The sequence below is a fragment of the Mucilaginibacter litoreus genome, assembly GCF_042676805.1.
In the GTDB taxonomy this organism is placed as follows: Bacteria; Bacteroidota; Bacteroidia; order Sphingobacteriales; family Sphingobacteriaceae; genus Mucilaginibacter; species Mucilaginibacter litoreus.
Genome location: NZ_JBHTHZ010000014.1, coordinates 745,472 through 803,142, shown reverse-complemented (window position 1 = coordinate 803,142; position 57,671 = coordinate 745,472). Strand labels below are relative to the sequence as shown.

Here is a 57,671-nt window from a genome sequence, read left to right as displayed (position 1 = left end):
GGAGTGTTAGGGCATTTGTCAAACTGATCAGATACACCGTCACCATCAGAATCTTTCTTAAGATCATTAACAGCGTTTTCAACGTTAGTTACACGGCCTTTAAGAGCCTCAACTTCTTGGCGTAAAGCTGCATCGTATAATTCATCATACATTAAAGCAACTGGGTTAGCCCACTCTAAGCTTGGTTTTGAGCTTGAACCAAGGGTGAACTCTAAACCACCGTAACCATAAGAGTATTTATCTTTAGTAGGATAAGCTCTTTTGTAACCGTCAAAGTTATCGCCATCAACAAAGTTAACAGTATAACCAAAGTTTAAAGCAACCGCATCGCTCAAACGGAATTTAACGCCTGCACCAACAGGTATGATTAATTCTTTAGTGAATTTGCTGTCACCGTTTTCGCCATAAGTACCTTCAAAGTCAACACCGTCAACTTTAGCAGAATACATAGCTAAACCAGCACCGGCAGTAGCGAAGAAGTTAACTGAATTTGTACGGTGTAAGAAATCGATAGTAGCGAAGTTCCAAACACCACTTAAAGTACCTGACCAGAATTTGGTTTCGAATTCTTTAACTGGGTAAACTGGATCGGTAGCATCAAGGTCATTATTGTTACCACCAACTTTACCGCCATGTAAATCTAACTGGATACCAAAGTTGTGAGCAATTTGATCCCTGATAGATAAACCGTAACCTAATTTAAGATCTGGTTTCAGGAAGTCGTTAGAGCCACCAAGTGCGCTGAAAGGCGAAGTTACGCCGGCATTGATACCGATACTCCAAGTTTTGTACTGACCAGTACCACCAAATACTTTTGGAGTAGTGGTTCCAGATGACATTGTTGTGTCTGTGGTCATGGTTGTGGTAGTAGTGGCAGTAGAATCTGTCTGCGCCAAAGCTACACCGGCAACCAGCACAGATGCAAATGATAATGCAACTGATTTTCGTAATGTAGAATAATTCATAGTTTTAAGATTAAACGATTTAATTGTGATTTTTTTCAAAATTAGTAATTATGTTTGAAACAAATACCAAATCTTGTTCCAAAATTCACAATATCTATTACAAACATTAAAATAGTTTGTTTTAATAAAAATTAATATTTTATTATTTATGAAGTACCTACCTGTTGACGAACAGTTATTTACAATTAATAGAAAAAATTTCGTTTCGCGATTAAAATCGAATTCTATAGCTGTTTTTTATTCAAATGATGAATTTCCAAGAAGTGGTGATCAGAGCTTCCTTTTTAAACAAAATGCGGATTTTTACTACCTGTCAGGTATCGATCAGGAGCAAAGTATATTGATTTTATATCCAGATTGTCCTAATCCACTATACAAAGAAGTACTATTTTTAAGACAAACCAACGAGCATATTGCCGTATGGGAAGGGCATAAGTATACCAAAGAAGAAGCGCGCAAAGCATCAGGCATACAACAAGTATTTTGGTTGCATGAATACGAAAGTATTTTGCATAGTATTATTAATTATGCTGATAATATATATATAAATACTAATGAAAACGATAGGTATGCGCACACAGTGCCTTATCGTGATCTGAGATTCCTGGAAGAATTGCGCCGTAAGTATCCTTTACATAATTATATGCGTTCGGCCCCTATTTTACGCGATCTGCGCGTTGTAAAATCAGAAATAGAAATAGCTTTAGCTCAAAAAGCCTGTGATATTACACGTGATGCATTTATGCGCGTACTGAAATTTGTACAGCCAGGTGTAACTGAATATGAAATTGAAGCGGAAATCACTCATGAGTTTTTAAGGCAAAGAGCAACAGGGAATGCTTATAGCCCGATTATAGCTACAGGTAAAAATGCTATTGTATTGCATTATGTAGAAAACAACCAGGTATGCCAGGATGGTGAAGTGATACTGTTTGACTGGGCTGCAGAATACGCCAATTACAATGCTGATATGAGCCGCTCCATACCTGTTAATGGCCGTTTTACAAAACGCCAGCGTGATGTATATGATGCCGTTCTGCGTGTTATGCGGGCCGCCACCAAAATGCTGGTTGCCGGTACTGTTTGGAACGAATATCATGATGAAGTAGGTAAAATCATGACAGGTGAATTGATTGACCTTGGCTTGCTTAAAAAGCACGAGGTTGAAAAGCAGGACTCTAAAATGCCTTTATATAAAAAGTATTTTATGCATGGTACATCCCACCACTTAGGTTTGGATGTACATGATTACGCCAGCCGTTACAAGCCTTTTGAGGTTGGAAATATCCTGACCTGCGAACCTGGGATTTATATCCCTGAAGAAGGTTTAGGCATCCGCCTGGAAAATGACATATTGATAACCCATGATGGCAACCGCGACCTAATGGCCCATATACCAATTGAGGCTGAAGAAATTGAGGAAATAATGAACGCTAAATAGTGATGGCTAATTAAGTGAGTGGTTATTCAATTGGTTCAAGCTTTTGATTTAATTTAACTATTCACCCGATATACTCAGATGCAAACCTGTACATATTAAAGTCAGCCTTTTTAAAAGCTTCAGCAATATCCTGCTGAAGCTTTTTTTTATCTATACCTGCCATCTTTTGCTGTTGGATGATGTTATAGGTTTTTTGTGTAAGTAAAGCCAAGCGCCGGCCATTGTCTTTTTGAGGATTTGACAGTATGAACCGAATAATTTCGTTTATACCCTCTTCTTTTAACGCTGATGTTTTATATACAGGCAAAACCTTGTCTTTATCCTGGTGTATGATCTTTTTTAGGTTATTGACAAAAAGATCAGCCCCGTCACGGTCGGCTTTGTTGATGATAAAAGCATCGGCAATTTCCATTAAACCGGCTTTAATGTTTTGTATTTCGTCGCCGGCTTCAGGTACAAGCACTACTAAAGTTGTATCGGCAAGACCGGCAATTTCAACCTCCGACTGGCCTACGCCTACAGTTTCAACAATAACATGGTCAAAGCCCGATGCCTTTAGCACATCTGTCAATTCTATGGTTTTGGCCGACAATCCGCCTAAAGACCCACGTGTAGCTAAAGAGCGTATAAAAACGTCCGGATGGTTAAAATGAGTAGCCATACGTATACGGTCTCCTAATAGTGAACCAAAGTTGAAAGGCGATGTAGGGTCAATAGCCAATACGGCTACTTTTTTTTCGTTTTCCAATAATCCAGAAATTATTGCGTTCACCAGCGTACTTTTACCTGCACCCGGAGGGCCGGTTATGCCAGTTACAGGCACATCAGACTGACCAAGGCCTTTAAGCAGTTCTGCATACCCATTAAGGTTATTCTCTACAATGGTTAATGCACGGGCAACCGACCGGAAATTTATATTGCTGTTTGGCATTGGCAAAGGCTTACGCCTGTTAAACGTTTTGCAAATGAATAAATTTATAGAATAATATACGTAAATATCTTTTATAATTGCAGCATCTGGCTAAGGCCCGTATCATTTAATGCCTGTGAAAACTGATCCCCAGCATATATTAATTAGCCGAACAGATGCTATTGGCGACGTAATGCTTACGCTGCCTGCTGCCGGTTATTTAAAAAAGCTTTTTCCGCAAAGTAAAATTTCTTTTTTAGGCAGGGATTATACTGCACCGGTAATTAAGGACTGCAGTGCGGTAGATGAATTTATTAGCTACGATGAGATAAAGGCATTACCTGATGCAGAGCAGATAACTTGTTTTAAGAAAAAAAAAATTGAAGCAATAGTACATGTTTTTCCAAACAAACATGTTGCACAACTGGCCAAAAAAGCAGGCGTAAAACTACGGATTGGCACAACTAACAGATTGTATCATTGGCTTACCTGTAACAAACTGGTAAAACTAAGTCGTAAGAAATCAGACCTGCATGAGGCGCAGTTAAATTTGATTTTGTTAAAACCCCTTGGCCTTGGGCAGGTGCCAGACCTGGCATCGGTAAACCAACATTATTTCTTTCAGGATCCTGGTAAATTACCCGCTGAAGTCGGGCAACTTTTGTCGGAACAAAAATTTAATCTTGTTATTCATCCAAAATCACATGGCAGCGGAGCCGAATGGGGGCTTGATAAATTCTCTGCGTTAATTAACCTTCTTCCGCCCCAAAGGTTCAATATCATAGTAACAGGTTCGGAAAAAGAGATGGTGTATCTGGCAGATTGGTTAAAAAAACTGCCCGCGCATGTTGTTAACCTTACCGGGCGTCTAACATTAACAGAACTTATATCGTTAATTTTTCAAACCGATGGATTAATAGCCTCCGGAACAGGGCCATTACATATAGCGGCGGCGGCAGGGATAAATACACTTGGGCTTTTTCCGTCTGTAAGGCCAATACACCCTGGCAGATGGGCACCGGTTGGCGAAAAAGCAACTTATATTGAAAGCGGGACAGGTACCCTTGACACAATTAGCGTCCATATGGTTTTAAACAAAATTGACGATTGGATATGAGCCAGCCGCGAATATTAGTTGCATTGGATTCGATGCGATATCCTAACACCGGATTATATTATTTTGGTAAGAGCCTGGGTGATGCATTGATAAAAAATAACCATTCGCAGTTTGATCTGGATTTTTTTTTATACTCAAGAACTACGGACTGTTTTGACAACGCTCCTGTTCATCGCACCTATTTAAAGCAGTATAATAAGTTTTTTTTTATCAATACAAATAACGTAGAGCTATTTCATTTTACAGATCAGCTAACCCGCTTAAATCCATCAGGAATCAGGGGGAAAAAGAAGATACTTACTATACATGATATTAACCAGGTTCATGAGAATATCAGTGCCGATAAAATAAAACGATATTTAAAAAAATTGGGTGGTCGTATTGACGCCTGCGAGCGTGTTGTCACTATTTCAAATTTTGTTGCTAAGGATGTATTGACATACTTTCCGCATATCGCTGATAAATTAAGTGTAATTTATAATGGTGCCGACAAGCTTGAAGTTAAAAGTAGGCATATACCAGGATATATACCGCAAGAGCCGTTTTTATTTACCATTGGTATCGTTTCTGAAAAAAAGAATTTTCATGTGTTGCCGGCTTTGTTGGAAAACAACAGTCTGGAGCTCGTTATAGCAGGGATAACAACACCTTACCAAAACAAAGTGATGGAACTTGCAAAAAAGCATAACTGCGAAAACCGAGTGAAAATAATTGGACCTGTAAGTAATGACGACAAAGCCTGGTATTATAAAAACTGCGAAGCGTTTGTTTTTCCATCAATAGCCGAAGGCTTTGGGTTACCTGTTATTGAGGCCATGCATTTCGGCAAGCCGGTTTTTGTTTCAAATCTTACTTCTCTACCCGAAGTTGCCGGAAATGTAGCTTATTACTTTAACAGCTTTGATGCGCATGATATGCAAAGTGTTTTTAATGACGGCATGTTGCATTATAAAAATGAAAATACCGCAACGGCAATTATAGCACATGCACATCAATTCAACTGGGATAATACAGCAAAACAATATCTGAAACTTTATAAAGAATGCTTGTGATAGCACTATCTGCGTTATCACTATTTTTTAGCGTCAGTGCCTGGTTATAAGTATGCCTTTCGTAAAATTTATGCAATTAATTATCATTTGTATTTTATAATACTATGCGTTTATTAAAAATATATGGCAATTGTTGTAACATTGCTTAATAAATGTGCGTAGTTCTTATAAAAGATGTAATGAGATCCTGCTTTTTAAGAAGTATCTGTAAAAGGCGCAGGATTTTACACTCACAAACTATAATATGTTCAAAAAAAAGAACCTGGCAGCAAAGCTTTGGCTTAAACATACTAATCGCGAAAAATATAAAGAGTACAAATGGAATCTTGCCAATCAAAAACTTATCGATTTGGCAATGCAGTTCAATGCCGGGAGCAAATTAGATACGTTACACAAACTACGGGCGTTTTGCCTCACTAATAAAAACCTTAACGTTTTACATAGCGGTAATTCTGGCGATATAATCTATGCATTGCCCACGCTTAAACGGATATATGAACTTACCGGAGTGCAGATCAACTTTTACCTTAAGCTTGATCAGCCTATGCATCTTTATCCGGGCGCTACTCATCCGCTTGGTAATGTAATGCTTAACCGCAAGATGGCTGAAATGCTGTTCCCTTTAATCAGATCTCAGGAGTATATTCATAGCTGCGAAATAGAAGAAGGGCAGCGCATAGATGTAGACCTGGATGATTTCAGGCGTTCACCTATCCCGCTGGACAGGGGCAATATCGCTCGTTGGTGTGGTTATGTTACAGGTGTCACCCCTGAGCTATATAAACCATGGCTAAAAGTTGAACCTGATAACACCTTTAATGATAAAATTGTATTAGCGCGAAGCGAGCGGTACCGAAACTCTTTTTTAGATCATAACTTTTTAAGTAAATACAAAAATCTGGTGTTCGTTGGTGTTGCTTCCGAGTATAAGGACATTAAAAATTACATTCCAAATGTTGAATGGGTACAGGTTGAAGATTTTATGCAACTGGCGCGTATCATTGCAGGAAGCAAATTTTTTATCGGTAACCAATCGTTTCCATTTTCGGTTGCCGAGGGTTTAAAGGTACCCCGCATACTTGAAACATTTTATGGAGCAGCAAATGTTATCCCTGAAGGAGAAAACGCCCACGAGATTTATTTCCAGCAACATTTTGAATCGTTGGTTATGGATTTAAATGGGAATGTTCCGGTGTGAAATTTATACCTTCGTTTATCCAGTTAAGTTTATTATGCTTTTAATAGGTTATTAAACACGGCTGCCTTTAATCCTTATCAATTTACTAATTTTGCAGCTTATATTTTTGAATGAAAACCTATTTTCGTTTACTTTCATTTGCCCAGCCGATAGGAAAATTTGCAATACCCTATGCATTTTTCACTATAATTTCTGTCATATTCAACACCCTTAATCTGGCACTGCTCATCCCGCTGCTGAATACGCTTTTTAATCCGGAAAATATAACCAAGGGGGCTGCTGCTGTATCAGCTAAAGGGCCGAGCGGCCTCAACTTTCTCGAATATTTTAACTACTACGTGAAGCATTTCATAGATCTGTATGGAAAAGAGGGGGCTTTACTTTTTGTATGTATAAGTATTGTTGTATCCGTTTTATTAAGCAATTTATTCAGGTATTTATCGCAGAGGGTGATGGAAAATCTAAGGATACACACCTTGCTTAACATACGCCGTACAGTGTTTGATAATGTGATGAACCTGCACATGGGCTATTTTAACAACGAGCGTAAAGGAAATATTCTTTCCAAAATAGCTTCTGATGTACAGGTAGTGCAATTTTCGGTCACAAGTACCCTGCAGGTAGTTTTTAAAGAGCCTTTACAGTTAATAGCATATGTTGTCAGCCTGCTCATTATGTCGCCAAAGCTTACGCTGTATGCACTTTTGGTTATCCCGGTTTCAGCTTTTATCATATCCAGGATCGTAAAGCAGTTAAAAGAACAGGCCATCGCATCGCAACAAAGCTACAGCAACATGATCAGCTACCTTGACGAGGCCTTATCCGGAGTTAAAATCATAAAAGCATTCAATGCAACAGAATATATTAAAAAACGCTTTAACGACGAAAATAAACGTTACTCTGCCATAACAAAGGCTATGGCCCGCAGGCAGCAAATGGCTTCGCCGGTCTCGGAGTTTTTAGGCGTTTTTATGGTATCGTGTATTGTATTATACGGCGGGCACCTGGTGCTTACTAACGCATCATCGTTAAGTGCTGCCAAATTCATAGCATATATAGCCATTTTTTCTCAGGTTATGCGCCCGGCTAAAGCTATCTCCGATTCGTTTAGCAATATCCACTCGGGTATAGCGGCAGGAGAGCGGGTACTTGAACTGATTGACGAAAAACCTAAATATACCGATGTACCAAACGCGGTTGAGGTGAACGAGTTTAAAGATGCCATCACTTTTCGTAATGTTTCATTTGCTTATGGAGAGCGCCCGGTATTATCCGGCATCAACTTAAGCATCCCTAAAGGCAAAACCATTGCATTGGTTGGGCCGTCGGGTGGAGGCAAATCTACCCTGATGGATCTGATACCTCGCTTTATGAACCCGGATGAAGGGGCCATATATATTGATGATAAAGATATCAAAGATATCAAAGCCGACTCGCTCCGTGCCTTAATGGGGGTGGTTAACCAGGAGTCGGTTTTATTTAATGATACCATATTTAATAACATTGCATTTGGTAAAACCGATGTACGGAAGGAAGATGTAGAGGCTGCAGCCCGTATTGCCAACGCTCATAACTTTATTATGGAAACGCCTAATGGTTATGATACCAATGTGGGCGATAGAGGAGCAAAACTATCGGGCGGGCAACGCCAGCGTATATGCATTGCAAGGGCTGTATTAAATAATCCACCACTTATGCTGTTGGATGAAGCCACCTCCGCGCTGGATACCGAATCTGAAAAACTGGTGCAGGAAGCTTTAAATAACCTGATGAAAAACCGTACATCACTGGTTATTGCGCACCGGTTAAGCACTATTCAAAATGCGGATGTTATCGCGGTATTAGAAAATGGTAAACTGGTAGAGCAGGGCAGCCACCAGGAGCTTTTAAACCGAAATGGCTTATATCGTAAGCTTATTGATATGCAAACCTTTAATGCTGATTAATTGCTGCGTGCAGCTAAACCAGCGTATCGTAAAAATCGTTTTGCCTTTGTTGCCTGTCTATGTCTTTAATGTGCAGCAGGCACATTCTGTAATTTTTATCGGCAATAAAATATTGGTTTTTGTAGCCTGTAAAAACTTCATGAACCTTATTTTTCCACCTAATTTTACCATTTAGTCTTACAACTCTTGGCTGATAGTCAGGAAAATTAATGTATCCTTCAGGGTTAACGTTCCAGTTCCACTTTTCCCTATGTTCATTGGTGTATCCGTTCACAATGTTAATTCGGGGTATCAAAAAGCAATCAAAGTCGCGCTTTTTAAATAATTTCCTTTTTAAGTTTTTTAGCAGGTATACTTTTGGCAACTCGTCTGCATCTATCTGAAACAGGTATTTACTTTTGGCGTGTTTAATAAGCAGATTCTTGAATGAAGCAAAATCATTATCAAGCTTAGCTTCAACGTGCTTAATTTTACCTCCATATTTTTGAATTACAGCAGTAGTAGCGGCGTCTTTTTTAGTAACATCCTGTAATACTATTATTTCATCGTTGAAATTAATGTTATCTACCAGGCATTCAAGAAGCTTGTCGAGTTCGGCATGTTCATTACATACAGTAACACCATAGGTTATACTTACAAAAAATGTGAAGATATTTAGAGCCATTATTTTAGGTTAATCAGCGAATGTTCTGAAGATCTCAAATTGATAATATGAATATGTAAAATATCCGCTTGAAATCTGAAATTATTTTTGCCGATCAGTTTTTCAAAAATATTGAATTGGCGGTTAACGTGTCTATCTATTATTTCAACTAAATGCCGCAGTACATTAGTTGTTTTATTTGAAAATCTTTTCGCATCAAGGGATATTAATATATCATTGCCCTTTACAGCATTAAAAGGCAGTAAACGTTGCTTAAGGTTTATACCCGTATTTGGTTGCTCATGCTTGATGTAAGCGAGCGGATCTATATCCAAATAAACCTCACTTGCGTATGGCTCAACCTCGGCAACCACTTCAATAGTCGCGTTTTTTATAATGAAGCCCGTATTAAACTTCTTTTTCACAGGGGATGAAACCGGAAAACCCCATTTGCGAATAAAGTTCTTATTTGAGTTTTGCTCTATAATTTTTGTTTTAAACTGATACTCTTCAGAGAACCTTGAAGTTTTACTTACAAAATGATAGCACAGGGTGTTAAGTGATATAAAAAATTTCAAGCCTTTAAGCCTTAACCTAAGTACAAGGTCATCGTCTTCGCAAAACATTGGATTAAAAAGCCGGTCGAGGCCACCGGTTTCTAACAAGACCTTTCGGGGAAGGCATAAAAAGAAACTTACACCACTGTTATATTCAACCAGATCATTGCTTGCATTACGGTTAGCAGCAAAATCATAAAAAGCCTGTATGTTTAAAGACAAAAGATCTTCGCCAAAATCCTTTATAAGTTTATTCGGGCGTTCGTCTGAAGCAAATATCGGCGGCTCAACAACAGTATAAGATATAACCCGGTCTTCACGTAATTGCGGGGTTAGTGTTTCTATAAAGCCCGGTGAAAGCACCATATCATTATGTACAAATACCACATGTGATTTTGTTGCAAGCTGAGTGCATTTATTATAAGTATCTGAAAATGTTTTTTGCACGGGCTCGTAGTAATAAATCACGTTGGCATCATTCAGGCTGTCCAGCCATTCATGTGTTCCATCAGTGCTGCCATAACTAACAAACACAATCTCTGCATCCGGATATAAAGCACGGGTTGTAGTATAAAAATTTTTACTATACTCTATATTGTTTTTTAAACCTACTAATAAAGACAGCTCATTTCTCATAATAAAAAGGCCTGCAACATCATTATAATTAATGTTGCAGGCCAAAGCTAATATTTTATTTATTGAAATTTGAAACCTAAGCCCAGTTGAAATACCTGGTTGCGGTAATCGGGCAACAATGAGGGGCCGTTGGTACGGTTACGGTCCAGATCAATGGCATAGCGACCCCTTAGCTCAACATTACGATTAAGATTAATGCCGACCCCTATAACACCGGCAATAATGCTTTTATCCCCATTGTTATCATACTCTGTTTCAACTACACGGTTAAAGCCGTCATCATAAATATTACGGGTTGAGGTTTGAAACGTAAACTGGGGCCCTATTACAAAATTAAAACCCGGCACCACCCTGAACTTTGCCAGCAAAGGCAGATCAATGTAGTTGGTACGTTGCTTAAACTCGCCATCCGGTGTTTGTGCCTTATAACCTTTTTGGGAAAAAAGAAGCTCAGGGGCAAAAGAGAACGAGTAAGATACCGGAAGCTCAAAAGTTAAACCCGCGTGCCAGCCGGCAATTGTGCTGGTACTAAAGTCGGCATTGTAAGAATCTACCGTGTTAGAAAAATTAATACCTGCCGCCACACCAACAGATGGCCGGAAATAATCGTTCGCGGGCCTTGCATAGCGTTGCTGTACTGGCGGCGGCCTGCGGTATACGCGCCTTACAGGGCGCCTTCGCGGATAATATTGAGCGCTTACCTCGCCGGCAATAAACAGGCAAAAGGCCATAAAAAGTAGTTTTTTCATTGTTTCATAAAATTTAATTATCAGTTGCCAAATACTAATTGTAACCATGCGGGTTATTTAGTATTTTACGATATAGAGCACAAAAAATTCAAAAGGTTTATTTGCCCGATTTGGTTTATATTTTGCAACCCAAAAAACAATTAGCCAAAAAGCGTATTAAAGCTACATTTGAACTGTAAATGAATATAAAGAAATACATAACCGGCCTTGGCATTTGTTTGCTCGCTCAGGGGGTGTTTGCACAAAACGGAGATTTTATTGGTTCACTGTCCCGCCAAAATGCATGGGTCGACTCTGTTTACAAAAGCATGAGCAAAAAAGAGCGCATAGGGCAATTGTTTTATGTAAGGGCACATACCAATAAAGGCAAAATGTATGAAGACTCTGTAGCCAAAGTAATACAGGAAGAGCATATTGGCGGATTGGTATTTTTCCAGGGTGGCCCGGTACGGCATGCAAATCTTATAAATAATTATCAAAGGCTATCAAAAGTACCTTTACTGATCGCTATGGATGGGGAGTGGGGCTTAGGAATGCGCCTGGATTCTTCAACCTCCTATCCTTACCAGATGACACTTGGCGCCATACAGGATAATAACCTCATTTACAAAATGGGGCAGATGATTGCCTTTGATTTTAAGCGGTTAGGGTTGCATATCAATTTTGCGCCCGATATGGATATCAATAACAATCCTAACAACCCGGTAATTAATTACAGGTCATTTGGCGATAATAAATATAATGTGGCACAAAAGGGTATAGCCTATTTTAAAGGCATGCAGGATGCCGGGTTAATAGTTTTTGCCAAGCACTTTCCCGGGCACGGGGATACCAATGTCGATTCGCACTATGATCTGCCTTTATTGCCATTTACCCGAAACCGTTTAGACTCTCTTGAGGAATACCCCTTTCGCCAGGCTATTGCTGCCGGTATAAGCGGGGTTATGATAGCGCACATGAATATCCCGGCGCTGGATACAACCCAAAATTTACCTTCTACGTTGTCTCGTCCAATTGTTACCGGCCTGCTTAAAGACTCCCTCGGTTTTAAGGGCATAGTAGCCTCTGATGCTATGGAGATGAAGGGAGTAACCAAGTTTTTCCCCAAAGGAGAGGCTGATTTACGCGCGTTTTTAGCGGGTAACGACCTGATCGAACTATCGGAAAATTCAAAACTTGCTGCTAAGCTTATCTTAAAGGCTATACGTAAAAAGCGGATCACCAGTGAAGAATTTGAAGCTAAGATAAAAAAGCTGCTTGCCGCCAAATATTGGGCTGGGTTAAATCAATATAAGCCAACATCACCTTTAAATATCATAAGCGACATCAACCGTCCTGCAGCGTCTCAGTTTTTTCAGCAGTTAAGCGACGCCGCCATAACCGTTGTTAAAGGCGATGCTCATATAATGGGCCAGGATCCGCTTAAAAAAACAGCAATTGTAAGCATTGGGGTTGACAGGCCAACCGTTTTTCAAAAGGAGCTATCTAAATGGTATCCAAACAGTATGATATTCCTTGTTGGAAAAAGTAACCCGGTAAATGAGCTGAAGCAAATGCTGCTTTCACTAAAAAAATTCGATCAGGTGTTTATCAGCATACATGATATGCGTACACGCCCGCAAAGCAAACTGGATTACAGCAGCGATGTAAGGCTGCTTATAGCCGACCTTGCATCCAGGCCAAACTGTGTTACCAGTGTTTTTGCTAACCCTTATACTATTGCAGGCTTGCCGGGAATTGAAAAAAGTAGCGGTTTGCTGGTTGGCTATCAAAAAGATGATGCCTTGCAGCGTTCGGCCGTAAAAGTGATAACAGGTGTTATAAAACCTTTGGGTAAACTGCCGGTTACTATAAACACTTATTTTACCACAGGCATGGGCATGCGGTTTTGATTACTGCAGAAGCGCTTTCTTAAAAGTATTGTCGTCATTATTAAGTATACGGTAATAAGCATTATTGCCCCACCTGAAACGTGCGGCGTTAGCTTTTATCAGCGTTTTAATTACATTTTTAGAAATTACCAGATCATGCGGCTCAATATATTTAAGAGTTTGTGCGGCATACATGATAAAACTATGCATGGTTTCATCGGTAATTGTGTATTTATTGATAAACCTTTCCGCCGTAGGATAACTTGCTATTGTTTTTTGTAGCCTATCAATAACATAACCTGTAAAAAGTTGATTTTGGATAAGTTGATCGATCAGCATAGTGTTTTCGGTGGTATCTGCAGGTACAAAAATATCAGGCATAATGCCTCCACTGCTGTAAACTTTACGGCCTTTAATGGTATGATAGGCGGAACCGCCGGTAAAGGCGCTGTCATTCAGGTTACTTCCGGCATTTAACAGCTCTCCTTTTCTTATCCGGTTGGCCAGTTCATCACGATAGCTGGCAATGCCGTTTTTATATGATTTTTGTATAGATCTGCCCGATGGGGTATAATAACGTGCAACGGTCAGGTTAACAGCCGTGCCATCGCCAAACGGGAACTGTTGCTGCACAAGGCCCTTGCCAAATGACCTACGGCCAATAATGGTAGCGCGGTCAAGATCCTGCATAGCTCCAGCCAAAATTTCGCTGGCCGAGGCAGAATATTCATCTATGATAACAGTAAGCTTACCGGTTTCATAACTGCCAGAGTCTGTTGCAAAATAATCGGTACGGGGCTCATGCACACCTTTTGTATATACAATCAGCTTACCGTTGGGCAAAAATTCATCAGCAAGCGCTGTTGCTGTGTTTAGGTATCCGCCGCCATTACCCCTCAGGTCAAGTACCAGCTTCTGCATGCCCTCAACCTTTAAATCTGCCAGTGCTTTTCTGAAATCAGTATCTGTTGAAGATGCGAACTTGCTGATCTTAATATACCCTGTCCCGTTTTGAGCATAAGCGGCGTCTATACTACTAAGCGTAACATGGTCGCGCTTTAACCTGAAAGCCTTTAATTGTTTGGAGTTGTTCCTGGAAATATTAAGTGTTAAATAAGTATCCTTTTCCCCGCGAAACAACTTGCTGATACGGTCAATACTAAGCTTTGTGCCAGAGAATGGTTTATCATTAACCTTAACTACTTTATCTCCCGTTTCTATACCCGCTTTGGCTGCCGGGCCATTTTTATTAACCTGTATAACAACAAGGGTATCCCTTAACAGTTGATATTCTAAACCAATGCCATTAAAGCCGCCTTCAAGCTTTTCGTTGATGGTTCGCGCCTGCTGTGCGGGCAAGTACACAGAGTGAGGATCAAGATTTTGCAACATATCGTTGAGGGTGACACCTTCCAGGCTGTCAACGTCTACTGAATCGACATACTGTTGTCTTACCAGGTCAAGTACACGGGATATTTTGTCTTGCCCGGAAAGGTTTAAACCAAGCCTGCGACCGCCAAAATTACCATCGCTTAAAAAAAAGCCGATCAGGACACCAATTGTTATAAGTAAAATTGTTCTGAAGATAATTGCCGCAGTATTTTTCATTTGAATGTGCCACGCAAATCTAATAAATAGCGGCTATTGGCTATAATTAATAAATGCTTCTTTGGTTTGATGTTTTTTAATCAATTTTGCTAAAAGTTTGTTGCCCAAAAAATGGAAACAGGTACCGAAAACGACTCCAAATACAACTCCCTGGAAACCATGACGGTTGCCGAGTTATTGCGAAACATCAACAACGAAGATAAAACCGTGCCAATAGCTGTTGAACAAGCCTTGCCGCAAATAGAAAAACTTTCTGAAGCGGTGGCAATTCAAATGCGTAAAGGCGGGCGGCTTTTTTATATTGGTGCAGGCACAAGCGGCCGTTTGGGTGTGGTTGATGCATCTGAATGCCCCCCGACGTTTGGCGTGCCGTTTGACTGGGTGGTTGGTATTATTGCGGGAGGCGACGGTGCTATACGCAAGGCAGTAGAGTTTGCTGAAGATGATGATCAACAGGCATGGAAAGACCTGCAGGAATTTGATATCAATACCAATGATTTTGTGGTAGGCATAGCAGCATCCGGAAGAACACCTTACGTTATAGGAGGCCTAAAAGCAGCCAATGAAATGGGTATATCTACCGGCTGTATCGTATGCAACAACGGCAGTGCAGTTTCAGCACAGGCTAAATACCCGGTTGAAGTAATTACAGGCCCTGAGTTTGTAACCGGCAGTACCCGTATGAAGGCCGGTACCGCCCAAAAGCTTGTGTTGAATATGCTGAGCACATCTGTAATGATACAACTTGGCCGTGTAAGGGGTAATAAAATGGTGGATATGCAGTTATCCAATAATAAGTTGATTGACCGGGGGACCCGAATGGTAATGGCCGAAACAGGCCTTAGTGAAGCAAAAGCAGCTAAATTGTTAAAAGAACACGGCAGCGTTAGAAAAGCCGTTGACAGTGTTAGATAATTAACGATGTGCAGATATGCAGGGTGCAAACTCAAATAAAAGAATAACATTAAAATAATCTGCACATGTGCAAATTTGCATATCTGCACATTTAATAACATGCACGATATAGAACCATATTACCGCTGGCGGGATGATTACATAGCATCAGAAGATGAGAATTCACCCTTTTATGCTACTGAGTATAGTGAGTTTGAATTTGATAAGCAGGTGTATAATTACCTGCTGCACCCGCAATGGGATTCATTTGGTTCAAATACATTATACCTTAAAATATTGTTTGTAGATTATGACCGGGGATACGCTATTATAGAGTTTATTGGCGAGTGGAACGATGCCATTAATAACGATATCATGCTGATGAAAAGGGAGCTTTTTGATGTGATGGTTGACCAGGGTATCAATAAATATCTTTTGATAGGCGAGAATGTTCTGAATTTTCATTACTCCGACGATAGTTATTACGAAGAGTGGTTTCAGGAAGTAGAGGATGGCTGGATAGCCGGAATAAACTTCAGGGAGCATGTGATCAATGAATTTAAATACAGCAATATCGATTACTATATTAACTTTGGTGGCGAGCTGGATGAATTTAACTGGCGATCTTTAAAACCATTGCAAATGTTTAAAAAGGTTGAAGAACAATTACAAAAGCGACTATATTAAAATTCATTGAATTTCGTTTAAACATTTTACCTTTATCACGTTCTAATATTAAATTCTATTCATAAAATGGAAACTAAAACAACAGATTACGTTTACAATAATGTTATTCAAATAGATGATGCCGATGCATCGCGTAAATTTATTGCCAAAGTATTTGCCTGGATGTTTGTAGCATTAGGTATATCTGCAGCATGCTCTTATCTTTTTGCTTTCATACCTGAGTTATCTGCTTTATTGCGCGATAACGAGACCAGCAAAAGCAATTTATTGGGCATGGTAGTAATGTTTTCGCCACTTATCTTTATTTTTATTGCAAGGGCGGTATTTACTAAGGGTAGCTTTTTTACACTTGCAATTGTGTTTATAGGCTTTTCGGCAGTTATGGGTATCAGTTTAAGCTATATCTTTTACTTTTATCCGGCAAGTACCATAGCCGGCGTATTTATTACCACCTCAGTAGTCTTCGGCGCAATGGCCATAGGCGGTTACATCACTCATCAGGACCTTACCAAATTTGGCGGTATCATGATCATGTTACTGATAGGTATTGTGGTAGCTACCATCCTGAATATGTTTATATTCCGCAGCGGCAGCCTTGATCTGATCATCAGTTATGTAGGTGTAGCAGTGTTTACCGGATTAACCGCTTACGATGTACAGAAACTTAAACGCATTGGCGGCGGTTATGAGTATGGCGATGCGACCAAAAGTAAAATAGCTTTGATGGGCGCTTTAACCCTGTATCTTGATTTTGTTAACCTGTTTCTGATGCTGCTGCGCATATTCGGCGGTAACAGAAGATAAACAGATGAGTCGGTCCTAATACAGATTGACAGATTTAAAGATCTAAAAATAGTCCTTGTGGGTTAGTACCTGCAAGGATTTTTTGTGATATGGGTTAGTGATGTTGTTTAATTGAGTACTAAGTGCAGTCTGCTTTGGCTATATGATGTACCGCTGTTGTCTTTTCTTATTAACCTTAGATGGATATAACTGATGCTACGCCCGCAAACTCATTTATAATGCAATAAATTCGTTCTACTAAAGCATTTTGAAGAACAGATTATAAAAATTGCTTGCTCAATCAGCAAGCGCCTTTTTTATTGTTGCATATACCGTTCTTTAACTATTTTAAGATGATAAAGTTCATGACCGGCCGTCATGTATATCAATGCAGCCACTTTTACCAAATGCCCGCTTGCTACCCCGGAACGCCTCAACTGCTCATCAGTAAACGACCGGTATAAGTATAAGGTAGCTTCTCTTACCGCTTTAAATTCTGCCGCGAGTTGCTGTATGTCCCGGCTGTTATAATCCGTACTGTTTACATATATATCCTGGTCAAAGCCCGGAAGCGATATATCCTCGCGCGAGAAAACGAACGCCCTGTAACTAAAAACACGTTCCGTATCAATCAGGTGTCCAAGCACCTCCTTTAACGTCCATTTATCTTCGGCATAAGCATACATTGCCTGTTCATCAGTCAGGTTGCTAAAAAGTTTAAAAGTTGATGTTTGCAACTCTGTCAGCAGTTGTAAAACGTCTGCATCTTGCGGTAACATATCTATATAACCTGCCGCATAGGGCGCATGTTCGTCAGAGTTTGGCCTCTTTATCATATCTGGTAGTTTTTAATACAATTCTAAAAGTTGTCCCCTTACCCACTTCCGAGTCCTTTACAAATATCTGCCCGTTATGATAGTTTTGAATGATACGCTTGGTTAAAGATAATCCAAGCCCCCAGCCACGCTGCCGGGTGGTATAACCCGGCTGAAAAACGGTATCAAACTTTGAGCGGGGTATACCTTTACCCGTATCTGTAATATCTATAAAAATAAGCTTCTTTTGCTTGTTACCATGAATTTGTACTTTAATATTACCTGTTCCTTCAATTGCATTAACGGCATTTTTAAGCAGGTTTTCAAGCACCCAATCAAAAAGCGGGATGTTAAGCCCGGCCATTAAACGGCGATTGCCAGTCATCTCAAAAGCAATTTTATTGCTTACACGTACTTTAAAGTAATCAACAAAATCTTTTACGACCTCATAAACCGAATGCTCCTCTAACTGCGGTTTTGAACCGATTTTTGAAAAACGATCAGCCACAATTTCAAGCCGCTTCACATCGTTTTCCATTTCGCTCATCAGCGGGTCATCATCTGCATTAAATTTTTCCTTAATCAGCTCTATCCAGGCCATTAATGATGAGATAGGCGTGCCCAACTGGTGCGCTGTTTCTTTAGCTAAACCCACCCAAACCTGGTTTTGCTCCGACTTACGTGATGAACTGAACGCCGTATAGGCAACCATCAAAAAGATGGCAATAACAGAGAGTTGTATGTATGGGAAAATTTTTAATTGGGTAAGGAGCGCCGAATCCTTATAATAAACCAGCAAGGGCTCATTAAGCATAGTGAGCCGGATGGGCTCGTGCTGACTTTTCATATAGGCAAGCTCATCCTGAAAATAGCCCGGATCATATTTGAGTTTACGTTCCTTTAATTCCTGTGGATCCAGCTTGATATAAGTCTTGGTGGAATCCAATCCTCGTGTGGTAGTTATATCTCCTTTGGCATTAGTAACTATAGCCGGCACAACCAAGCTATCACGCACAGTCAGAACATAGCTTAAAAAGTCGTTATCATACGTATTGCTAAGTTGTTTTATGCTCAGCGCCCATACCTGTGCACGCGTACGTTCGCTATGTGCAATATTTTTAACTAAGTAACTGGTATAAAAAACAGATCCGCTGGCAATAACCACGGCGAAAGCAAGTAAAAAATATTTCCAGCGGCGTTTTTGTTGGTATGGGTTCATAAACAGGTATTCAAATAACGTACATTTTTGCTAAAATTACCTGCAAAGCATTATTTAATACCCGCCTCTACCTGCTCAATAACGTCTGATATTTCGTTAGCACGTTTTATCCAGGTATTGCCTTCAGCAATTTTCAATCTTGCCTGGCGCTTTTCAGGCGTATCATCTGCAATCTCGGATATAACATACTGTAAAAATTCCTCTTTATCATCTGTTATTTTAACCACACTGGCAAAATCGGCAATATCGCCAAAGGCAGTACTTACAACAGGTAAACCCGCAGCCAAATACTCATTAATTTTCATAGGATATATACCCCGTGTAAAATCGTCTTTAACAAAAGGTATTATCCCGGCCGAAAAGGTTTTTAAGTAAGGTGGCAATTGTTCGGGCATTTTTGGCCCCTCTATTTTAACGTTCGGATATTTTTTTAGGATGTTCTGCCCGCGTTCGCTTAATATACGGCCCACAAATACAAACTCGGCATCGGGCATGTTGGTAAACAGGTGGTGCAACAAGTCGTAATCGCTACGGTCATCTACCGTACCTACATAGCCTATTACCTTTTTAGAATGATCTGGCGCACTATTGAACCCCTTTTTAAACAGATCAACTTTAACTGCGTTTTTAACTATAAAACACTGCCTGCAGTAATCCTTTTTACTGTCATACAATCCTTTTGAGGTGACAATAACTGCATCGGCCATTTTCATAAACCCTTCTTCCAAACGCAGGCCGTGCCGGCTTAACCATAAAGGGGCCCCCTTTATTTCGTCATAGCAATGGTATATTAAAACCTTTTCCTTAAAAGTACGGCCGGTCATTAACCCCATTCCTGGATTAAATGAGGTAAAATTGATCAGCTCATCTTCCATACCCAGTTGCTTTAAAGCTTTTTTAACGGAGCGGCGCAGCATCCATGCATTAAATTTTAACAGGTTGCGATATAGGAAGCCATCCGGTAAAAAATTAACCGGGAAAACCAACGGAGGAAAAAGCACATGAACACTGCCATCATTATCAGTTTTAACCGTGCGTATGCGGTTTTTAAAGCCTAAAGCTTTGCCAAAATCAATTTTATCTTTATCGCTTACACCGGTAAGCGCATCCTTATAGGTATAAGCATTCTCAACAAAAAGTATCTTATTCGTGGCCGACAAAACCTTCATCAGCTCTACAACCGCCTTTATGTAATTTCCATTCCATTCGGTACCACTTATACATAATATATTCCGGTTATTAAGCATGTGTTGATTTTGATATTGCTAAACTAACAATTTAAGCGTTTGCAGTTATATTAATCTTGCTGAAATAGAGCCAATGGTGATAAATTTAATACGTAGGGTTTAAATTATATCGCTAAAAAAAATATATCTTTAAAACCGGTAAAACCCGTTATAGGATTAAATATGTCTGAAAAACTTTATGTTCATTATGGCTGCGGCCAAACCGCTCCTCCTGAGTGGCAAAATTTTGATGTATCGCCAACGCTTGTCATACAAAACACGCCGGTTATTGGCTTTTTGCTTAAAAACAGCCTTGGACAGGTTTTTGACAAAAATGTTAAGTACGGAGACATTACAAAGGGATTACCAGGCATAAAAGATAATACTGCTGATGGAGTGTATTGCTCACACGTACTGGAGCACATGTCGCTTGAACATTTTCGCATTGCATTGCGCAATACCTACAAAATGTTAAAGCCAGGAGGCATATTCAGGATGATAATGCCCGATCTGGAAGTGTTAGTACGCGACTATATAACCGATAAAGACGTAAAACATGATCCTGAAGCATCTGTACGCCTTATTAAAAGGATGATGATGGGCGTTGAGGTGCGCCCCAGGAATTTTAAGGCTGTAACTAAGCATCTGTTTGGCTACCTGGAGCATTTATGGCTTTGGGATTGGGAGTCGACAGAAAAGGAATTGCGCGATGCCGGTTTTACTAATATCCGCCGCTGTGAATTCAATGACTCGGCAGACCCGATGTTCAAGCTGGTTGAAAACCCCAAACGCTGGGAACTGGTAGTAAAATTTGAATGCATCAAATAACTCACATTAAAAAGCTGTATTACAACAAAATACAGCTTTTTGTTTATTAGTTAATATCGGGATATTTATAGCGCCGAGTAATCAATAATTAATTAAATTAGCCGGTACTATGCCCCGGATTAATTATTATCACGTTACAGGAAATGTATTATTAATTATCCTGATAACTGCTTTTTGCACGCTTAACGCCTCAGGCCAAAAAGACACTGCAAGCCCTGTAAAAAGGATTACCAAATTTAGTAACATTGACTCGGCAAAACACTACAGCGACTCGTTGTTGATCATTGCAGAAAACAAGAAAGACAACGTTTTAAAGGGCCAGATCTTTTACTATACTTCTTTTAAATATTATCAGGCCGGGGAAGAAACAACCGCGCTTGACTATGCACGCCGGGCCGTAGCAGCCATCACACCGCAAACAGATTCTGTAACCTATATTAAATCGCGCCTGATGATAGCCTACATGCTTAGCCGCGCTGCGCAAAATGAACCGGCCCTAAAAGAAGCTTTTGAAACTTTAAAAATTACAGACAAGTTTGGCTGGAGCAAATTACGTATAGAAACAAAAGTATGTATCGCCGATATTTACCGCCCTTTAAGAGAGGTAGACCGCGCCCTACCCTTTGCGCGCCAGGCAGTAAACGAGGCCATGGCAATAAAAGATACCGGCCTTTACATATTTGCTGCAAGTACACTGTCCAACGTTTACTCCAATGCTAAAAAGCACGGTGATATACCTCGAAAAAATTTGGAACAGGCGATATTTTATCTCGAAAGGATACTTAACAAGCCATACGAAGATAAAATATCAACATTTGCAAAAGTTAATTACATGGGCAACCTTGGCCGCCTTTATCAGATGCAGAAAAACTTTGCCAAGGCAGAAGACATCCTCTTGAAATCATTAGCGGTGGCCGAAAAAAATAATTATCCATCGCTGGCCAAGCACAACTTAAATGAATTGGCGACACTAAGCCTGGATTATAAAAATTACAAAAAAGCAGTAGAATATGGTAATAGGGCGCTTGCAGTGCAACCAGGTGCAGATGGGAACCGTGTATTACAGCGTAATATCTATAATAAACTGGCAGATGCATATGCCAGCTTAGGCAATTATAAACAGGCTTATGATTTTTCTGTAAAAGAAAACCAACTTAATGACAGCATCCTCACTACTGATCAGAGCCGGTTCTCTGCCGAGTTGGATAAAAAATATCAGAATGATAAACGCTTGCTCCAGGCTGCAAACAAAAACACTTTGCTAACGCAGCAGCGTAACTTTACAGTTTTGATTGCCGCTTTTATACTTGCAGGCATAATAGCTGCCTACAGATGGCTGGTTTATAAAAAGAAGAAAGAGGCCGCGGTGCTTGAGCAGGAACATAAACAAATGGCTAAAATAGATGCCATGAAAACCCGCTTCTTTGCCAACATCAGTCATGAACTTAAAACTCCGCTTACTTTAATAGCAGGCCCGGCAGAGCAGTTGCTTGTTTCCGAATCGGTAACACCTGAGCAAAAAAATAATCTTCGCGCTATAAGCCGCAACAGTAAAAAATTACTGGATATGGTTAATGAGTTGCTTGATCTGGGGAAAATGGAACACGGTAATTTGATGGTTAAACCCCAGGCCGTTAATCTTGCATCGTTCATAAAAGTTATTTATCAGGGATTTGCTTCTGCCGCCGAATACAAAAAAATAAGTTATACGCTGACATCGGAAATTGATGCTTCGCTGCATATATGGCTGGATAAATTTAAATTTGAAAAGGTAGCTAATAACTTTATAAGTAATGCTATCAAGTATACACCTTCATCCAGATCTGTCAATGTGGTTGCAGGCATCGAAAAAGGCTCTGTTGTTTTCAGCGTACAGGATAATGGCCCCGGCATTCATCCGAATGACCTCCCACAGATATTTGACCGCTATTACCAGGGGCGTAGTTCGCAGACTAATGCTGAAGGTGGGACAGGCATAGGCCTTTCTATCGCCAAAGAATACACCGAATTAATGGGGGGCCATATAGAAGTTGAAAATAACTATGGAAAGAGTACAATCTTTAAAGCTATTATCCCGGTTAAAGAAGTTACCCTACAGGATAGCCACACCGATTTGCAAATTGATGATAACAAAATTTTACAAAAGCCGGCTCATAGTGGCGATAAACTGGTATTACTGGTTGAAGATCATGATGAAATGGTAAGTTATATTGCGTCTGTGTTATCGCCTGTATACCGTATAAAAACAGCCAACAACGGAATAAAGGCGTTAGAGTTGTTACAATTGAACGAAGACCTGCCAGACCTGATCGTATCAGACGTTATGATGCCTGAAATGGATGGCTTCACCTTACTGAGCCAGCTTAAGGCCCATCCCATTTATTGCCGTATTCCTGTTATTATGTTAACTGCACTTTCAGATAATCGAAATAAATTACAGGCGCTCAATATCGGTGTGGACGATTACCTTATTAAACCTTTTATGGCCGCTGAATTACTTGCACGCACCAATAACCTGCTTGCAAACATACATAGCCGCACTTATGATAATGATGATGAAACGTATACCCCAGGCACAAACCATACATTGGTTGTTGAGGAAATCACTAATAAAAAAGCGGAAGTGCAAATCTCTCCTGCCGACCTGGCCTGGTTAAACCAATTAGAAAAAACTGTGAGGAATTTTATTGGAAATACTGAGTTAAACCTGGCCATATTAAGTGATGAGGTGGCAATTAGCGAACGGCAACTGTTCAGGCGGATTAAAAGCATCACAGGCTTAACACCCAATAAATACATCCGTACCATACGCTTGCAAATTGCACGTGAGGCAATAGAAAGCGGCAAATACCGCACAATTGCAGAAATTGCATACATAGCCGGCTTTGAAACACCGACTTATTTCAGCAAGTTATTTAAAGAGCATTTTGGCCGCGACATAGGCGAACTTTTATAGTAAAAATTAAACTTAGTTTAATTTTTACTATAAAAGGCAGCTTTATTAAGTTATTTGGCGGTTTTGTTTACTTAAGTGGCAATTTTATTTAACAACAGCCCGCTAAATTTGAACAAAACCCTAAGATAATGGAACTAATATTTAACGAACAAAAGGCAAGCCCTGCACCCCAGGCAGAAGTTAAACAATCGGTAACATGTTCGCGGTGCAACAGTGATTCATGTGAGCGTGTAAGACGAGGTATACTGTTAAAAACATTTATGCCATGGTTAAAAATCAGGCGCTATAAGTGCTATAGTTGTTTGCGCCATTTTCATAAATTTTAAATTGACCTGCAGCCCTCTGCCTCATAATAAATTATAAAACCTGCTACATTGTTGTTAATATTACACGCGGCCGCAAGCCGCATAAGTAATATATACCACGATGAGAAATTTTGGACTTATTGGCTTTCCGCTTACGCACTCGTTCTCAAAAAAATTTTTTACAGAAAAGTTTGCCGACGAAAACATTGCCGATTGCACCTATGAGCTCTACCCCCTTGAGGATATTGACGGACTGCGGCCGTTGCTAAATGCAAATCCAAAGCTTTGCGGATTGAATGTTACCATTCCGCATAAGGTTAATGTATTACAGTACTTGGATTGGATAGAGCCTGATGCTAAAACGGCTGGGGCGGTAAACTGTATAAGGGTAATAGCAGAAAGCCCATTGCAGGCCGCTTTTTCTGGGGAGGTGGGCATCAACGGGCACAATTTACGGCTGGAGGGATACAATACGGATATTCATGGTTTTGACAGATCGTTAGCTCCATTGCTAACCAAAAACCATGATACCGCCCTGGTGCTTGGCGATGGGGGCGCCGCCCGGGCGGTTAAATGCGTTCTGGAAAACAGAGGGATAACCTACCAAACGGTCACCCGTAAACCCATTAAGGGCAACCTGCTTTTTAGCGAGCTGACCACTCAACACATCCGCGATAATAAATTGATCATTAACACTACCCCCCTGGGCACATATCCAAACGTTAATGTATGCCCGCCTATTCCGTACGAGGCCATTACCAGTGAGCATCTGTTATACGATCTGATTTATAACCCCGAGCAAACCCTTTTCTTAAAAAAAGGCACAGAACAAGGTGCTGCAACAAAAAACGGGTACGAAATGTTAGTTTTACAGGCCGAAAAATCGTGGGAAATATGGAACTCAAAAGAATAGCCTGCTTTAATTATACGATATTATTCATTGCAGCTATGCTGGCAGCCTGTGGTGGCGGCAACGAGTATTCACCCAAGCCAAGAGGTTATTTCCGGATATTATACCCTGAAAAAAAATATCAACAGTATACTGAAGGCTGCCCCTTTACTTTTGAATACCCTAAATATGCCAAAATTGAGCCTGATAAAGCGCCTAATGCCAAGCCCTGCTGGCAAAACGTACAATTTCCGCAATTTAATGCCACGCTTCATTTAAGTTACCAGCCTATAACATCAAAAAAAGAGTTTAATCAACTGATAGAGGACGCACATAAATTAAGTTTTAAGCATACTGTTAAAGCTACGTCAATTGATGAAGGCATTATTCGCTATCCCGATCGCCGGGTTTACGGCATTTATTATACCATTGATGGCAACGCGGCATCTTCTGCACAATTCTTCCTTACAGACAGCACAAAGCATTACCTGAGAGGAGCGCTGTATTTTAACTCCGAGCCCCGGTTAGATTCCATACAACCCGTACTTGATTTTATAAAAAAGGATGTAGATGTAATGATCAAAAGCTTTAAATGGAAGTAAAGTTAAGGCGGAAGCTAAAACTAAAAAGCTTATATAAGAATTCCTGCCTTAAGCTTTAATGATATGTAGAAGTAAATTTATTAGTATTTCCGCTTTAAGCTTTAAGATTTCCGCTTTAAGCTTAATAATCTACCTTTGTCACATGGCTACCGTACAATCCTTTGTAAACAACCCTTACCAGGAAAACACTTACATTTTATACGATGAAACCGGCGAATGCGCTATCATTGACCCGGGCATGTATACCCGTGCAGAGCAGGATGCAGTAGTATCATTTATAAAAGAAAATAACCTTAAACCGGTGTTATTGCTCAATACCCACTGCCATATAGATCATGTTTTGGGCAACCGCTTCGTTTTTGATCAGTATGGGTTAAAGCCGAGGTTTCATGAGGGCGAATCTGAAACCCTGGCAGCCGTTGTAGCTTATGCCCCGGCTATGGGTTTCAGGTACGATGCATCACCTTTGCCCGATACTTTTTTACCTGAAACAGGAACGGTTACATTTGGCAACACTCAGCTTGACCTGATTTTTGCTCCCGGCCACTCACCTGCACATTTATGTTTTTACGATAAGAGCGCTAACCTACTCATTGGCGGTGATGTACTTTTCCGTAACAGCATTGGCCGTACTGATTTGCCCGGAGGCAACTATAGCACGCTTATACGTAGTATCGAAGAAAAGCTTTTTATTTTGCCGGACGATTGCACAGTTTATCCTGGTCATGGGCCTGAAACAACAATCGGTTATGAGAAACAACATAATCCTTATTTATAAGTTATTAAAGGCAAGCAAGCTGCAATTTGAATACCTCTATCTACATAGCCAAACGTTACCTGTTTTCAAAAAAACAGACACATGCCATTAATATCATATCCGGTATATCCATACTTGGTGTATTGGTGGGCAGCGCTGCACTTATCATCATACTCTCGGTGTTTAACGGGCTTGAAAAAACGATACTATCCCTTTATAGCAACTTTACGCCTGAAATTAAGATAGAACCACGTTTAGGCAAAACATTCGACCCGGACCAGCCAGTGTTCAGGGAGTTGAAGAAAGACAGCAGGATTATATCGTTTACAGAAGTACTGCAGGAACGGGCGCTGATAAAATATGCTGACCGTTCTTTCATCGGCACAATCAAAGGCGTAAGCGACGATTTTTTAAAAGGAAGGCAGTTGGACAGTATCATTCAATTTGGTTCGTTCACCCTTAAAGATAAGGAACAGGAGTATGCTGTAATTGGCGCCACCGTACAGGGAAGCTTAGGTGTAAGTTTAAAAAATCAGTTTGTGGCTTTGCAGGTATTTTCGCCCAAACGTACGGCTGGCAACTCAACCAATCCTATGAATGATTTTGTGTTTCGCTCTATACAGCCATCGGGGGTATTTGGCATTCAGCAGGATTTTGATGATATCGTTATAACACCAATTGATTTTACCCGGCACCTGCTTGATGAACCAAACCGCGTATCTTCTCTCGAGATCAATTATAAAAAGGGCACGGATTTGGACGATGTGCAGGATAACCTGACAGAAATTGTTGGTGATAACTACACGATAAAAAACCGCAAGCAGCAAAATACTGGCTTGTACAAAACCATCAATTACGAGCGTTGGTCTATTTTTATGATACTGACTTTTGTGCTGATCATTGCATTGTTTAACATCATCGGCTCGTTAACCATGCTGGTGATAGATAAGCGTAAAGATATTGCCATTTTAACCAGCCTTGGCGCCGGTAAACCGCTTATACAAGGCATCTTCTTTTTTGAAGGGATGATGATATCTGTTGTTGGTTGTATCACCGGCATTGCTTTAGGTTATATTGTCTGTCTTGTTCAGCAGCATTTTAAAATTATTAAAATGGGGTCGAGCCTGTCGGTACTGGATGCCTACCCGGTAGCTTTCAATTTAAGCGATTTTGGCCTGGTCTTTTTAACAGTGATGGGCATAGCCATTATTGCCTCCGGAATCAGCGCCAGGTTAAGTGTAAAACGGCTGGATGAAATGAAGAAGGACCTTTAACAAGGCAAAAGCCTTTTCTATTTATAATAATTTGGGCAGACTACGTTAAAAGCTTAGCTTTAGACACAGCCCGAAATCAAATAAAACTCAAAAGCCGTTCAGGCGTTACAAATACTATGGAATCTAAACGTCAGCAAAAATTTGCCGGGGTAATACAGGAAGACCTGGCCGCAATATTTCAGCGAGAGGGCATGAACTATCTGCCCAATACCCTGGTAACCATAACTAAGGTACGTGTTACCCCCGACTTAGCCATTGCGCGCGTGTTCCTGAGCTTTTTTAACAATACTAATTCCCAGCAGGCATTACAAACCGTTAAATCGCATGCTTCCGAGATACGTTATAAGCTTGGCGCCCGCATTAAAGATCAGGTACGGATCATTCCGCAACTGGAATTTTTTGTTGACGATACCAATGAGTATGTAGAGCGTATGGATAAGATCTTCGATAAAATAAGCAAGGAAGAACGCCAGCCCGATACCGACAGCGAGTAATTTCATGACTGCTACTGAGCAATTATCAATACTTTTCCAAAAGCATCCGTATGCTTTTGGAAAAGTTGTTGATATTAATCCGTTGACAGATACGCTTTTTCCGCTTAACCTTACAGCCAATAATACGGAGTTATCGCCTGAATTGGTAGCTGATACCGCTGCTTTCACCAAATGGGTGGCCAGTAAAACAGCTATTAATAATTGCCGTTATGCGGTTGGCGGGTACATGGAACACAGAACCATATACGGCCGCAGCGAAATATTTGATACCGTTGACGAGCCACGGCGCCTGCACTTAGGTGTGGATATATGGGGGCCAGCAGCAACACCGGTGTATGCACCGGTTGCCGGTAAGGTACACAGTTTTGCAGATAACGATAACTTTGGCGACTACGGCCCCACTATTATACTTGAGCACATCCTTGATGATATGACTTTTTACAGCCTGTACGGACATCTTAGCCGCGCAAGTCTCGATCAATTAACCGATGGACAATCAATTGTTAAAAACCAGCAGATAGCCACCTTGGGTAATGAGCATGAAAACGGCCAATGGCCTCCGCACTTACATTTTCAATTAATGCTTGATATTGGCGAGGCCAAAGGTGATTATCCGGGTGTTGGAAAACTTTCAGAAAAAGAACAGCTTATGCAAAACATTCCAGACCCGGAACTGATATTAAAATTTGCTAATGCCACGAAAGCGTAACCTTTGTGTAACTACTTTATTATGCATACATATAGATTGTATTTTACACATTAGTGCTTATATTTGCCATCGCTTAAAAACTTCATTTTAATAATATAATGAGAGAAATTCAATTCAGAGAAGCGCTAAGAGAAGCCATGTCGGAAGAAATGCGCAATGATCAGAATATATACCTTATGGGCGAAGAAGTAGCCGAATACAACGGCGCTTACAAAGTTAGCCAGGGTATGCTTGATGAGTTTGGTGCAAAACGCGTTATAGACACGCCTATCTCTGAGTTAGGTTTCGCAGGTATAGGTATCGGCTCGGCCATGAACGGTCTTCGCCCCATCATCGAGTTCATGACCTTTAACTTCTCTTTGGTTGCTATCGACCAGATCATCAACGGCGCTGCCAAAATGATGTCGATGAGCGGTGGCCAGTTCTCTGTACCTATTGTATTCCGCGGCCCTACCGGTAACGCAGGTATGCTTAGCTCGCAACACAGCCAGTGTTTCGAAAATTGGTACGCTAACTGCCCGGGCTTAAAGGTGGTAGTTCCATCTAACCCTTATGATGCTAAAGGTCTTTTAAAATCAGCTATACTTGATCCGGATCCGGTTATCTTCATGGAATCTGAGTTGATGTACGGCGATAAAGGCGAAGTACCTGAGGAAACTTACTATATTGAATTAGGAAAAGCTAAAGTCACAAAAGAAGGTACAGACGTTACTTTGGTTGGCTTTGGTAAAATAATGAAGGTAGTAAACGCAGCAGCTGCCGAACTTGAAAAAGAAGGCATAAATGCTGAAGTGATTGACTTACGCACCGTACGCCCAATCGATTATGCAACCATTATCGAATCGGTTAAGAAAACTAACCGTTTGGTAATTGTTGAAGAAAGCTGGCCATTAGGTTCAATTGCTACAGAGGTTGCCTTTAAAGTACAGAAAGATGCATTTGATTATTTAGATGCTCCTATTTTACGTATTACTGGTGGCGACGTTCCGCTTCCGTATGCTCCTACACTTATTCAGGAGTACCTGCCCAACCCGGAACGGGTGATAAAAGCAGTAAAAGAAGTAATGTACGTTACCAAGTAATCTATACATTCATAATAATATCAGAAGCCGCTTCAATTTTGAGGCGGCTTTTTTGTGCCCTCGCTCCAAACATCATAACTGTGTCAATTTCAAATAAGCTGATTGACATATCGGGAAAATCCGATATACCTTTGCAGCATGGATCAGGTAGAAGTTTTTAAAGCGCTCTCCAACAAAGCACGACTGCAAATACTGAACTGGCTTAAAGACCCTGAAGCTCATTTTCCGGGCCAAGCCGAGTACGGTTACCAGCATGGCGTTTGCGTTGGGCAGATACATGCAAAAACCGGCCTCACACAGTCTACTGTATCGGAGTATTTGGCAAGCCTGCAGAGAGCCGGCCTCATATCATCTACCCGTGTTGGTCAATGGACTTATTATAAGCGCAATGAAGATACCTTTAAAGCCCTTAGCCAGCTTATAGAAGCAGAAATTTAACACAATATATATCATGAATACTGAAAGTTTATTTAGCCCTTTCAGGCTAAAATCATTAAATATTAAAAACCGTATTGTAATGGCTCCCATGACGCGTTCATTCTCGCCAAGCGGAGTACCCACCAATGATGTTGCCGCATATTACCGCAAACGGGCAGAAGGCGAAGTAGGGTTGATCCTTTCTGAAGGAACAGTGATTAACCGTATATCATCTTCTAATGATGCTAACGTTCCGCATTTTTACGGTGCGGAAGCTTTAGCAGGCTGGCAAAACGTAATAAATAATGTTCACAAGGCAGGTGGCGCCATGGGTCCGCAAATATGGCACATGGGCATTATGGATAACCACGCATCAGGCTGGGTACCGGCACAACCGTTTGAAGGGCCTTCAGGCGTAAACAGGCCGGGGTTTAACAATGGTAACACCATGACCGAAAGAGACATTGCCGATACCATTGCCGCCTTTGGGCAAGCTGCAGCAGATGCAAAGGCATTGGGTTTTGATTGCGTAGAGATCCACGGCGCGCACGGTTACCTGATAGACCAGTTTTTCTGGGAGGGCACAAACTTACGCACAGATGGCTACGGCGGACAAACACTGCCGCAGCGCAGCCGCTTTGCCATAGAAGTGATCAAAGAAGTACGAAGACGCGTAGGCGACGATTTTGCAGTTATCATCCGCTTGTCGCAATTTAAGCCTTCTGCTTATACCAATAAGTTAGCTGCCAATCCGCAGGAACTGGAAGCATGGCTGAACCCGCTTGCTGATGCTGGTGTTGACATTTTCCATTGTTCGCAGCGCCGCTTTTGGGAGGCTGAGTTTGAAGGCAGCGACCTTAACTTTGCAGGATGGGCAAAAAAAGTAACCGGTAAGGCAACGATAACCGTTGGTTCTGTGGGGTTATCAGGTGACTTTTTTGGATCATTTGCCGGTGAAAGTTCAGAAGTAAGCTCACTTGACGAATTATTAAGACGTTTTGATCGCGGTGACTTTGATCTGGTTGGCGTTGGCCGGCCGATATTAGCAGACCCTAACTGGGTAAAAAAAATACATGAAGGCCGCAATGCCGATTTAAGAAATTTTACACCGGAAGCGCTAAGAGAGCTGGTGATGGACTAATAAACAAAATGGCCGCTTAGTAAGCGGCCATTTTGTTTATTGAATATTTTCTGCCAACGCCTTTAAAAACTTATCAGGCACCTCTATGTGGGGTATGTGGCCGCAATCCTCAAACTCAATCAACTTGCAGTTTGGGATCTTTTTTGCCGTTTGTGGCCCAAGTATTTTGTACTGCCCGTGTTTAGCTTTTTCTTCATTGCTCAGCATCGCCTTGCCAACAATGGTTTTGTCTTCCTTACCTGTAAACAATACGGTTGGCACTTTTATCAGGCCAAACTCATAGCAAACGGGTTGCTCGTATATCATTTCAAAAGTTAAAGCTGCCACCATGGCGTAGCGTGGGAAGTCGGCGCTTTTGCTCACCCCTGCACCTATTTTGACCAGGTAATCATACTCAGGTTTCCATTTAGTGAAATACGACGTTTGATAATACTTTTTTACACTCTCAAAGCTTGTTTTTAATTCAGCCTTATAATCATCGGCAGCGCTGTTATAAGGTACAAATGTGCGGTAATCTTCCAGCCCTATCGGGTCTTCCAGGAGCAATTTTTGCACTCGGTCGGGGTACATCAATGTAAATCTTGTTGCCAGCATACCGCCCATGGAGTGCCCCATTAATATAATTTTTTGTACACCAAGCGTATCAAGCAACTGCTTATTAAAACGTGCAAGCTGATGAAAGCTGTAATGAATAAAGGCTTTGGACGACTTACCAAAACCAATCTGATCTGGTACTATTACCCGGTAGCCACTGGCCGATAACGCTTTGATAACGTTAGTCCAGTAATAACCGCCGAAGTTTTTCCCATGAAAAAGCATTACCGTTTTACCGTTAGCAGTTGCCGGCTGTACATCCATATAAGCCATTCGCAAATCCTGGTTTTCGATATGTATCGGCATAAAACTTACAGGATACGGATATTTGACATTCTCAAGTGTAATTGAAAGCGTATCCTGGGCAAATGCAGTTGCAGTAATCATAAAACTTACAACTAAAACAAATAGTTTTTTATACATATAGATAATACATTACAGCAATGGTAAAGTTTGTAACTTGCTGTATGAAGTTTATAACCATAACATCAGGGCTTTTTCTGCTTGCCACTGCTGTAACAGCTCAGCAAAAAATTGACTCAGCCTTATACAAGCAGATATCGTCTATGTATAAAGAAGATCAGAAATGGCGCATTGAAGCTAATAAACTTTATAAAAAACAAAAATCAGATTATGACCAGGCAACCGTTGATAAAAGCTGGGCCATTACCGATAGCACCAATGAGGTGGCTGCAAAACAGATTTTAGCCAGATACGGTTACCCGGGATACTCACTTGTAGGTGAAAGCGGCAGCAGCAGATTTTGGGCAATTGTACAGCATTGCGATGATGATGTAAAATTTCAGCAGCGTGTATTGGTATTAATGAAAAAAGAAGTTAAACGCCATAATGCCTCCGGCGAAGACTTTGCTTATCTTAAAGACAGGGTACTTGTTAATTTAGGCAAACCGCAATTATATGGCACACAAGCGCGCCTTAACAATAAAACAAATAAGTTTGAGCCGGTAGATTTAACCGACGCTAGAAACGTTGATAAGCGGCGAAGACAGGTAGGCCTTGGCCCGCTAAAAGATTATTTGGCTCAGTTAAATGCAAATTAAACCAGGTTTAAAAGATATAATCCTATATTAGATTATGGAAAAAGCAGCCGCACGCAAACTACTCCCATCGTTATTTATATCCATTTTCATGATAACTATGGGGATAAACAGCTTGATTAAAGGCATTGAACAACATCAAACATGGCGTATTATAGCAGCATCAGCAGGGATGCTCTTATCTGCCGCATGTATTGTGATGATACTGGTTTACACAACGAAGGTTAAGAAAGTCAATCGATAGTAAATAAGATGAGTTCCATTCTCCAAATTCTTAATGGTGATTCCACATTATATGGCTTTGAGCACACTGCCTTAGATGGCGACATATTAGTTTGGCGGGAAGTATTATCTGAAGGCCCGTTAACCGAAAATATTGAATCTGCAGCATTTTGGCAGCAGCGTGCCGAATGGATCACCAAAACCTTTGATGAAACTCCTGACGGTTACGATCAGGCTGTTATGCATGAGCTTCAAAAGATAAATCAGCCATATAATGAAATTAATCTCTGGTTTGAATTTGACCTGCACTGCCAGATTAATCTGCTTGGCGTTATGATGTTGCTATCACAGCAGACTGATTCAACGGAACGTGCGATTTACCTTATCTGCCCCGACAGTTATCCCGGCAAACCAGACTTTCGCGGTATGGGGGAGCTTACAGGGGCCGAGTTAGAATATCTGTATGATAACATACGCGTACAGTTAAGCGGATATGATTTTGACCTGGCTGCCGAAGCCTGGGATGTGTACATAACCAACGACATTATAACTTTAAAAAACTGGCTTGCCACAGACAGGTTCTGGGCTAACATGACGGCTTTAAAACCTGCGTTACAAGCTCATCTGCAACGCCTGGAAGTTAATGCCATTGGCCTCAATTACATCGAACAGAAACTTATTGATATTTATTACTCTGGCATAACTGATAAAGCAGCCATATACAATGAGTTTTGGCGAACCGAAAAGATTTATGGTATTGGAGATAAGCAACTGGATGTTTATTGGGATGAATTGAAGGATAAAGCGCTAATCTAATATTTTAATAATCTCTCCATCGCTTCCTCTAAGCGTGCCTTAGCTAAAAACTGGTCTTCCAATGCCTTGCTCATCGGCACGGCGGTATCTAAGCTGGCACAGCGCATTACAGGAGCATCCAGGTCGAAAAAGCAATGTTCGGCTATGTAAGCTGCAATTTCTCCGCCAAAGCCACCAGTTAAGGTATCTTCATGCAGTATCAGCACTTTCGATGTTTTTTTAACAGTGCTTACTACCGCTTCTTTATCCCAGGGCTGCAGGCTACGCAAATCAAGTATTTCTAAAGATACGTCCGGATGATTATCGGCATACTCAATAGCCCAATGTACGCCAAGCCCATAAGTAATAATGCTTGCCCTGGTGCCCGCGCGTACTATGCGTGCTTTGCCAATTTCAACATAGTAATCGCCATCGGGCACATTGCCGCTTGTGCTTCTGTATAAGTACTTATGTTCAAAATACATTACCGGGTTAGGATCATCAATGGCCGACATGAGCAAACCCTTCGCATCGTCCGGAAAGGCCGGGTACACTACTTTAAGCCCCGGTGTTTTCGTAAACCAGGCTTCATTACTTTGCGAGTGGAACGGACCTGCGCCCGTGCCCGCGCCCGTAGGCATTCGTATAACCACATCCGCAGTCTGGCCCCAACGGTAATGGGTTTTGGCAACATTATTAACTATCTGGTTAAAGCCGCAGCTTACAAAATCGGCAAACTGCATTTCCACTAACGCTTTATAACCATTAATAGCAAGCCCCAGTGCCGTACCAACAATTCCAGACTCGCATATTGGGGTGTTTCGAACCCTATCCTTACCAAACTCCTCTGCAAAACCTTGGGTAATTTTAAAAGCACCGCCGTATTCGGCAATATCCTGCCCCATAATAACAAGGTTGCCATACTTACGCATACTCTGCTTCAGGCCATCGCTTATGGCATCAATATAACGCTTATTAGTTACTGTTTCAGATGGGGTTCTATTAGCAGGATTATATAACCGGTACATATTCTGAACTTCGGTTCGTTCATGTGGCGTTATATCCGGCTCCTTAAATGCTTTTTCAACTTCCGTATCAATCAGTGTTGTAAATTCGTTACGCAGATAAGGCACCCACTCAGCACGCAGCACCTGCTCTTCTAACAAAAACTTTTCAAAGCAGTCCACCGGGTCTTTCAACCGCCACTGGTCAAACAAGTACTGTGGTACATATTTAGTGCCCGATGCCTCCTCATGCCCTCGCATCCTGAAAGTCATGCATTCAACCAGCACAGGTCGGGGGTACTCACGCAGTTCTCGCGCCAGTTCGTTGATGTTATAGTAAACTTCAAGCACGTTATTACCATCAATTCGCCTGCCTTCAATACCATAGCCAAGTGCTTTGTCGGCAAGCCTGGCGCAGCGGTACTGCTCTGACGTAGGTGTGGACAACGCGTATCCGTTGTTTTCTATCAAAAATATTACGGGCAGGTCCCATACTGCGGCAATGTTCAATGCTTCATGAAAATCTCCTTCGCTTGTTGCCCCTTCGCCGGTAAATACCAGGGTAACTTTTTTATCTCCCTTAAGCTTGCTGGCAAGGGCAATACCATCTGCCAATGCCATTTGAGGGCCAAGGTGTGATATCATGCCAATGATCCTGTAATCCTGGCTACCAAAATGAAAAGACCTGTCGCGGCCCTTTGTAAAGCCAGAAGCCTTACCCTGCCACTGGGCCATAAGCCGCGAGATTGGGATATCCCTTGATGTAAACACACCCAGGTTGCGGTGCATGGGCAGTATATATTCATCTGCTTCAAGCGCAAGCGTACTGCCAATGGCAATAGCTTCCTGCCCAATGCCTGAGAACCATTTGGAAATACGGCCCTGCCGTAGCAGAACAAGCATCCTCTCTTCAACCAGCCGGGGCAATAACAGTTTCTTGTAAAACGTTATCAAACCGTCGTTATCTATATTTTTCCGGTCAAAAATCATTAGGTAAATCTAATAAGTTTTTAAAACTTTGTATGTTTGAACATTACTCTTTTCGCTATGAAACACCTTTATGTTAAAGCTATTGTACTGCTGGCATTTGTTGGTTTGGTATCATTTATCCCGGATCATTTTTTGATGCCTGAGCATTTTTTTCTGAAAAAAGGAGAAAAGCTGGATCTTCATTTGCTTTTAGGCGAAAACCTGGTAAAGGACAGCGAATTGCCCTATACTGCAAAGCAGACCAGCAAATTCATGATATATGAGGGTAAAAAAAGTACCGATCTTACAAAAATTGTTAAAGATCAGTCTTCCCCTGTTTTAAATTATGAGGTAGATAATAAGGGGCTTGCCCTGATATCCATGAACAGCAACCAGTTTGATGAGATACCACGTGAGGATTTCCTGGCTTTTTTGACCGAGCAGGGTTATGATGATATTGCGGACAAACTAAAAAACAGCAATGCGCTTAATTTTACCGAAAAATATAATCGCTATATAAAAACACTTATTACCGTAGATGATAAAGGCGGCGACGATTATGAAAAAGTGATTGGCGACGATTTTGAAATTATATTAAAACACAATCCTTATAAACTGAATTACGGCGAGGGGCTTACCGCACAGGTAACTTTCAAAGGCAAACCATACGAAGGCCCTGTTTGGCTTTATATCAAAACCGCATCAGGCAGTGTATACCCACAAAGGTTTACCAGTGATGCCTCCGGCAAAATATATCTGAACATTAGCCGCGAAGGTATCTATATGATAAGGGCTACAAAATTTGAAGCATCAAAGGGGAAAGACGCCGATTATGAGTCGTGGGTATCAAGCTATATCTTCTCGTTCAGAAACCATGACGACGAGCCCAATACTTACAAAGAGTTTGGCTTCGGCGATAAACACTAATCAAACTTTTCCGGGCGTTTACCTTCTTTCCAAAGCTGGCTGAATGATTTTTCGGCCACATTCGGCATTTCTTTATAATGTCCCCATGATTTTTTAAAGAATGTGCGCATCAAAAAGTTTTTCATTTTGCCGCCAAAGAAGTCGGTAAGATTGCGTTTAAGCATCCCTTTTTTCCAGATCTCCCACCCCCATTTTTCTTTAACAGGGGCAAGGTTTTCACTTACCGCATCGCGCCGGTTTAGCAGCAGCATTTTGTGTATGTCAATTTTCACCGGGCATACTTCTGTGCACTTTCCGCACAGGCTTGATGCATAGCTCAGATGCTTAAAGTCCTGCATGCCGCGCATGTGTGGTGTAATAACCGAGCCTATAGGCCCGCCATACGTAGTTTCATAAGTATGGCCGCCAATGTTTTGAAATATAGGGCAAACATTTAAGCAGGCTCCGCAACGTATGCAATACAAGCCTTGTCGCTGTTCTTTTTGCGCCAGCAAGTTAGTCCGACCGTTATCTAAAAGCACCACATACATTTCTTCAGGCCCATCAGTTTCCTGATCCTGCCTCGGCCCACTTAAAATAGTATTGTACACTGTTACATTTTGCCCTGTACCATGCGTTGCCAGCATAGGCCAAAACAAATCCAGGTCGGTTATGGATGGTATCATTTTTTCAATACCCACTACTGCAATCTGTATTTTAGGAAAACTTGTGGTCAGCCTGGCATTCCCTTCATTTTCGCTGATGGCAATGCTACCAGTATCCGCAATAATAAAATTAGCTCCGGTGATACCCACATCGGCCTTAAGATATTTATCTCGAAGCAGTTCACGTGCTTTTTGCGTCAGTTGTTCGGGCGTAGAATCTGCAGGGCTGCCAAATTTTTCATTAAATAATTTACCAATATCTTCCTTAGAAAGGTGCATGGCAGGCGTTACCATATGATAAGGCTCTTGGCCAAGCAACTGAATGATATATTCCCCTAAATCACTCTCTAACGACTCGACACCATGCTTTTCCAGGTAAGCATTCAGATGGATCTCCTCGGTAGCCATGGATTTTGATTTGATGACTGTTTTAGCGCCGGCCCGCTCTATGATGGCATGTATTTCACGGCAGGCTTCATCAGCATCATTGGCCCAGATAACCCTACCTCCGCGCTTTTGGAAATTAGCTTCAAACTCCGGCAGCAGCTTATCCAGGTTTTCCATCACTTTCCATTTGATCACGTGAGCTTTCTTCTTGGAATTATCAAGATTGATAAAACGCGAACTGCCCCTTTCAAAAGCGGTATCATATTTATCAATATTATAATTGATGATACGACGCTGATCAATGTCGAAGGCCTTTTGCTCAGATTCTTTCAGGAATTCTTCTGACGTGCTGCTCATGTATTGACAAAGTAAATAAGTCCTGTAAAGTTTTGGATGTGTAAAATTAAGCTTAATAAATGTAAAACTGTAATATACAGCTGTGCCATCTACAACAATCCTTATTTATGCAGCTTGCTATCCTTGCTCAAAGTAGTTACTTTTGGCAAAGTTCTTTACATAAATAAAAATCTTAAAGCAGCAGTGGTTTGCGGGTAATACTGCAATTAAAAAGGAACCATGTGTAAATCATGGGCTGTCGCGCAACTGTAAGTAACAATAAAAGGTACGCCGATGTATCCATTGTCCGCAAGGCGGATGAGAAGGATGGCGTTAACCGTTACAAGCCAGGATACTTGCCATAGCTGTAAAAAGACAAATGCTTTCGCGATCTGAAGCTTAGTCAACGGTAACCTCATGCCTGTGCATATTACATGCGCCTGCCTGTGTGTATCGTCCTATTCCATTTTTCCCGAAAGCATACCAGAAACGTAAGGAGCATTAATCATCATTAATGTTTAACCAAAGTTTTATGCGTATGCTCAAAAACAACCTCGGCTACCCGCGTGTGGGCAGCCACCGACAACTCAAAAAAGCCTGCGAACAGTACTGGGCAGGTAAAATCACAACCGGCGATCTTAATAAGGTAGCCCGATCATTAAAAGAGGAACACTGGCAATTACAGCTCCAAGCCGGTATCGACCTTATCCCGTGTAATGATTTCAGTTATTACGACCACGTGCTGGATATGAGCCTTACACTTGGTGCTATTCCGCAACGCTACAGCAAAGTACTGGCTGATGTAAAAGATAACCGCGAGATCGACTTGTATTTTGCTATGGCCCGCGGCTATCAAAAAGATGGGCTCGACATCACCGCTATGGAAATGACCAAATGGTTCGACACCAACTATCATTACATTGTGCCCGAGTTTACAGCTAATCAGCAGTTCAGCATTTTTTCAGAAAAGGTATTTGCCGAGTATGAGCATGCCCGTTCGGTATGCGGTGACAAGGCAAAGCCCGTATTGATAGGGCCCGTTACTTATCTGTTACTTGGCAAGGAAAAAGAACCTGGCTTTCATCGTATCGATCTGATTAAAAAACTGGTGCCAGTGTACGTTGAAATTATTAACCGCCTTAAACTGCAAGGTGCTACCTGGATACAACTGGATGAGCCCTGCCTTGCGCTCGACATGAGCAAAAAAGAAAAAGAAGCTTTGGAATATGCCTACCAGGCGATAAGCAACCGTGTAAGCGGTATAAAGATCATGGTGGCAACTTACTTCGGCGCATTAGCTGATAACGCTCCACTGGCGCTTAATCTTCCTGTTAACGCCCTGCACATAGACTTAGCACGCGCTCCTGAACAATCAGATGAAGTTTTAGCATTGATTCCTGACAGGCTTTCGCTATCATTAGGCGTAGTAGATGGCCGCAATATCTGGAAGAATGATTATGAGCAGTCCATACAATTAGTTAGCAAAGCAGCCCAAGTCATAGGCAGCAACCGTATAATGATTGCACCGTCCTGCTCGTTACTGCATGTTCCATTTGATCTTGACCTGGAAACTGAAATTGACTACGGCGTAAAAAACTGGATGGCTTTTGCCAAACAAAAACTTGCTGAGGTAAGCGACATTTATGAGATTGTAAATGGAGATGCAGCGGCTTTAGCGGCTAATAAACAAGCCAACGCATCGCGCCGCGAATCTAAACTGGTGCATGATAAAGCTATAAAGCAGCTGCAGGAATCTGTTAACGAATCGTGGTATAACCGCTTTAGCCAGTTTCCGGTACGGCAGAAGCTGCAGCATGCAAGGTTTAAGCTTCCCTTGTTTCCAACTACCACTATTGGCTCGTTCCCGCAAACAGATGATATAAGGCAGCTGCGTGCTAAATTTAAGAAAGGTGAAATTACCAGGGCCAACTATGACGCATCAATTGAAGAAGCCACCGTACAGGTGATAAAATGGCAGGAAGAAGCCGGTATTGATGTATTGGTACATGGCGAGTTTGAACGCAACGATATGGTTGAGTACTTCGGTGAACAGCTTAAAGGCTTTCTCTTCACCAAAAACGGATGGGTGCAAAGCTATGGCAGCCGATGTGTTAAGCCACCAGTAATTTACGGCGATGTAAGTCGCCCTGCTGATATGACCGTTAGATGGAGCAGCTTTGCACAGGCACAAACTGCATTGCCTATGAAAGGTATGCTTACCGGGCCGGTAACTATTTTGCAGTGGTCCTTTGTACGCGATGATCAGCCGCGATCTGTTACTGCCAATCAGATAGCATTGGCTATCCGCCAGGAAGTTTCAGCATTAGAACAAGCCGGTATCGGGATCATTCAGATTGATGAACCCGCCATACGCGAAGGCTTACCGTTGCGCAAAGCCAACCACCCACATTACCTGAATTGGGCTGTAAGGGCGTTCCGGCTATCGGCAAGCGGCGTAGAGGACCAAACGCAAATACATACACACATGTGCTATAGCGAGTTTAACGGTATTATCAAGCACATTGCCGCTATGGATGCCGATGTAATAACCATAGAGACATCCCGCTCGCAAATGGAATTACTTGAAGCCTTCGCCGATTTTGAATATCCTAATGAAATTGGCCCTGGTGTATATGATATCCACTCACCAAGGGTACCCTCGGTTACTGAAATGGCCGGCTTACTTGCAAAAGCGGCTATATTGCTGCCAGCCCGCAACATTTGGGTAAACCCAGATTGCGGCCTTAAAACCCGTAAATGGCCCGAAACAAAAGCAGCTCTTGAAAATATGGTAGCCGCCGCTAAACAAGCACGGGAGCTAATAAGCGAAACAGTAAGCGTTTCATAAATAAGAAAGCCGCCTCGTTGCTTGAGGCGGCTTCCTTTATTGCCTTGTTTTATCGTGTCCCTTTGGGAGCTTCTGCCTTATCAACAACAGGGCGGGCATCTCGGTTGGCCAGCTCCCAACCAGTGTAAAATGCCAGTTGTGCGCGTTTTGCCAACAGCGGGAAGTTGATTTTGCTTACTTCATCCCCTGGCTGGTGATAATCGGCATGTACGCCGTTAAAATAGAATATAATAGGCACGTTAAAACGAGCGAAGTTATAATGGTCTGAACGGTAGTAGAAACGGTTTGGATCGTTCGGATCATCATATTTATAATCCAGCTTCATTTTGGTATACGTGTTATTTGCTTCTTCCCCAATTTTGTGCAGGTCTGAGCTTAACATGTTTGAACCAATAGAATATACATAGTTGGCAGAATCCGGTTTACCTATATACTCTTCACCAACACGGCCAATCATATCAATGTTAAGGTCCGCAATGGTATTAGCCAGTGGGAATACAGGATGATCTGTATAGTATTCAGACCCTAACAAACCTTTTTCTTCACCTACGTTACCCAGGAACAAGATGCTGCGGCGCGGGCCTTTACCATCTTTTTTAGCCTGTGAAAACGCACGGGCAATTTCCAGGATACCAGTAGTGCCAGAGCCGTCATCATCAGCGCCGTTGTTAACCTTATCGGTTGCGCCGGGGCGTGTATTTAAACCAATATGGTCATAATGGGCCGAAAAAACCAATACTTCATTTTTTAGTTTAGCGTCGCTACCAGGCATAAAACCTAATACGTCAACAGCCTTAACATCTTTACTTTCTGATGAAATGGCTATGTCTACATTTCCTTTTATAACCTGTGTTTGTTTGCCTGCTTTAGCGGCTTCTTTAAGTTGCGCAAAAGTTTTGCCGCTTGGTTTAAGTGCTGCATCAGCCACAGCACCTGCTGTCATGAATACGGGTGGGGTTGTATTCTCGGTGTTAGCAGTTGGTTTCTTAAGCTCTATGCGTGCGCCTCCGCTTGGGTTTACACCATTAAAGCGGGCAAGTATGGTCGACAAGCCTTCGTTAACAGCTAAAACAGCGGCAGGATTTTTAGCCTGTATATTTTTTAACAAAGCCTGGCGTGCAGCATTCATACGATAGCCGGTATTAGCGGTTTTGCCTGCTTCAGGTTTATCTTCGTTTATCCAAACTACTATCTTACCGGCAAGGTCTGTACCAGCCAGTTCTTCCTCCGTGCCAAAACCAACAAAAACAATGTCTGTTGCGGTTATTTTTTTATCAGGTGTTGATCCCTGAAAAACAAAATCTTTCCAGTTAGCAAAAGCTTGTCCGTTGATATTAAAGGCGTTGATATTAACCGAAGTTTCGCTTAATGGCACATTTAAAAAGTATGAACCGTTTACAGGGGCTTGCAGGCCCAGGCGTTTAAACTCAGCAGCAATATAATTGGCGGCTTTCTCCGCGCCTGGCTTGCCGGTTTCGCGGCCCTCAAACTCGTCTGAGGCCAGGATGCTCAGGTGCTTTTTTGCGTCGGCAGCGCTAATCAGGTTAGCGTATTTGATTGCCGTTGGGTTTTGTGCGCAGGCGGATGCCGATATGGCAAGGCCTACCACCCAAAGTGGAAATTTTTTCATTTAATTTTTAATATAGGTCAGTTATTTATTTAGCAGCTTATTTTGTCGACGCGCCTTGCATGGCGACCACCTTCAAACTCCTCGGTCAAAAAGGTTTCAATTGTTTTTTTCGCCTCTTCAAGGTTCATGTGGCGGGCTGGCAGGCATAGCACATTAGCATTGTTATGAGTACGGGCAGGTATTGCCAGTTCCTGTTTCCAGCAGATAGCAGCCCGAATATTCTGATGTTTGTTAGCCGTCATGGCTACACCATTTGCGCTACCGCAAAGCAAGATACCAAAATCGGCCTCTCCGCTTTCCACAGCTTTTGAAACAAGGTGAGCAAAATCCGGATAATCCGCAGAATCGGAGGAGTAAGTACCGAAATCATTAAACGTAATATCATCAAACATCGCCAATATGGCTTGTTTATAATCAAACCCGGCATGATCGGCGCCTATGGCTATTTTTAACCCTTTTTTCATCAACTCAAATTTATAATTAAAATTTGTAGCCGAAGGTAAATATTTTGTTGTAATCGGAACAGATAAAACAGAGGTTTACAGAGCAGCTTCTTCACGGGCTTTTTTGCGCCTTTCAACCACTCCGGCCACCATGATACCTACCTCGTAAAGGATAAATAATGGAATAGCTACAACTGTCATGGTAAGCATATCGGGTGTTGGAGTAATTACTGCTGCAACAATCAAAATAACAACAATAGCATACCGGCGCCCGCTGCGCATAAATTTAGGCGTTAAAATGCCCAAACTTGATAAGATGTAAACTAATATAGGTAGCTGAAATACCACCCCACTGGCTAAAGTAAGTGTAGCTACAGATGATATATAGGAATCGATAGAAAACCAGTTGGTAATGCTTGCACTTACGGTATAGCTTGCCAGAAAGTTTACCGACATTGGCGTAATGATGTAATAGCCAAATAAAATGCCCAGGATAAAAAGAAAAGAAGCATAAATAACGAAGCCTGAAGCGGCTTTACGCTCTTTTTCATGCAAGGCAGGTTTAACAAAGCGCCATATCTCCCAAAGCAAGTATGGAAACCCAAGTGTGATACCTATTAATAACGCTGAGTTGATCTGCAGTGTGAACTGCCCAGCCATCTCGTTGTTCATCAATTTAATGGGTATCTCCTTTACACAAAAACCCGGCTTATTCAGTGCTTCGCCCAACTTGCATAGCATCCGGTATGTCCAAAAACCGGGCTTGCTGGGGCCCATAATTACAGTCTCAAAAATAAAGTCGTAATAAGCAAATGCCCCTATCATGAAAATAACAACGGCAATTGCAGAACGTACCAAATGCCAGCGAAGTTCTTCGAGATGGTCAAAAAATGACATCTCTGCTTCCATGGTCTTTCCTTTTTCCTTAATTGCCTTAATTAACTTATTATCGCTCATGATGACTGTTTGCGCATTATAACGCCCAAATGCTATATACGTTATGTAACCTCAAAAGATTTTATCAGAATTCAAAGGTTTCCATAAACTTGGTGGTGAAGTTACCTGCACGGAAGTTAGGATCCTTCAACAATTTTAGGTGGAATGGAATAGTGGTTTTGATACCTTCTATAACAAACTCGCTCAGCGCACGCTCCATAGTAGAAAGGGCTTCTTCGCGGGTTTGAGCCACACAAATAACCTTTGCAATCATCGAGTCGTAGTTAGGAGGAATAACGTATCCGCTGTAAACATGCGTATCTATACGAACACCGTGACCGCCAGGAGAATGAAAATTGGTGATCTTACCAGGTGACGGACGGAAACCATTTGCCGGATCTTCGGCATTGATACGGCACTCGATGGCGCACATGGTTGGCTCATAATTTTTGCCAGAGATAGGTATACCTGCAGCAACTTTAATTTGCTCTTTTATCAGATCAAAGTTAATTACCTCTTCAGTTACCGGGTGCTCTACCTGTATACGGGTGTTCATCTCCATAAAGTAGAAATTCCGGTTTTTATCAACCAAAAACTCTACCGTACCTGCGCCTTCATATTTAACAGCCTTGGCACCTTTTATGGCCGCCTCACCCATTTTTTTACGCAGTTTCTCGGTCATGAACGGCGATGGCGCTTCTTCAACCAGTTTCTGGTGGCGTCGCTGTATAGAGCAATCGCGCTCAGAGAGGTGGCAAACTTTACCATACTGGTCGCCCACTACCTGTATCTCAATGTGGCGCGGATCTTCTACATATTTTTCCATGTAAAGCCCGTCGTTTCCAAACGCTGCTCCGGCTTCGGCGCGTGCGCTATCCCATGCCGGCTCAAACTCCTCATCTTTCCAAACCACACGCATACCACGGCCACCGCCACCAGCAGTAGCCTTAAGTATAACAGGATAACCTATTTTTTTTGCCAGGCCAATGCCTTGTTTAACGTCGGTAAGCAACCCGTCAGAGCCAGGAATGGTAGGCACGCCGGCTTTTTTCATAGTTTCTTTTGCCGATGCTTTATCTCCCATCGCGTTGATCTGATCGGCAGTGGCACCTATAAATTTAATGCCGTACTCGGCACAGATAGCAGAAAACTTAGCATTTTCAGACAGGAAGCCGTAACCTGGATGGATAGCATCCGCATTGGTTAACTCGGCAGCTGAAATGATATTAGGAATATTTAAATAAGAATCTCGACTGATTGGGGGGCCAATACATACAGCCTCGTCTGCAAAACGTACATGAAGGCTGTCGCGGTCGGCGGTTGAATATACAGCTACGGTTTTAATGCCCATTTCCTTACAGGTGCGTATGATACGCAGAGCTATCTCGCCACGGTTAGCTATTAATATTTTTTTAAACATGATTTTCAGATGTGCAAATTACAAATGTGCAGATGTGCAGATCAATTAAATGCGCCTTATTTGCACATTTGCCTATCTGCATGTTTACACATTTACTTAGGTTCTACTAAAAACAATGGCTGGTCGTACTCAACCGGCGAAGCATTATCTACCAATATTTTAACTATACGGCCCGATACCTCTGATTCAATTTCATTAAACAATTTCATCGCCTCTATGATACACAGCACGCTTCCTGCTGATATTTCATCACCAACATTTACAAACATCGGCTTGTCCGGAGACGCTGAACGGTAAAAAGTACCAATCATAGGCGATTTAACGGTGATGTAGTTTGCGTTTTCGGCTGCTGTTGTGGTCACCGGCTCTGCGGCTGGCGCGGCAACAGGCAGGCTTGCAGGCTGCGGAGCAGGAGCTGCGGCCAATGGCTGCTGAGCGGGTATAGTAGCGTTTACGTAAGTCGGCGCCTCATTTGTTTTTATAGTAATTTTAAAGTTTTCCTGCTCGATAGACACTTCATTTACGCCCGACTTTGATACAAAGCGTATAAGATCCTGAATTTGTTTAATATCCATAGTAGCGATAATTGGTTTGGATAAAAGTATGTAATTTAATTTGCAGATGTGCAAATATGCAGATGTGCAAATGATTTTTGATAATTAATATTTAACATGTAGAATTTCAAGATGTTTGATTTTACAATCTGCATAACTGCATATTTAAATCTTACATCTTTAGTAAGCCCATTTTAAATAAATGGAGCCCCATGTGAACCCACCGCCAAAGGCAGCAAGTATCAGGTTATCACCTTTTTTAAACTTGCTTTCCCACTCCCACAGACACAATGGTATTGTGCCGTTAGTGGTGTTACCATAGCGTTCTATATTCACAATCACCTTATCTGCCGACACACCTGTACGATTGGCAGTAGCATCTATAATGCGTTTGTTGGCCTGGTGAGGCACCAGCCATGCAATATCATCGGCAGTAAGGCTGTTGCGCTCCATTACTTCAGCGGCAACATCGGCCATGTTGGTCACGGCAAACTTAAATACCGCCTGCCCCTCCTGGTAAGCATAATGTTCTTTAGCATCAACAGTTTCATGTGAGGCCGGATGCAATGAACCGCCAGCCTTTTGAAACAATAACTGTGCACCAGAGCCATCACTTTTAAGCACAGAATCTAATATTCCAAAGCCTTCGGTATTAGGTTCGAGCAGGGCGCAACCACAGCCGTCGCCAAAAATAATGCAGGTAGCACGGTCCTCATAATTGATGATTGACGACATTTTATCTCCACCAACTACCAATACCTTCTTGTGTTTGCCGCTTTCTATAAATTGGGCACCGGTGGTTAAACCAAATATAAAGCCAGAGCACGCAGCCTGCAGATCGTACCCCCAGGCATTTTTAGCGCCTATTTTATGAGCCAGAACATTTGCCGTGGCCGGAAAAGGCATATCAGGAGTAGTGGTACAAAAAATAATCAGATCGATCTCTTCGGCAGAAATGCCACGTTTTTTAAGCAAACCCTCTACAGCCGGAACGGCCATGTCAGAGGTGCCAAGGCCTTCGCCTTTAAGTATTCTCCGCTCTTTGATGCCGGTACGGGTGGTTATCCACTCGTCGTTGGTATCAACCATTGTTTCCAGCTCATGGTTGGTTAAAACATACTCGGGTACGTAACCATTTACAGCGGTGATAGCAGCAGTGATTTTGCTCATTCTATATCTTCTTTACTGAAAAGCCAGTTTTATTTTGTCAACAAGATTGGTCTCGACCATGTTCTTAGAAAGCAGTACCATGTTTTTGATAGCCTCGGGGCTCGAGATACCGTGGCCAACAACAACGGGGGCATTAACCCCTAATATAGGGCTGCCACCATACTGCTCATAATTAAAACGGTCTAAAAATTCGTCCTTTAACTTCTTTTTGAGCGTAATAACATAGAAAGATTCGGCAAGCTTAAGTATTACGTTGCCGGTAAAGCCATCGCAAACAATAACATCGTTGTTATCATTAAAAAGGTCGCGGCCCTCTACGTTACCCACAAAATTAAAAAGATTGGTATCTTTCATCAAAGGGTAAGTGGCCTGGCTAAGCAGGTTACCCTTTTCTTCCTCTTCGCCAATGTTCATCAACGCTACACGAGGATTAGGGATACCGTAAACAGATTCGGCAAGAAGGCTGCCTAAAACGCCAAACTGCAAAAGCACATCGGGCTTGCAATCCGCATTGGCGCCAACATCCAAAATGATACCCAAACCGCCTTTAAGTTTGGGTACAATGGTAGTCATGGCCGGGCGTATAACGCCAGGTATATTTTTTACGCTGAACATGCTGCCAACCAGCATAGCCCCGGTATTACCCGCCGATGAGAAGGCGTCTATTTCGCCGTCTTTCAGCAATTTAAAACCAATGCCTATGCTTGAGTCTGGCTTTTGCACAATAGCTTTAGTTGGGTGTTCGCCCATACCAATAACTTCAGTTGTATGCACAAACTCAAAGTTATCGGCGCTAAAGTTATTTTCGCTGAGAATAGCAAGGGCAGCATCCTTGTCGCCAATAAGCACAAGCTGCTGCCCGGCCTTTAAAACTTTACAAGCTTTAATCGCCCCTAAAACTGCCGCCTTGGGGGCGTAATCACCGCCCATAATATCTAAGCCAATCTTCATTCGCAGAAAATTAAACTTAAGCTACTACTGCCTTCTCGATAAGAATTTTGCCGTTGAAGTAAACATTACCATCAACAGTATAAGCTCTGTGTGGCAAGTGTACTGCGCCGGTAGTTTGGCAGGTAGTTAAAGAAGGTGCATCGGCTTTGTAATGCGTTCTGCGTTTATCTCTTCTTGATTTTGAAATTTTACGTTTTGGATGTGCCATAACCTATTTTATATTATTTTAATTTTTTGAGCGCTTCCCATCTCGGGTCAACGTTCTCTTTCTGTTCATCATTCGCCGCAAGCTTGTTTAAGTTTGCCAGCATTTCCTCGTCACATTGTTTGCCATCGCCCTGGTTGCTGCAGTTGGCAATAAACGGCAGGGCAACATTAACATATTCATATATCAACCCGGCGATACTGATCTCATGATCGTTTTTGCCAAGCGTAATTATCTCATCATCCTCGCCCATTTCCTCTTCGGTAAAGCGGGCTATCTGCTGCTCATGCACGTTAACGGGCTGCTGATACTCAGACAGGCACCTGTCGCAGGTAGCGGTGACCGTACCGGTGATGTCAAAGTTCAGGATCAGCATGGTCTCCTGCTTCTCCAGCTCGACCTTGCATACCAGGTTTGCCTTTTTAACCAGCGAATAATCAAACTCGCTAAAAAAGTCGTCCTTTATTTCGTATTCAAAATAATGCTTACCCAGCTTAAGGCCGGTAAAAGGTATTGAATATGTGCGTAGCGATTTCAATGAGCAACAATTAGCCCGCAAATGTAGGTAAATTTATTATACCATAAAAGTGTTTTTTTAATTGGTTTTGAGGGAGTGATGAGGTGCGGGGAGCGGGACGCCGGAAGCGGGGTGACGGTTATGGATGCGGGTGACCGGTGCGAGGAGCGAGGAATGCTAAATGCGGTCTGTTGACTTGCTATTGCAGTGTTCACGAACACACATATGAACACCTTGAACATCATTAATTTGCTGATAATCTGCGATTTACTACTGACTTACTTGTGCCACCAATTATTTATAAAATACTATAACTATTTAATTTACTGAAAATTGAATTTTCTGGCGATGTTCATTTTTATTAGATATATGGACAAAGCTTTTTTGAGTATATAAGATGCTGCAATAACGTTTGGGTGCTGTACCGCTATCCGCTCATACACCTGCAGGCTTTGGGGGCAGAGCCGGTATACGCTGCTATCGGGTTTAGGGGCCATTAATTAGTAAATTCTTTGAGCAAGGGGTACTATAATCAAATGTGAATTAACTACTAATTAACTGAAAATCACGTATAAATACGTATTGTAAAAATCCTTTTATAAAAATATATTTATATAGAAATTAACATTTTTACTAAAATTTTTAGCATTTTTGATTTGAAAGATAATACTGCAAACCAGTTCGGTGGTGGCTGGACTGAAGCCAAAATGGAAATAGTTGTCAATTATGCAAAAGCGTATCTGACGATAATGAACAAACAAGATTGGGTAAAAACTTTGTATTTTGATGGATTCGCAGGGTCCGGATTAATTGAAGCAAGTGAGGAAAAAGAAGCTATTAAAGGTACTGCCTTACGTATTCTTGAGATAAATGAGCCAAAACCCTTTGATATATATTATTTTGTTGAAAAGGATAAAAAAAACAAAGAAGCACTTGATGCAACAATTAAAGAAGCGTATCCAAATAAAAAGACATACGTAGTGCAAGAAGATTGCAATGTGAAATTAATTACCATGGCCAAGTACTTGAAAAATAATAAAAATTTTAGGGCATTAGTCTTTGTAGATCCATATGGAATGTCTGTGAATTGGACTTCAATTGAAAAATTAGAAAAATTAGGAATTGATCTATGGATTTTAGTTCCTACTGGAGTTGGGGTAAATCGATTATTAAAAAATGACGGCAAAATTCCAGAAGGATGGTTCAAAAAATTAGAGGATTTTTTAGGGCTTGAGCGAAATGAAATTGTAAATCATTTTTATTCTTATAAAACAGTAAATACATTATTCGGCGATGAAACAGCAATCAACAAAGATGTTCAAATAATACAAAAAATTGGCGATTTATATTCACAGCGATTAAAAACTATCTTTGAGCATGTTTCCAATTCATTTGTGATGCGAAACAAGAATAATTCAATAATGTATCACTTTATGATGGCGACAAATAATAAAACGGCTTTAAAGCTTGCAAACGACATCATTAATCCTAAATACAAATTGTAATGGCACAGTCAAATATTGAATGGACAGAATTAACATGGAATCCTGTAACTGGATGCACGAAAATTAGCCCTGGCTGTAAATTTTGTTATGCGGAGGCTATGTCCAAAAGACTGAAATCTATGGGTATTGACAAATATAAGGATGGCTTTAATATCAGGACTCATTCAGACGCTTTAAATATTCCGTTTACCTGGAAAAAGTCTAAAATTGTTTTTGTTAATTCAATGAGTGATCTGTTTCATCCTGAGGTTCCATTAGACTTTATAAAAGCTGTTTTTGCTGTCATGAATAAAACACCACAGCATATTTATCAGGTTTTAACCAAACGTTCAGAAAGGTTATTAGAGTTATCTACCGAACTAAATTGGACAAGTAATATTTGGATGGGAGTTTCAGTAGAAAGCGAAGATTATACATATAGAATAAAAGAACTGGCAAAGACAAAAGCTAAAACCAAATTTCTATCAATAGAACCCCTTATAGCACCAATAAAAACCTTACCGCTTAACAAAATCAATTGGGTGATAGTCGGCGGTGAATCAGGTAATAAAGCACGCCCCATAGAAAAAGGATGGATCGATTTTATTAAAGTCGAATGCAATAAAAAGAATGTTGCATTTTTCTTTAAGCAATGGGGTAAACCTAAATTCAATGTTAATCCACAAGATCCAACTATTTCAACAGAACATCCACAACACGCCAAAGGGGGCTGTGAATTAGATGGGCAAATCCATCGGGCAATGCCGAGTAAAGCTGCATAATTGCTTTGTTCATGCAAAGATTACCAATCGAACAAGATTTCTCCTCGTACCTCGTTCGAAATGACAGGCGTTTTGTTTTTAAGTTCATGTGATTAATTAAAATTTCCCTCAAGCGCCCCCATCCTGTCAGCAAAACAGCTTCGGGTAAAAACGGGAAGAACAATGCTGGCCTTGTGCATGGCAAGGGGCATTAAAACTTTTGTAGAAGCCTGGGGTGTGTGATAGGGCAAAAGTTTTCCGGCCCCGTGGTTCTGAAAGATTGCGGGCAAAGGCCTTGTGCGGCAAAGAAGCCTTTTTGATGACTTGAAGTTTTGCTTCTTTTGTTTCAAGACAAAAGAAGTAGCCTCCGCGGCAATGAGCGGACTGGTGATGATAAAAGCACAAGCTTACAAGCATGTGGGATGCCGAAGTTAATTCGGCATGACTGGTCATTTTTAGAGATTGCTTCGTTCCTCGCAAGGACGGGTAGGTGGTGACGCATGGGGCTACCTATCAATCGAACAAGATTTCTCCTCGTACCTCGCAAAGACGTGATTCTTTGTCCATGTCATTGAGAACGATAGTGAAGCAATCTCATAAGACAAGTCAGTATGCTGAGATTGCTTCGTCGTACCTCCTCGCAATGACAGAATAAGGCTATAAACAAAGAAGCCTCCGCAATGCGGAGGCTTCTTTGTTTTATTTGTTTTGCAGCCTGCTGGCGGCGGGTTGGTCTAAAAACCATTGCACGTCCTTACTTTGTATAAGTTGGGCGGGGTATTCCTCAATGTTGCGCTCGTCTTCCAGTATGTGTTTTACTGCTTCGGCTTTACCCTGGCCGTAAACCAAAAACGCAATATGGTGAGCGTTATTAATTAACGGGGCAGTAAACGTAATGCGGTTCATCTTTACCTCGTCAATATACAGTGCCTGTACCGATGCGGTTTCATCCTGCAGTACCGTAGTGTGCGGGAACAGCGAAGCCGTATGCGAGTTATCGCCCAGGCCCAGTATGATCAGGTCGAAGCAGGCCTGTTTGCCATCAAAAAAGTCTATCAGGCTGGCAGTGTACTGCTTTGCCGCTTCTTCGGCGCCCAGGTTAGTCTGCACCGGGAATACATGCGATGGTTCGATATTCAGCGGGTCAAACAGTGTTTGTTTGGCCATCAGGTAATTGCTTTGCGCATCGGTGATGGGCACATCGCGCTCATCGCCTAAAAAGAAATATACTTTATCCCATTCTATCCTGTCGCGGTACTCTGCCACTAACAGCTCATGTAGCCTCTTTGGGGAGCTGCCGCCGCTTAGGGCTACCACAAACTGGTCGCGGGCCTCAATAGCAGCTTCGGCGCACTCTGCAAAGTACAGGGCCAGCCCTGCAAGCACTTCGGTATCGGTATCAAAAACGTTTAGTTTCATAGCCTTACTTTTTGCCGTTTACAGGTAGCGTGAACCAGTTAAAACCATCGCGGGCTATCAAAGCCTCTGCAGACTCAGGCCCCCATGAGTCGGCGCTGTAGTTAGGGAAATTAAGGCTCTTTTTATTTTGCCAGGTGCTTAGTATCGGCATTACCAGGTCCCAGGCTGCCTCTACCTGGTCGCCGCGCATAAACAGCGTCTGGTCGCCCAGCATGGTATCCAGTATCAGGGTTTCATAAGCCTCCGGCGCCTGGTTGGTATAGGTGCCTTTATAGTCAAACACCATATCAACCGGGTTCAGCACCATATCAATACCCGGGCGTTTGGCCTGTACCTGCAGGCGGATGCTCATTTCGGGCTGTATGCTGATGATCAGTCTGTTTTGCTGCCAGCTTTCGGCCGCCTCGGCCGGGAATATCAGGTGCGGTACATCCTTAAACTGTATGGTGATCACTGATGACGACTGGTGCATGCGCTTGCCTGTACGCAGGTAAAACGGAACGCCCTGCCAGCGCCAGTTGTCTACAAAAAACTTGATGGCTGCAAAGGTTTCGGTATTTGATTGCGGGTCCACCTTTTGTTCTTCGCGGTAGCCGGGTACTTCCTCGCCTTTCATCCATCCGCTGCCATACTGGCCACGAACGGCCGAGTTACGTACATCTTCCGGACCAAATCTGCGCATGGCTTTTAACACATCCACCTTACGGTCGCGCACCTCGTCGGCATTAAAGCTTACAGGCGGCTCCATAGCAATGTGGCAAAGCAACTGCAGCAGGTGGTTTTGTATCATATCGCGCATAGCGCCAGATCCGTCGTAGTAATCTCCGCGTTCTTCAACCCCTAATTGCTCGGTAACAGATATCTGTACGTGCTCAATATAATTACGGTTCCACAAAGGCTCCATAATGGAGTTGGCAAAGCGGAAGGCCATAATATTTTGCACCGTTTCCTTACCCAGGTAATGGTCGATGCGGTATATCTGGCATTCATCAAAAATGTTGGACAGTAACTGGTTCAGCTCTTTAGCGCTTTCCAGGTCATGACCAAACGGTTTCTCGATAATTATCCTCACCCGTTGCTTATCCTCGGCCAGTTTGGCTTTAGAAATGTTTGACGCGATGATAGGGAAGAAATTAGGCGCAACAGCCAGGTAAAACAATACATTAGCTTTTGTTTTCCATTCCTGGTTGTGCTGTTCTATACGTTTGCCAAACTCTTTATAAGTTTCAAAGTCGTTGGCATCAGATATCTGGTAATAGATATTTGCCGAAAACTCCGCCCACTTTTTATCGTCGGTTTTTCCGCTGCGCGAAAACTGGTCAATGTCATGGTGCAGGTTATCCCTAAACTGCTCATCGCTCAGTTTGGTGCGGCCGGTACCAATGATAGAGAATTGGTTTGGCATCCAGCCATCTAAAAAAAGATTGTACAGCGCCGGGGCAATTTTACGGGCATTTAAATCGCCGGTACCTCCAAATATGATAAATATGGTTGGCTCTGATTTTGTGTTTGTGCTCATGGTTTTGATATTAATTTCCCCCAGCCATTTTATTGATAACCCACTGTGTATGAAACACGCCTTCCTTACCTATCAGCTCATAGGTGTGCGCGCCAAAAAAGTCGCGTTGTGCCTGGGTAAGGTTTGATGGCATACGTGCACTACGGAAAGCATCAAAATAGCTTAACGCAGCCGCATAGCCCGGTGCTGCAATACCTGCAGCGGTTGCTGCCGAAACTATCTTGCGGGCGCCGGGCAACACCTCTTTAACCAGGTTTTGCACATTATCATCCAGCAACAAATGGGCAAGGCTCTTATCGTTCTGGTAAGCGTTGTAAATATCGTTAAGGAATAATGAGCGGATGATACAACCGCCTCTCCATATCTTGGCTATCTCATCAAGCTTCAGATCGTATTTATACTCGATAGATGCATTGGTAAGCAGGAACATACCTTGCGCATAAGTTACTATCATGCTGAAATAGAAAGCCTGCTCAAGCGATTGCAGCAGTTCTGCCTGATCGCCCTGCAGGGTTGATTCCTGGCTGCTCTTGTACTTTTCTGCAGCTTTTACACGCATGTCTTTGTATTTAGACAGATCGCGCATGGCAACAGCCGTATCAATAACCGGCGATGGGGCCTGCAGGTCCATAGCCACCTGCGATGTCCATTTACCGGTACCTTTGGCGCGTGCCTCGTCCTTGATATCGTCTAACAATAAATGGTCGCTGCCTTTTTCTTTATAAGTGAATATCTCGGCAGTTATTTCCATCAGGAATGATTGTAAACGGCCGGCGTTCCACTCGGCAAAAACCTTTTGCATGGCATCGTTATCCATACCAAGTCCGTTTTTCATGATCTCGTAGGTTTCGGCCAGTAGCTGCATGATACCATACTCTATGCCGTTATGCACCATTTTTACAAAGTGGCCGGATGCACCCGGGCCAATGTAAGTAACGCAGGGCTCGCCGTCAACCTTGGCAGCAATGGCCTCAAATATCGGCTGCATTACGGCATAAGCGTCCTTATCGCCGCCCGGCATCATACTCGGGCCACGGCGGGCACCCTCTTCGCCGCCTGATACACCCATACCAAAAAAGTGCAGGCCTTTTGCCTCCAGTTCGCCAACACGGCGGTTGGTATCGGTAAAATGCGAGTTACCTCCATCTATCAGGATGTCGCCCTTATCCAACAGCGGCGAAAGCTCCTCAATAACACTGTCAACAGGCTTGCCTGCAGGCACCAGCATCATAATGGCACGCGGCGTTTTAAGGTTTTGTATAAACTCCTTTACATCTAAAAAGCCTTTAACTTTAAGGTGGCTACCTTCCTGGTTTAACGAATCTACCTTGCCGGCATCTTTATCATGCCCGGCTACTGCAAAACCATGGTCGGCCATGTTTAAAAGCAGGCTGCGGCCCATAACGCCAAGGCCTATCATGCCGAATGCATATTTATCTGTTGTGCTCATTGTTAATTGAGTTTTTCGTTTTTTAGGTCGTTTAATATTTTTTTAGTTTTCTCGAAGCTGGTATGCTGATATGCGCGGATGCCCAGGTTTTCGGCCATGCGTACGAACATGATACGGTCGTCAAAATACACACACTGCTCTGGCGTGGCCTGGGCTATACCCATTGCCAGTTGCCATATACCCGGGTCGGGCTTGCGCATCTTCACCTCGCATGATGATATAAAGGCGTCAAAGCACTCGTGCAGCTTAAATTTACGTACACGGTAATCGTTCAGCTCTTTGCCTTCGTTATTAATGGATATGATGCGGAAGCCGCAATCTTTTTTCCACTCCTTAAGCCAGGCCAGCATATCCGGCAGTTCCTTGGATTGCGAGAAGATAAAATCTTTAAAATCCTCGCGCACAAAATCGCGCGGCTGGTTAAAGATCACCGTATCAAGGTACTGATCCAACGTTATGCTGCCAATCTCATAAACGTTGAATATGAAATTGTGCAGCTCGTTAACTTCTTGATAATCCAATCCGAATTTTTCGGCTGCTTCCCTGCGCGACTCGTGCCCCCAGCCATTGGTCAGCAATATCCCGCCAACGTCAAAAAAAAGGATTCTCAGGTCCGACTGTCTCATCAGCTTATCAATCCTTTTTTAATTGTTCTTCGATGGCTTTCAATAATTTCTCGAAAGGCTTATTAAATTTCTCGATGCCTTCATCTTCAAGCTTCTGCGTGATCTCATCAATATCGATACCGGCAGCTTTAAGGCGCTGTAAGGTTTCAGTAGCCTGTTGCAACCCAATGGTTAATGTATCAGCCGCAATACCATGATCGCGGAAAGCCTCTATAGTTTCCAAAGGAACGGTATCAACTGTATCTGGGCCTATCAAAGCTTCCACATATTTGGTATCTTTAAAGTCGGGGTTTTTGCTGCTTGTACTGGCCCAAAGCAAACGCTGCGGCTTACCGCCCTTAGCTTCCAAAGCTTTCCAGCGCTCGGTGCTGAATACGCGTTTGTAAATTTCATAGGCTTTTTTGGCAGATGCAATGGCAACTTCACCTTTAAGGTCGCCAAGGCCTTTTTCATCCAACAGTGGGTCAACCATTACATCAATACGGCTCAAGAAAAAGCTGGCTACTGATGATATGTGCTCGATGTTGTGGCCTGCAGCCAGGTGGTCTTCCAGGCCGGCAATGTAGGCTTCAGCTACTTCTTCGTAGCGCTGAAGGCCGAACAGCAAGGTAACGTTTACGTTGATGCCTTTGGCAATAGTTTCGCGAATGGCCTTAAGGCCCGGCTTGGTACCCGGAATTTTGATCATCACGTTTTTGCGGTCAACTTTTTTCCAAAGCTCTTCGGCCTGTTTGGCAGTACCTTCAGCATCTAAAGCTAAAAATGGCGATACCTCAAGGCTTACATAACCATCGGCGCCTACAACGCCTTCGTTATACACCTTGTCGAAAATATCGGCTGCTGCCTGTATGTCTTTGATGGCTACTTCAAAAAACAAATCTTCGGTCTTTTCAACCGATTTGCCAAGCTCTTTTATATCAGCATCGTAGTCGGAGCTGCTGCTGATGGCTTTCTCGAATATTGCCGGGTTAGAGGTTACGCCTCTTACGCCATCCTCATCAATTAACTTTTGCAGGTTACCTGATGAAATG

General features: G+C 42.1%; 52 protein-coding genes and 1 riboswitch (2 of these 53 running past the window's edge). Of the genes, 26 read left to right on the top strand and 26 right to left on the bottom strand.

The genetic code is table 11. The features are described 5' to 3' along the window. Window positions 1-965 carry the 5' portion of an OmpA family protein gene (locus ACFQZX_RS19420; RefSeq protein WP_377118564.1) on the bottom strand. The gene continues 394 nt to the left of window position 1, outside the view, so the window shows 965 of its 1,359 coding nt (coding positions 1-965); its start codon is at window positions 963-965; the stop codon falls past the left edge of the window. A gap of 148 nt (window positions 966-1,113) precedes the next feature. Here ACFQZX_RS19420 and ACFQZX_RS19415 point away from each other — a divergent pair, with 148 nt between their 5' ends. Then, the gene (locus ACFQZX_RS19415) at window positions 1,114-2,406 is read left to right on the top strand and encodes an aminopeptidase P family protein (RefSeq protein ID WP_377118561.1); all 1,293 of its coding nucleotides are present in this window, start codon (window positions 1,114-1,116) and stop codon (window positions 2,404-2,406) included. 61 nt (window positions 2,407-2,467) lie between these two features. Here the strand turns inward: ACFQZX_RS19415 and meaB are convergent, their stop codons facing one another. After that, on the bottom strand, window positions 2,468-3,337 hold the full coding sequence (meaB, locus tag ACFQZX_RS19410; RefSeq protein ID WP_377118559.1) for a methylmalonyl Co-A mutase-associated GTPase MeaB: 870 nt from the start codon (window positions 3,335-3,337) through the stop codon (window positions 2,468-2,470). Window positions 3,338-3,452: 115 nt separating this feature from the next. Here meaB and ACFQZX_RS19405 point away from each other — a divergent pair, with 115 nt between their 5' ends. The 4 genes from ACFQZX_RS19405 (at window position 3,453) to ACFQZX_RS19390 (ending at window position 8,629) form a co-directional block, all read left to right on the top strand. Further along, entirely contained in the window at window positions 3,453-4,433 is a 981-nt protein-coding gene (locus ACFQZX_RS19405) for a glycosyltransferase family 9 protein (protein WP_377118557.1), read from the top strand. Next, on the top strand, window positions 4,430-5,485 hold the full coding sequence (locus ACFQZX_RS19400) for a glycosyltransferase family 4 protein (RefSeq protein WP_377118555.1): 1,056 nt from the start codon (window positions 4,430-4,432) through the stop codon (window positions 5,483-5,485). Before ACFQZX_RS19405 ends, ACFQZX_RS19400 begins: the two co-directional genes overlap by 4 nt. A gap of 244 nt (window positions 5,486-5,729) precedes the next feature. After that, window positions 5,730-6,683, top strand: a complete 954-nt coding sequence (locus ACFQZX_RS19395) for a hypothetical protein (RefSeq protein ID WP_377118553.1) — start codon at window positions 5,730-5,732, stop codon at window positions 6,681-6,683. A 110-nt stretch (window positions 6,684-6,793) separates the two neighbouring features. Continuing rightward, entirely contained in the window at window positions 6,794-8,629 is a 1,836-nt protein-coding gene (locus tag ACFQZX_RS19390; protein WP_377118551.1) for an ABC transporter ATP-binding protein, read from the top strand. 13 nt (window positions 8,630-8,642) lie between these two features. Here ACFQZX_RS19390 and ACFQZX_RS19385 read toward each other — a convergent pair whose 3' ends face one another. Genes ACFQZX_RS19385 through ACFQZX_RS19375 form a run of 3 tightly spaced genes read right to left on the bottom strand, consistent with a single transcriptional unit; the run spans window position 8,643 to window position 11,214 of the window. Further along, a complete protein-coding gene (locus tag ACFQZX_RS19385; RefSeq protein WP_377118549.1) occupies window positions 8,643-9,293 on the bottom strand; it encodes a glycosyltransferase in 651 nt (216 codons plus the stop codon). Then, window positions 9,293-10,465 (bottom strand): glycosyltransferase family 2 protein, encoded by a 1,173-nt coding sequence (locus ACFQZX_RS19380; RefSeq protein WP_377118547.1) that lies wholly within the window; start codon window positions 10,463-10,465, stop codon window positions 9,293-9,295. Before ACFQZX_RS19380 ends, ACFQZX_RS19385 begins: the two co-directional genes overlap by 1 nt. Window positions 10,466-10,524: 59 nt before the next feature. Then, on the bottom strand, window positions 10,525-11,214 hold the full coding sequence (locus ACFQZX_RS19375; RefSeq protein ID WP_377118545.1) for a porin family protein: 690 nt from the start codon (window positions 11,212-11,214) through the stop codon (window positions 10,525-10,527). 179 nt (window positions 11,215-11,393) lie between these two features. Here ACFQZX_RS19375 and ACFQZX_RS19370 point away from each other — a divergent pair, with 179 nt between their 5' ends. Continuing rightward, entirely contained in the window at window positions 11,394-13,106 is a 1,713-nt protein-coding gene (locus ACFQZX_RS19370) for a glycoside hydrolase family 3 protein (protein ID WP_377118543.1), read from the top strand. Here the strand turns inward: ACFQZX_RS19370 and ACFQZX_RS19365 are convergent, their stop codons facing one another. Then, window positions 13,107-14,693, bottom strand: a complete 1,587-nt coding sequence (locus ACFQZX_RS19365) for a S41 family peptidase (RefSeq protein WP_377118541.1) — start codon at window positions 14,691-14,693, stop codon at window positions 13,107-13,109. Between the two features lie 111 nt (window positions 14,694-14,804). Between ACFQZX_RS19365 and murQ the strand changes: the two genes are divergently transcribed. The 3 genes from murQ to ACFQZX_RS19350 all read left to right on the top strand — a co-directional run bounded on the left by murQ (window position 14,805) and on the right by ACFQZX_RS19350 (window position 17,078). Beyond that, window positions 14,805-15,608, top strand: a complete 804-nt coding sequence (gene murQ / locus ACFQZX_RS19360) for an N-acetylmuramic acid 6-phosphate etherase (RefSeq protein ID WP_377118539.1) — start codon at window positions 14,805-14,807, stop codon at window positions 15,606-15,608. A gap of 99 nt (window positions 15,609-15,707) precedes the next feature. Further along, complete coding sequence (locus tag ACFQZX_RS19355) at window positions 15,708-16,274, top strand: hypothetical protein (RefSeq protein WP_377118537.1); 567 nt, start codon at window positions 15,708-15,710, stop codon at window positions 16,272-16,274. 66 nt (window positions 16,275-16,340) lie between these two features. Further along, window positions 16,341-17,078, top strand: a complete 738-nt coding sequence (locus ACFQZX_RS19350; protein WP_377118535.1) for a Bax inhibitor-1/YccA family protein — start codon at window positions 16,341-16,343, stop codon at window positions 17,076-17,078. Window positions 17,079-17,374: 296 nt separating this feature from the next. Here the strand turns inward: ACFQZX_RS19350 and ACFQZX_RS19345 are convergent, their stop codons facing one another. Genes ACFQZX_RS19345 through ACFQZX_RS19335 form a run of 3 tightly spaced genes read right to left on the bottom strand, consistent with a single transcriptional unit; the run spans window position 17,375 to window position 20,338 of the window. Then, window positions 17,375-17,893 carry a DinB family protein gene (locus tag ACFQZX_RS19345; RefSeq protein ID WP_377118533.1) on the bottom strand — a complete coding sequence of 173 codons (519 nt, stop codon included), beginning with the start codon at window positions 17,891-17,893 and terminating at the stop codon, window positions 17,375-17,377. Then, window positions 17,871-19,091, bottom strand: a complete 1,221-nt coding sequence (locus ACFQZX_RS19340) for a sensor histidine kinase (protein ID WP_377118531.1) — start codon at window positions 19,089-19,091, stop codon at window positions 17,871-17,873. The genes ACFQZX_RS19345 and ACFQZX_RS19340 overlap by 23 nt, the downstream gene beginning before the upstream one ends. A 50-nt stretch (window positions 19,092-19,141) precedes the next feature. Continuing rightward, the gene (locus tag ACFQZX_RS19335) at window positions 19,142-20,338 is read right to left on the bottom strand and encodes a glycosyltransferase (protein ID WP_377118529.1); all 1,197 of its coding nucleotides are present in this window, start codon (window positions 20,336-20,338) and stop codon (window positions 19,142-19,144) included. A gap of 162 nt (window positions 20,339-20,500) precedes the next feature. On the opposite strand from ACFQZX_RS19335, the gene ACFQZX_RS19330 reads away from it, so the two are divergent. The 11 genes from ACFQZX_RS19330 (at window position 20,501) to ACFQZX_RS19280 (ending at window position 31,771) form a co-directional block, all read left to right on the top strand. Further along, window positions 20,501-21,145 carry a class I SAM-dependent methyltransferase gene (locus ACFQZX_RS19330; RefSeq protein ID WP_377118527.1) on the top strand — a complete coding sequence of 215 codons (645 nt, stop codon included), beginning with the start codon at window positions 20,501-20,503 and terminating at the stop codon, window positions 21,143-21,145. A gap of 109 nt (window positions 21,146-21,254) precedes the next feature. Next, window positions 21,255-24,101 carry an ATP-binding protein gene (locus ACFQZX_RS19325; protein WP_377118526.1) on the top strand — a complete coding sequence of 949 codons (2,847 nt, stop codon included), beginning with the start codon at window positions 21,255-21,257 and terminating at the stop codon, window positions 24,099-24,101. 426 nt (window positions 24,102-24,527) lie between these two features. Next, window positions 24,528-25,319 carry a shikimate dehydrogenase family protein gene (locus ACFQZX_RS19320; RefSeq protein WP_377118524.1) on the top strand — a complete coding sequence of 264 codons (792 nt, stop codon included), beginning with the start codon at window positions 24,528-24,530 and terminating at the stop codon, window positions 25,317-25,319. A gap of 35 nt (window positions 25,320-25,354) precedes the next feature. Further along, window positions 25,355-25,897, top strand: coding sequence for a gliding motility lipoprotein GldD (gene gldD, locus ACFQZX_RS19315; protein ID WP_449288933.1), 543 nt, complete (start codon window positions 25,355-25,357; stop codon window positions 25,895-25,897). Between the two features lie 142 nt (window positions 25,898-26,039). After that, on the top strand, window positions 26,040-26,675 hold the full coding sequence (locus ACFQZX_RS19310; RefSeq protein ID WP_377118520.1) for an MBL fold metallo-hydrolase: 636 nt from the start codon (window positions 26,040-26,042) through the stop codon (window positions 26,673-26,675). A 26-nt stretch (window positions 26,676-26,701) separates the two neighbouring features. Then, entirely contained in the window at window positions 26,702-27,928 is a 1,227-nt protein-coding gene (locus tag ACFQZX_RS19305; protein ID WP_377118517.1) for an FtsX-like permease family protein, read from the top strand. A gap of 116 nt (window positions 27,929-28,044) precedes the next feature. Further along, window positions 28,045-28,422: a 30S ribosome-binding factor RbfA gene (rbfA, locus tag ACFQZX_RS19300; RefSeq protein WP_377118515.1), complete on the top strand. Its 378-nt coding sequence runs from the start codon at window positions 28,045-28,047 to the stop codon at window positions 28,420-28,422. Between the two features lie 4 nt (window positions 28,423-28,426). Continuing rightward, window positions 28,427-29,131, top strand: a complete 705-nt coding sequence (locus ACFQZX_RS19295) for a peptidoglycan DD-metalloendopeptidase family protein (RefSeq protein WP_377118513.1) — start codon at window positions 28,427-28,429, stop codon at window positions 29,129-29,131. 98 nt (window positions 29,132-29,229) lie between these two features. Further along, window positions 29,230-30,213 (top strand): pyruvate dehydrogenase complex E1 component subunit beta, encoded by a 984-nt coding sequence (locus ACFQZX_RS19290; RefSeq protein ID WP_377118511.1) that lies wholly within the window; start codon window positions 29,230-29,232, stop codon window positions 30,211-30,213. A 138-nt stretch (window positions 30,214-30,351) separates the two neighbouring features. Then, window positions 30,352-30,651 (top strand): ArsR/SmtB family transcription factor, encoded by a 300-nt coding sequence (locus tag ACFQZX_RS19285; protein ID WP_377118509.1) that lies wholly within the window; start codon window positions 30,352-30,354, stop codon window positions 30,649-30,651. Window positions 30,652-30,664: 13 nt separating this feature from the next. Further along, window positions 30,665-31,771, top strand: a complete 1,107-nt coding sequence (locus ACFQZX_RS19280; RefSeq protein ID WP_377118507.1) for an NADH:flavin oxidoreductase — start codon at window positions 30,665-30,667, stop codon at window positions 31,769-31,771. A 36-nt stretch (window positions 31,772-31,807) separates the two neighbouring features. Here ACFQZX_RS19280 and ACFQZX_RS19275 read toward each other — a convergent pair whose 3' ends face one another. After that, a complete protein-coding gene (locus ACFQZX_RS19275) occupies window positions 31,808-32,752 on the bottom strand; it encodes an alpha/beta fold hydrolase (protein ID WP_377118505.1) in 945 nt (314 codons plus the stop codon). Window positions 32,753-32,832: 80 nt separating this feature from the next. Between ACFQZX_RS19275 and ACFQZX_RS19270 the strand changes: the two genes are divergently transcribed. Further along, the gene (locus ACFQZX_RS19270) at window positions 32,833-33,426 is read left to right on the top strand and encodes a DUF6624 domain-containing protein (protein ID WP_377118503.1); all 594 of its coding nucleotides are present in this window, start codon (window positions 32,833-32,835) and stop codon (window positions 33,424-33,426) included. 249 nt (window positions 33,427-33,675) lie between these two features. Then, complete coding sequence (locus tag ACFQZX_RS19265) at window positions 33,676-34,461, top strand: DUF1835 domain-containing protein (protein ID WP_377118501.1); 786 nt, start codon at window positions 33,676-33,678, stop codon at window positions 34,459-34,461. Here ACFQZX_RS19265 and ACFQZX_RS19260 read toward each other — a convergent pair. Next, window positions 34,458-36,434 (bottom strand): alpha-ketoacid dehydrogenase subunit alpha/beta, encoded by a 1,977-nt coding sequence (locus ACFQZX_RS19260; RefSeq protein WP_377118499.1) that lies wholly within the window; start codon window positions 36,432-36,434, stop codon window positions 34,458-34,460. The two genes, ACFQZX_RS19265 and ACFQZX_RS19260, sit on opposite strands and share 4 nt — an antisense overlap. Window positions 36,435-36,491: 57 nt before the next feature. Between ACFQZX_RS19260 and ACFQZX_RS19255 the strand changes: the two genes are divergently transcribed. Continuing rightward, window positions 36,492-37,340, top strand: a complete 849-nt coding sequence (locus ACFQZX_RS19255) for a DUF4198 domain-containing protein (RefSeq protein ID WP_377118497.1) — start codon at window positions 36,492-36,494, stop codon at window positions 37,338-37,340. Here ACFQZX_RS19255 and ACFQZX_RS19250 read toward each other — a convergent pair. Continuing rightward, window positions 37,337-38,728: a LutB/LldF family L-lactate oxidation iron-sulfur protein gene (locus tag ACFQZX_RS19250; protein WP_377118495.1), complete on the bottom strand. Its 1,392-nt coding sequence runs from the start codon at window positions 38,726-38,728 to the stop codon at window positions 37,337-37,339. The genes ACFQZX_RS19255 and ACFQZX_RS19250 overlap by 4 nt on opposite strands. A 167-nt stretch (window positions 38,729-38,895) precedes the next feature. Then, a riboswitch (cobalamin riboswitch) is annotated at window positions 38,896-39,085 on the top strand. 160 nt (window positions 39,086-39,245) lie between these two features. Between ACFQZX_RS19250 and metE the strand changes: the two genes are divergently transcribed. Further along, window positions 39,246-41,555 (top strand): 5-methyltetrahydropteroyltriglutamate--homocysteine S-methyltransferase, encoded by a 2,310-nt coding sequence (gene metE, locus ACFQZX_RS19245; RefSeq protein ID WP_377118627.1) that lies wholly within the window; start codon window positions 39,246-39,248, stop codon window positions 41,553-41,555. A gap of 49 nt (window positions 41,556-41,604) precedes the next feature. Here metE and ACFQZX_RS19240 read toward each other — a convergent pair whose 3' ends face one another. From ACFQZX_RS19240 to ACFQZX_RS19200, 9 genes are all read right to left on the bottom strand, one after another. Continuing rightward, window positions 41,605-43,185, bottom strand: a complete 1,581-nt coding sequence (locus ACFQZX_RS19240) for a M28 family peptidase (RefSeq protein ID WP_377118493.1) — start codon at window positions 43,183-43,185, stop codon at window positions 41,605-41,607. Between the two features lie 29 nt (window positions 43,186-43,214). Beyond that, the gene (gene rpiB / locus ACFQZX_RS19235; protein ID WP_377118491.1) at window positions 43,215-43,649 is read right to left on the bottom strand and encodes a ribose 5-phosphate isomerase B; all 435 of its coding nucleotides are present in this window, start codon (window positions 43,647-43,649) and stop codon (window positions 43,215-43,217) included. A gap of 75 nt (window positions 43,650-43,724) precedes the next feature. Beyond that, entirely contained in the window at window positions 43,725-44,585 is an 861-nt protein-coding gene (gene tatC / locus ACFQZX_RS19230; protein ID WP_377118489.1) for a twin-arginine translocase subunit TatC, read from the bottom strand. A 64-nt stretch (window positions 44,586-44,649) separates the two neighbouring features. Continuing rightward, on the bottom strand, window positions 44,650-45,984 hold the full coding sequence (gene accC / locus ACFQZX_RS19225) for an acetyl-CoA carboxylase biotin carboxylase subunit (protein WP_377118487.1): 1,335 nt from the start codon (window positions 45,982-45,984) through the stop codon (window positions 44,650-44,652). Window positions 45,985-46,076: 92 nt separating this feature from the next. Then, window positions 46,077-46,559 (bottom strand): acetyl-CoA carboxylase biotin carboxyl carrier protein, encoded by a 483-nt coding sequence (accB, locus tag ACFQZX_RS19220; protein WP_377118485.1) that lies wholly within the window; start codon window positions 46,557-46,559, stop codon window positions 46,077-46,079. Window positions 46,560-46,718: 159 nt separating this feature from the next. Then, window positions 46,719-47,708 carry a beta-ketoacyl-ACP synthase III gene (locus ACFQZX_RS19215; RefSeq protein ID WP_377118483.1) on the bottom strand — a complete coding sequence of 330 codons (990 nt, stop codon included), beginning with the start codon at window positions 47,706-47,708 and terminating at the stop codon, window positions 46,719-46,721. A gap of 12 nt (window positions 47,709-47,720) precedes the next feature. Beyond that, window positions 47,721-48,659 carry a phosphate acyltransferase PlsX gene (plsX, locus tag ACFQZX_RS19210; protein ID WP_377118481.1) on the bottom strand — a complete coding sequence of 313 codons (939 nt, stop codon included), beginning with the start codon at window positions 48,657-48,659 and terminating at the stop codon, window positions 47,721-47,723. A 16-nt stretch (window positions 48,660-48,675) separates the two neighbouring features. Next, window positions 48,676-48,867: a 50S ribosomal protein L32 gene (gene rpmF / locus ACFQZX_RS19205; protein WP_292947918.1), complete on the bottom strand. Its 192-nt coding sequence runs from the start codon at window positions 48,865-48,867 to the stop codon at window positions 48,676-48,678. A 13-nt stretch (window positions 48,868-48,880) separates the two neighbouring features. Continuing rightward, on the bottom strand, window positions 48,881-49,402 hold the full coding sequence (locus ACFQZX_RS19200) for a YceD family protein (RefSeq protein ID WP_377118478.1): 522 nt from the start codon (window positions 49,400-49,402) through the stop codon (window positions 48,881-48,883). Window positions 49,403-50,037: 635 nt separating this feature from the next. Here ACFQZX_RS19200 and tcmP point away from each other — a divergent pair. Both tcmP and ACFQZX_RS19190 read left to right on the top strand, forming a co-directional pair. After that, window positions 50,038-50,886, top strand: coding sequence for a three-Cys-motif partner protein TcmP (gene tcmP, locus ACFQZX_RS19195; RefSeq protein WP_377118476.1), 849 nt, complete (start codon window positions 50,038-50,040; stop codon window positions 50,884-50,886). Further along, window positions 50,886-51,647: a DUF5131 family protein gene (locus ACFQZX_RS19190; RefSeq protein ID WP_377118474.1), complete on the top strand. Its 762-nt coding sequence runs from the start codon at window positions 50,886-50,888 to the stop codon at window positions 51,645-51,647. The genes tcmP and ACFQZX_RS19190 overlap by 1 nt, the downstream gene beginning before the upstream one ends. 678 nt (window positions 51,648-52,325) lie before the next feature. Here ACFQZX_RS19190 and pgl read toward each other — a convergent pair. The 5 genes in view from pgl to tal are tightly spaced (at most 10 nt apart) and all read right to left on the bottom strand, a layout consistent with a single transcriptional unit that may run on beyond the window. Then, complete coding sequence (gene pgl / locus ACFQZX_RS19185) at window positions 52,326-53,045, bottom strand: 6-phosphogluconolactonase (RefSeq protein ID WP_377118472.1); 720 nt, start codon at window positions 53,043-53,045, stop codon at window positions 52,326-52,328. Window positions 53,046-53,049: 4 nt separating this feature from the next. Further along, window positions 53,050-54,564: a glucose-6-phosphate dehydrogenase gene (zwf, locus tag ACFQZX_RS19180; protein ID WP_377118470.1), complete on the bottom strand. Its 1,515-nt coding sequence runs from the start codon at window positions 54,562-54,564 to the stop codon at window positions 53,050-53,052. A 10-nt stretch (window positions 54,565-54,574) separates the two neighbouring features. Next, complete coding sequence (gene gndA / locus ACFQZX_RS19175) at window positions 54,575-56,014, bottom strand: NADP-dependent phosphogluconate dehydrogenase (RefSeq protein ID WP_377118468.1); 1,440 nt, start codon at window positions 56,012-56,014, stop codon at window positions 54,575-54,577. A gap of 2 nt (window positions 56,015-56,016) precedes the next feature. Beyond that, window positions 56,017-56,640, bottom strand: coding sequence for an HAD family hydrolase (locus ACFQZX_RS19170; RefSeq protein ID WP_377118466.1), 624 nt, complete (start codon window positions 56,638-56,640; stop codon window positions 56,017-56,019). A 7-nt stretch (window positions 56,641-56,647) separates the two neighbouring features. After that, a protein-coding gene (gene tal / locus ACFQZX_RS19165) for a transaldolase (protein WP_377118464.1) crosses the window boundary here: on the bottom strand, window positions 56,648-57,671 show its 3' portion. The gene runs 71 nt beyond the window's last position; 1,024 of the gene's 1,095 nt are visible here — the last part of the coding sequence; the start codon falls outside the window, past its right edge; its stop codon occupies window positions 56,648-56,650.

Excerpts from the sequence above, each read along its gene's own strand:
- ACFQZX_RS19370 (WP_377118543.1), top strand. The coding sequence starts at position 11,394 with ATGAATATAAAGAAATACATAACCGGCCTTGGCATTTGTTTGCTCGCT.
- ACFQZX_RS19290 (WP_377118511.1), top strand. The coding sequence starts at position 29,230 with ATGAGAGAAATTCAATTCAGAGAAGCGCTAAGAGAAGCCATGTCGGAA.
- rpiB (WP_377118491.1), bottom strand. The coding sequence starts at position 43,649 with ATGAAAAAAGGGTTAAAAATAGCCATAGGCGCCGATCATGCCGGGTTT.
- ACFQZX_RS19340 (WP_377118531.1), bottom strand. The coding sequence starts at position 19,091 with ATGAACCCATACCAACAAAAACGCCGCTGGAAATATTTTTTACTTGCT.
- ACFQZX_RS19320 (WP_377118524.1), top strand. The coding sequence starts at position 24,528 with ATGAGAAATTTTGGACTTATTGGCTTTCCGCTTACGCACTCGTTCTCA.
- ACFQZX_RS19170 (WP_377118466.1), bottom strand. The coding sequence starts at position 56,640 with ATGAGACAGTCGGACCTGAGAATCCTTTTTTTTGACGTTGGCGGGATA.
- ACFQZX_RS19385 (WP_377118549.1), bottom strand. The coding sequence starts at position 9,293 with ATGGCTCTAAATATCTTCACATTTTTTGTAAGTATAACCTATGGTGTT.
- accC (WP_377118487.1), bottom strand. The coding sequence starts at position 45,984 with ATGTTTAAAAAAATATTAATAGCTAACCGTGGCGAGATAGCTCTGCGT.
- rbfA (WP_377118515.1), top strand. The coding sequence starts at position 28,045 with ATGGAATCTAAACGTCAGCAAAAATTTGCCGGGGTAATACAGGAAGAC.
- tatC (WP_377118489.1), bottom strand. The coding sequence starts at position 44,585 with ATGAGCGATAATAAGTTAATTAAGGCAATTAAGGAAAAAGGAAAGACC.
- ACFQZX_RS19215 (WP_377118483.1), bottom strand. The coding sequence starts at position 47,708 with ATGAGCAAAATCACTGCTGCTATCACCGCTGTAAATGGTTACGTACCC.
- ACFQZX_RS19265 (WP_377118501.1), top strand. The coding sequence starts at position 33,676 with ATGAGTTCCATTCTCCAAATTCTTAATGGTGATTCCACATTATATGGC.
- zwf (WP_377118470.1), bottom strand. The coding sequence starts at position 54,564 with ATGAGCACAAACACAAAATCAGAGCCAACCATATTTATCATATTTGGA.
- ACFQZX_RS19280 (WP_377118507.1), top strand. The coding sequence starts at position 30,665 with ATGAATACTGAAAGTTTATTTAGCCCTTTCAGGCTAAAATCATTAAAT.
- ACFQZX_RS19330 (WP_377118527.1), top strand. The coding sequence starts at position 20,501 with ATGTCTGAAAAACTTTATGTTCATTATGGCTGCGGCCAAACCGCTCCT.
- ACFQZX_RS19240 (WP_377118493.1), bottom strand. The coding sequence starts at position 43,185 with ATGAAAAAATTTCCACTTTGGGTGGTAGGCCTTGCCATATCGGCATCC.
- gldD (WP_449288933.1), top strand. The coding sequence starts at position 25,355 with ATGCTGGCAGCCTGTGGTGGCGGCAACGAGTATTCACCCAAGCCAAGA.
- accB (WP_377118485.1), bottom strand. The coding sequence starts at position 46,559 with ATGGATATTAAACAAATTCAGGATCTTATACGCTTTGTATCAAAGTCG.
- meaB (WP_377118559.1), bottom strand. The coding sequence starts at position 3,337 with ATGCCAAACAGCAATATAAATTTCCGGTCGGTTGCCCGTGCATTAACC.
- plsX (WP_377118481.1), bottom strand. The coding sequence starts at position 48,659 with ATGAAGATTGGCTTAGATATTATGGGCGGTGATTACGCCCCCAAGGCG.
- ACFQZX_RS19395 (WP_377118553.1), top strand. The coding sequence starts at position 5,730 with ATGTTCAAAAAAAAGAACCTGGCAGCAAAGCTTTGGCTTAAACATACT.
- ACFQZX_RS19250 (WP_377118495.1), bottom strand. The coding sequence starts at position 38,728 with ATGAGCAGCACGTCAGAAGAATTCCTGAAAGAATCTGAGCAAAAGGCC.
- metE (WP_377118627.1), top strand. The coding sequence starts at position 39,246 with ATGCTCAAAAACAACCTCGGCTACCCGCGTGTGGGCAGCCACCGACAA.
- ACFQZX_RS19260 (WP_377118499.1), bottom strand. The coding sequence starts at position 36,434 with ATGATTTTTGACCGGAAAAATATAGATAACGACGGTTTGATAACGTTT.
- ACFQZX_RS19365 (WP_377118541.1), bottom strand. The coding sequence starts at position 14,693 with ATGAAAAATACTGCGGCAATTATCTTCAGAACAATTTTACTTATAACA.
- pgl (WP_377118472.1), bottom strand. The coding sequence starts at position 53,045 with ATGAAACTAAACGTTTTTGATACCGATACCGAAGTGCTTGCAGGGCTG.
- rpmF (WP_292947918.1), bottom strand. The coding sequence starts at position 48,867 with ATGGCACATCCAAAACGTAAAATTTCAAAATCAAGAAGAGATAAACGC.
- ACFQZX_RS19190 (WP_377118474.1), top strand. The coding sequence starts at position 50,886 with ATGGCACAGTCAAATATTGAATGGACAGAATTAACATGGAATCCTGTA.
- ACFQZX_RS19375 (WP_377118545.1), bottom strand. The coding sequence starts at position 11,214 with ATGAAAAAACTACTTTTTATGGCCTTTTGCCTGTTTATTGCCGGCGAG.
- ACFQZX_RS19415 (WP_377118561.1), top strand. The coding sequence starts at position 1,114 with ATGAAGTACCTACCTGTTGACGAACAGTTATTTACAATTAATAGAAAA.
- murQ (WP_377118539.1), top strand. The coding sequence starts at position 14,805 with ATGGAAACAGGTACCGAAAACGACTCCAAATACAACTCCCTGGAAACC.
- ACFQZX_RS19400 (WP_377118555.1), top strand. The coding sequence starts at position 4,430 with ATGAGCCAGCCGCGAATATTAGTTGCATTGGATTCGATGCGATATCCT.
- ACFQZX_RS19345 (WP_377118533.1), bottom strand. The coding sequence starts at position 17,893 with ATGATAAAGAGGCCAAACTCTGACGAACATGCGCCCTATGCGGCAGGT.
- ACFQZX_RS19335 (WP_377118529.1), bottom strand. The coding sequence starts at position 20,338 with ATGCTTAATAACCGGAATATATTATGTATAAGTGGTACCGAATGGAAT.
- ACFQZX_RS19390 (WP_377118551.1), top strand. The coding sequence starts at position 6,794 with ATGAAAACCTATTTTCGTTTACTTTCATTTGCCCAGCCGATAGGAAAA.
- ACFQZX_RS19285 (WP_377118509.1), top strand. The coding sequence starts at position 30,352 with ATGGATCAGGTAGAAGTTTTTAAAGCGCTCTCCAACAAAGCACGACTG.
- ACFQZX_RS19380 (WP_377118547.1), bottom strand. The coding sequence starts at position 10,465 with ATGAGAAATGAGCTGTCTTTATTAGTAGGTTTAAAAAACAATATAGAG.
- gndA (WP_377118468.1), bottom strand. The coding sequence starts at position 56,014 with ATGAGCACAACAGATAAATATGCATTCGGCATGATAGGCCTTGGCGTT.
- ACFQZX_RS19325 (WP_377118526.1), top strand. The coding sequence starts at position 21,255 with ATGCCCCGGATTAATTATTATCACGTTACAGGAAATGTATTATTAATT.
- ACFQZX_RS19270 (WP_377118503.1), top strand. The coding sequence starts at position 32,833 with ATGAAGTTTATAACCATAACATCAGGGCTTTTTCTGCTTGCCACTGCT.
- ACFQZX_RS19295 (WP_377118513.1), top strand. The coding sequence starts at position 28,427 with ATGACTGCTACTGAGCAATTATCAATACTTTTCCAAAAGCATCCGTAT.
- ACFQZX_RS19350 (WP_377118535.1), top strand. The coding sequence starts at position 16,341 with ATGGAAACTAAAACAACAGATTACGTTTACAATAATGTTATTCAAATA.
- ACFQZX_RS19310 (WP_377118520.1), top strand. The coding sequence starts at position 26,040 with ATGGCTACCGTACAATCCTTTGTAAACAACCCTTACCAGGAAAACACT.
- ACFQZX_RS19355 (WP_377118537.1), top strand. The coding sequence starts at position 15,708 with ATGCACGATATAGAACCATATTACCGCTGGCGGGATGATTACATAGCA.
- ACFQZX_RS19275 (WP_377118505.1), bottom strand. The coding sequence starts at position 32,752 with ATGATTACTGCAACTGCATTTGCCCAGGATACGCTTTCAATTACACTT.
- ACFQZX_RS19255 (WP_377118497.1), top strand. The coding sequence starts at position 36,492 with ATGAAACACCTTTATGTTAAAGCTATTGTACTGCTGGCATTTGTTGGT.